Origin of the sequence: Photobacterium makurazakiensis (genome assembly GCF_050336715.1) — a bacterium.
GTDB classification, from domain to species: Bacteria; Pseudomonadota; Gammaproteobacteria; order Enterobacterales; family Vibrionaceae; genus Photobacterium; species Photobacterium makurazakiensis.
Map to the genome: position 1 here is coordinate 1 of NZ_JAKJSJ010000033.1, position 57,671 is coordinate 57,671.

At 47.2% G+C, this 57,671-nt stretch carries 48 protein-coding genes (1 of these 48 running past the window's edge); 22 read left to right on the forward strand and 26 right to left on the reverse strand.

The features are described 5' to 3' along the window. From L4D09_RS15505 to rpoC, 9 genes are all read left to right on the forward strand, one after another. A partial coding sequence (locus L4D09_RS15505; RefSeq protein WP_489686000.1) for an EF-Tu C-terminal domain-related protein occupies positions 1–395 on the forward strand: 395 nt, incomplete at its 5' end. Positions 396–612: 217 nt separating this feature from the next. After that, complete coding sequence (secE, locus tag L4D09_RS15510; RefSeq protein WP_428458422.1) at positions 613–990, forward strand: preprotein translocase subunit SecE; 378 nt, start codon at positions 613–615, stop codon at positions 988–990. A gap of 11 nt (positions 991–1,001) precedes the next feature. Continuing rightward, positions 1,002–1,547: a transcription termination/antitermination protein NusG gene (gene nusG, locus L4D09_RS15515; protein ID WP_428458423.1), complete on the forward strand. Its 546-nt coding sequence runs from the start codon at positions 1,002–1,004 to the stop codon at positions 1,545–1,547. A 123-nt stretch (positions 1,548–1,670) separates the two neighbouring features. After that, positions 1,671–2,099 (forward strand): 50S ribosomal protein L11, encoded by a 429-nt coding sequence (gene rplK, locus L4D09_RS15520; protein ID WP_107350964.1) that lies wholly within the window; start codon positions 1,671–1,673, stop codon positions 2,097–2,099. Between the two features lie 4 nt (positions 2,100–2,103). Next, positions 2,104–2,808 (forward strand): 50S ribosomal protein L1, encoded by a 705-nt coding sequence (gene rplA / locus L4D09_RS15525; RefSeq protein ID WP_428458424.1) that lies wholly within the window; start codon positions 2,104–2,106, stop codon positions 2,806–2,808. A gap of 248 nt (positions 2,809–3,056) precedes the next feature. Further along, complete coding sequence (gene rplJ, locus L4D09_RS15530) at positions 3,057–3,551, forward strand: 50S ribosomal protein L10 (RefSeq protein WP_428458425.1); 495 nt, start codon at positions 3,057–3,059, stop codon at positions 3,549–3,551. 60 nt (positions 3,552–3,611) lie between these two features. Next, positions 3,612–3,977 carry a 50S ribosomal protein L7/L12 gene (gene rplL, locus L4D09_RS15535; RefSeq protein WP_428458426.1) on the forward strand — a complete coding sequence of 122 codons (366 nt, stop codon included), beginning with the start codon at positions 3,612–3,614 and terminating at the stop codon, positions 3,975–3,977. A 222-nt stretch (positions 3,978–4,199) separates the two neighbouring features. After that, positions 4,200–8,225 carry a DNA-directed RNA polymerase subunit beta gene (rpoB, locus tag L4D09_RS15540; RefSeq protein ID WP_428458427.1) on the forward strand — a complete coding sequence of 1,342 codons (4,026 nt, stop codon included), beginning with the start codon at positions 4,200–4,202 and terminating at the stop codon, positions 8,223–8,225. Positions 8,226–8,321: 96 nt separating this feature from the next. Next, the gene (gene rpoC, locus L4D09_RS15545) at positions 8,322–12,536 is read left to right on the forward strand and encodes a DNA-directed RNA polymerase subunit beta' (RefSeq protein WP_428458428.1); all 4,215 of its coding nucleotides are present in this window, start codon (positions 8,322–8,324) and stop codon (positions 12,534–12,536) included. Positions 12,537–12,758: 222 nt separating this feature from the next. On the opposite strand, the gene rsd is transcribed toward rpoC, so the two are convergent. Continuing rightward, the gene (gene rsd / locus L4D09_RS15550) at positions 12,759–13,241 is read right to left on the reverse strand and encodes a sigma D regulator (protein WP_428458429.1); all 483 of its coding nucleotides are present in this window, start codon (positions 13,239–13,241) and stop codon (positions 12,759–12,761) included. Positions 13,242–13,431: 190 nt separating this feature from the next. On the opposite strand from rsd, the gene nudC reads away from it, so the two are divergent. Next, entirely contained in the window at positions 13,432–14,199 is a 768-nt protein-coding gene (nudC, locus tag L4D09_RS15555; RefSeq protein WP_428458430.1) for an NAD(+) diphosphatase, read from the forward strand. A gap of 229 nt (positions 14,200–14,428) precedes the next feature. Continuing rightward, positions 14,429–15,496, forward strand: coding sequence for a uroporphyrinogen decarboxylase (gene hemE / locus L4D09_RS15560; protein ID WP_428458431.1), 1,068 nt, complete (start codon positions 14,429–14,431; stop codon positions 15,494–15,496). A gap of 78 nt (positions 15,497–15,574) precedes the next feature. Here the strand turns inward: hemE and L4D09_RS15565 are convergent, their stop codons facing one another. Together L4D09_RS15565 and L4D09_RS15570 are read right to left on the reverse strand one after the other, a co-directional pair. Beyond that, entirely contained in the window at positions 15,575–16,165 is a 591-nt protein-coding gene (locus L4D09_RS15565; RefSeq protein ID WP_428458432.1) for a uracil-DNA glycosylase family protein, read from the reverse strand. A 14-nt stretch (positions 16,166–16,179) separates the two neighbouring features. Next, a complete protein-coding gene (locus tag L4D09_RS15570; RefSeq protein ID WP_428458433.1) occupies positions 16,180–17,091 on the reverse strand; it encodes a D-2-hydroxyacid dehydrogenase in 912 nt (303 codons plus the stop codon). Between the two features lie 101 nt (positions 17,092–17,192). Between L4D09_RS15570 and L4D09_RS15575 the strand changes: the two genes are divergently transcribed. After that, positions 17,193–17,780 (forward strand): YjaG family protein, encoded by a 588-nt coding sequence (locus L4D09_RS15575; RefSeq protein ID WP_428458434.1) that lies wholly within the window; start codon positions 17,193–17,195, stop codon positions 17,778–17,780. Positions 17,781–18,255: 475 nt separating this feature from the next. Beyond that, positions 18,256–19,572 carry a branched-chain amino acid transport system II carrier protein gene (gene brnQ, locus L4D09_RS15580; RefSeq protein ID WP_428458435.1) on the forward strand — a complete coding sequence of 439 codons (1,317 nt, stop codon included), beginning with the start codon at positions 18,256–18,258 and terminating at the stop codon, positions 19,570–19,572. A gap of 62 nt (positions 19,573–19,634) precedes the next feature. Here the strand turns inward: brnQ and L4D09_RS15585 are convergent, their stop codons facing one another. Continuing rightward, entirely contained in the window at positions 19,635–20,690 is a 1,056-nt protein-coding gene (locus tag L4D09_RS15585) for a CNNM domain-containing protein (protein WP_428458436.1), read from the reverse strand. A gap of 229 nt (positions 20,691–20,919) precedes the next feature. Between L4D09_RS15585 and hupA the strand changes: the two genes are divergently transcribed. Further along, positions 20,920–21,192 (forward strand): nucleoid-associated protein HU-alpha, encoded by a 273-nt coding sequence (gene hupA / locus L4D09_RS15590; protein ID WP_428458437.1) that lies wholly within the window; start codon positions 20,920–20,922, stop codon positions 21,190–21,192. A gap of 41 nt (positions 21,193–21,233) precedes the next feature. After that, entirely contained in the window at positions 21,234–21,932 is a 699-nt protein-coding gene (locus tag L4D09_RS15595; protein WP_428458438.1) for a DUF1481 domain-containing protein, read from the forward strand. Positions 21,933–22,034: 102 nt separating this feature from the next. Here the strand turns inward: L4D09_RS15595 and purD are convergent, their stop codons facing one another. Together purD and purH are read right to left on the reverse strand one after the other, a co-directional pair. Then, on the reverse strand, positions 22,035–23,324 hold the full coding sequence (gene purD, locus L4D09_RS15600) for a phosphoribosylamine--glycine ligase (RefSeq protein ID WP_428458439.1): 1,290 nt from the start codon (positions 23,322–23,324) through the stop codon (positions 22,035–22,037). A gap of 209 nt (positions 23,325–23,533) precedes the next feature. Beyond that, a complete protein-coding gene (gene purH, locus L4D09_RS15605) occupies positions 23,534–25,126 on the reverse strand; it encodes a bifunctional phosphoribosylaminoimidazolecarboxamide formyltransferase/IMP cyclohydrolase (RefSeq protein WP_428458440.1) in 1,593 nt (530 codons plus the stop codon). Positions 25,127–25,324: 198 nt separating this feature from the next. Between purH and zntR the strand changes: the two genes are divergently transcribed. Then, positions 25,325–25,798: a Zn(2+)-responsive transcriptional regulator gene (zntR, locus tag L4D09_RS15610; protein WP_428458441.1), complete on the forward strand. Its 474-nt coding sequence runs from the start codon at positions 25,325–25,327 to the stop codon at positions 25,796–25,798. 206 nt (positions 25,799–26,004) lie between these two features. Next, positions 26,005–26,286 carry a pyrimidine/purine nucleoside phosphorylase gene (gene ppnP, locus L4D09_RS15615; protein WP_428458442.1) on the forward strand — a complete coding sequence of 94 codons (282 nt, stop codon included), beginning with the start codon at positions 26,005–26,007 and terminating at the stop codon, positions 26,284–26,286. A gap of 80 nt (positions 26,287–26,366) precedes the next feature. Here ppnP and malI read toward each other — a convergent pair whose 3' ends face one another. Further along, a complete protein-coding gene (malI, locus tag L4D09_RS15620) occupies positions 26,367–27,389 on the reverse strand; it encodes a Mal regulon transcriptional regulator MalI (RefSeq protein ID WP_428458443.1) in 1,023 nt (340 codons plus the stop codon). 300 nt (positions 27,390–27,689) lie between these two features. Between malI and malX the strand changes: the two genes are divergently transcribed. Together malX and L4D09_RS15630 are read left to right on the forward strand one after the other, a co-directional pair. Then, entirely contained in the window at positions 27,690–29,261 is a 1,572-nt protein-coding gene (gene malX, locus L4D09_RS15625) for a maltose/glucose-specific PTS transporter subunit IIBC (RefSeq protein WP_428458444.1), read from the forward strand. 115 nt (positions 29,262–29,376) lie between these two features. Then, complete coding sequence (locus L4D09_RS15630; RefSeq protein WP_428458445.1) at positions 29,377–30,555, forward strand: MalY/PatB family protein; 1,179 nt, start codon at positions 29,377–29,379, stop codon at positions 30,553–30,555. A 42-nt stretch (positions 30,556–30,597) separates the two neighbouring features. On the opposite strand, the gene L4D09_RS15635 is transcribed toward L4D09_RS15630, so the two are convergent. Further along, positions 30,598–31,533, reverse strand: a complete 936-nt coding sequence (locus L4D09_RS15635) for a DMT family transporter (RefSeq protein ID WP_428458446.1) — start codon at positions 31,531–31,533, stop codon at positions 30,598–30,600. Positions 31,534–31,717: 184 nt separating this feature from the next. Between L4D09_RS15635 and L4D09_RS15640 the strand changes: the two genes are divergently transcribed. Next, complete coding sequence (locus L4D09_RS15640) at positions 31,718–32,503, forward strand: helix-turn-helix domain-containing protein (protein WP_428458447.1); 786 nt, start codon at positions 31,718–31,720, stop codon at positions 32,501–32,503. 91 nt (positions 32,504–32,594) lie between these two features. On the opposite strand, the gene fis is transcribed toward L4D09_RS15640, so the two are convergent. The 11 genes from fis to L4D09_RS15695 all read right to left on the reverse strand — a co-directional run bounded on the left by fis (position 32,595) and on the right by L4D09_RS15695 (position 44,481). Continuing rightward, complete coding sequence (gene fis, locus L4D09_RS15645; protein WP_005372656.1) at positions 32,595–32,891, reverse strand: DNA-binding transcriptional regulator Fis; 297 nt, start codon at positions 32,889–32,891, stop codon at positions 32,595–32,597. A gap of 22 nt (positions 32,892–32,913) precedes the next feature. Then, positions 32,914–33,879, reverse strand: coding sequence for a tRNA dihydrouridine synthase DusB (gene dusB, locus L4D09_RS15650; protein ID WP_428458482.1), 966 nt, complete (start codon positions 33,877–33,879; stop codon positions 32,914–32,916). Between the two features lie 164 nt (positions 33,880–34,043). After that, entirely contained in the window at positions 34,044–34,928 is an 885-nt protein-coding gene (gene prmA / locus L4D09_RS15655) for a 50S ribosomal protein L11 methyltransferase (RefSeq protein WP_428458483.1), read from the reverse strand. A gap of 112 nt (positions 34,929–35,040) precedes the next feature. Next, positions 35,041–36,498 carry a sodium/pantothenate symporter gene (gene panF / locus L4D09_RS15660; RefSeq protein ID WP_428458448.1) on the reverse strand — a complete coding sequence of 486 codons (1,458 nt, stop codon included), beginning with the start codon at positions 36,496–36,498 and terminating at the stop codon, positions 35,041–35,043. Next, complete coding sequence (locus tag L4D09_RS15665; protein WP_428458449.1) at positions 36,491–36,772, reverse strand: YhdT family protein; 282 nt, start codon at positions 36,770–36,772, stop codon at positions 36,491–36,493. Before L4D09_RS15665 ends, panF begins: the two co-directional genes overlap by 8 nt. A 194-nt stretch (positions 36,773–36,966) precedes the next feature. Beyond that, positions 36,967–38,310: an acetyl-CoA carboxylase biotin carboxylase subunit gene (accC, locus tag L4D09_RS15670; protein ID WP_428458450.1), complete on the reverse strand. Its 1,344-nt coding sequence runs from the start codon at positions 38,308–38,310 to the stop codon at positions 36,967–36,969. A gap of 12 nt (positions 38,311–38,322) precedes the next feature. Then, on the reverse strand, positions 38,323–38,784 hold the full coding sequence (gene accB / locus L4D09_RS15675; protein ID WP_428458451.1) for an acetyl-CoA carboxylase biotin carboxyl carrier protein: 462 nt from the start codon (positions 38,782–38,784) through the stop codon (positions 38,323–38,325). A 20-nt stretch (positions 38,785–38,804) separates the two neighbouring features. Continuing rightward, a complete protein-coding gene (gene aroQ / locus L4D09_RS15680; protein WP_428458452.1) occupies positions 38,805–39,260 on the reverse strand; it encodes a type II 3-dehydroquinate dehydratase in 456 nt (151 codons plus the stop codon). 521 nt (positions 39,261–39,781) lie between these two features. Continuing rightward, positions 39,782–41,731, reverse strand: a complete 1,950-nt coding sequence (acs, locus tag L4D09_RS15685; protein ID WP_428458453.1) for an acetate--CoA ligase — start codon at positions 41,729–41,731, stop codon at positions 39,782–39,784. 267 nt (positions 41,732–41,998) lie between these two features. Next, complete coding sequence (locus L4D09_RS15690) at positions 41,999–42,628, reverse strand: 3'-5' exonuclease (protein ID WP_428458484.1); 630 nt, start codon at positions 42,626–42,628, stop codon at positions 41,999–42,001. A 47-nt stretch (positions 42,629–42,675) separates the two neighbouring features. Next, entirely contained in the window at positions 42,676–44,481 is a 1,806-nt protein-coding gene (locus tag L4D09_RS15695) for a putative nucleotidyltransferase substrate binding domain-containing protein (protein WP_428458454.1), read from the reverse strand. Between the two features lie 234 nt (positions 44,482–44,715). On the opposite strand from L4D09_RS15695, the gene L4D09_RS15700 reads away from it, so the two are divergent. Together L4D09_RS15700 and L4D09_RS15705 are read left to right on the forward strand one after the other, a co-directional pair. Further along, complete coding sequence (locus L4D09_RS15700; protein ID WP_428458455.1) at positions 44,716–45,882, forward strand: 3-phenylpropionate MFS transporter; 1,167 nt, start codon at positions 44,716–44,718, stop codon at positions 45,880–45,882. A gap of 110 nt (positions 45,883–45,992) precedes the next feature. Beyond that, the gene (locus L4D09_RS15705; protein ID WP_428458456.1) at positions 45,993–49,454 is read left to right on the forward strand and encodes a PAS domain-containing hybrid sensor histidine kinase/response regulator; all 3,462 of its coding nucleotides are present in this window, start codon (positions 45,993–45,995) and stop codon (positions 49,452–49,454) included. A gap of 96 nt (positions 49,455–49,550) precedes the next feature. Here L4D09_RS15705 and L4D09_RS15710 read toward each other — a convergent pair whose 3' ends face one another. From L4D09_RS15710 to aspA, 7 genes are all read right to left on the reverse strand, one after another. After that, positions 49,551–51,254, reverse strand: a complete 1,704-nt coding sequence (locus tag L4D09_RS15710; RefSeq protein ID WP_428458457.1) for a sodium:solute symporter family protein — start codon at positions 51,252–51,254, stop codon at positions 49,551–49,553. Positions 51,255–51,264: 10 nt separating this feature from the next. Next, on the reverse strand, positions 51,265–51,531 hold the full coding sequence (locus L4D09_RS15715; protein WP_428458458.1) for a DUF4212 domain-containing protein: 267 nt from the start codon (positions 51,529–51,531) through the stop codon (positions 51,265–51,267). Between the two features lie 215 nt (positions 51,532–51,746). Next, complete coding sequence (locus L4D09_RS15720) at positions 51,747–52,382, reverse strand: response regulator transcription factor (RefSeq protein ID WP_428458459.1); 636 nt, start codon at positions 52,380–52,382, stop codon at positions 51,747–51,749. A 304-nt stretch (positions 52,383–52,686) separates the two neighbouring features. Next, the gene (locus L4D09_RS15725) at positions 52,687–54,546 is read right to left on the reverse strand and encodes a protein-disulfide reductase DsbD (protein ID WP_428458460.1); all 1,860 of its coding nucleotides are present in this window, start codon (positions 54,544–54,546) and stop codon (positions 52,687–52,689) included. 80 nt (positions 54,547–54,626) lie between these two features. Then, on the reverse strand, positions 54,627–55,538 hold the full coding sequence (locus L4D09_RS15730; RefSeq protein WP_428458461.1) for a LysR family transcriptional regulator: 912 nt from the start codon (positions 55,536–55,538) through the stop codon (positions 54,627–54,629). Positions 55,539–56,136: 598 nt separating this feature from the next. Continuing rightward, complete coding sequence (locus L4D09_RS15735; protein WP_428458462.1) at positions 56,137–57,444, reverse strand: anaerobic C4-dicarboxylate transporter; 1,308 nt, start codon at positions 57,442–57,444, stop codon at positions 56,137–56,139. 110 nt (positions 57,445–57,554) lie between these two features. After that, positions 57,555–57,671, reverse strand: the 3' portion of a protein-coding gene (gene aspA / locus L4D09_RS15740; protein ID WP_428458463.1) for an aspartate ammonia-lyase. Its footprint extends 1,344 nt past the window's final position; 117 of the gene's 1,461 nt are visible here — the last part of the coding sequence; its start codon lies beyond the right edge, outside the window; the stop codon is at positions 57,555–57,557.

Here is a 57,671-nt window from a genome sequence, read left to right on the forward strand (position 1 = left end):
AGCTTCTTGACGAAGGCCGTGCTGGTGAGAACGTTGGTGTTCTTCTACGTGGTACTAAGCGTGACGAAGTTGAGCGTGGCCAAGTTCTTGCTAAGCCAGGTTCAATCACTCCACACACTACTTTCACTTCAGAAATCTATGTTCTTTCTAAAGATGAAGGCGGTCGTCACACTCCTTTCTTCAAAGGTTACCGTCCACAGTTCTACTTCCGTACAACTGACGTAACAGGTACTATCGAACTACCTGAAGGCGTAGAAATGGTAATGCCTGGTGATAACATCTCTATGACTGTTACTCTAATCGCACCTATCGCGATGGACGAAGGTCTACGTTTTGCTATCCGTGAAGGTGGCCGTACTGTTGGTGCTGGTGTTGTAGCAACAATCGTTGAATAATATTTGACGAAACGGTACCAAAAAGGGCATCATTTGATGCCCTTTTTCTGCGCTATCTCTTGAAGTAGTGTGTTTTTTGCTCAAGAATGCAGAAGAAAACATTTTCACTATGAAGTTTTTTAACATGTAATCAAGGCATTAGTGCTTTTCTTCATAATTAGCCTCGCCAACGCGGGGTTATTTTCGTCTATATTGAGACTAGTTACAGGTTGGTTGTATGAAAGCGAATGCCGAAAACCAAAGCAGTTCAAGCAGTATGGATGGCCTAAAGTGGGTCACTATCTTTGCTTTGCTAGCTGCCGCTGTGGTTGGTAATTACCTGTACAGTGATGTTTCTGTAGTGCTGCGTGCTGCTGCGGTTGTTGCTCTTGTGGCAATGGCTGGTGGCCTTGCTGCATTTACAGCAAAAGGTAAAACCGCGATCACGTTTGCACGCGAATCGCGCATGGAAGTCCGCAAGGTAGTATGGCCTACTCGTCAGGAAGCTACGCAGACAACCTTTATCGTATTAGCAGTCACTGTCATTATGGCGTTAGCCTTGTGGGGTATTGACGGTATCATGGTCCGTCTAGTCCGCTTAGTTACCGGTGTGTGAGGTAAAAGTTCATGAGCGAAGCTCCAAAAAAACGATGGTATGTAGTGCAGGCATTTTCTGGCTTTGAAGGCCGTGTCGCACAATCTCTACGTGAGCATATCAAAATGCATAGCATGGAAGACTACTTTGATGAGGTACTAGTACCTACCGAGGAAGTTGTTGAAGTGCGTGCAGGCCAGCGCCGTAAGAGTGAACGTAAGTTCTTCCCAGGCTATGTGCTAGTACAGATGGTAATGAATGATGAAACATGGCACTTGGTACGTAGTATCCCTCGTGTTATGGGTTTCATCGGCGGTACATCAGATCGTCCTGCACCAATCTCGGATAAAGAAGCGGATGCTATTCTTAATCGTCTAGAGAAAGCAAGCGAGTCACCTGTTCACAAAACGATGTTTGAACCAGGTGAAGTTGTACGTGTTACCGATGGACCGTTTGCAGACTTTAACGGCGTTGTGGAAGAAGTCGATTACGACAAGAGCCGCGTTAAAGTATCTGTCTCTATTTTTGGCCGTGCAACCCCAGTCGAACTGGAGTTTGGACAGGTTGAAAAGAGTTGATCAATAAGTAATCAACTTGTGTTGTCAGGGGCGTGAAATTGGACTATAATTTCGCGCCCTTTCGTTAGACGGGGAGTCTATTTTCGAAAATAGACGTTTGAACCCAAATTTAGGTATATAGCAATGGCTAAAAAAGTAGAAGCTTACATCAAGCTGCAAGTTGCAGCTGGTGCAGCAAACCCAAGTCCACCGGTTGGTCCAGCTCTTGGTCAACATGGTGTAAACATCATGGAATTCTGTAAGGCGTTTAACGCTAAGACTGACTCAATTGAGAAAGGTCTACCGACTCCAGTTGTTATCACAGTATACAATGACCGTTCTTTCACGTTCATTACTAAGACTCCACCTGCTGCTGTTCTTCTTAAGAAAGCTGCTGGCGTTAAGTCTGGTTCTGGCCGCCCGAACACTGAGAAAGTTGGTACTGTAACTGACGCTCAGATCCAAGAGATCGCAGAAACTAAAGCTGCGGACATGACAGGTGCTGACATCGAAGCTATGAAGCGTTCGATTGCTGGTACTGCTCGTTCAATGGGTCTAGTGGTAGAGGGTTAAGATAATGGCAAAACTAACTAAGCGCATGCGCGTTATTCGTGACAAAGTTGACGTTACTAAAGAGTACGATATCAACGAAGCTGTTGCTCTTCTAAAAGAATTAGCGACTGCTAAATTCACTGAAAGTGTTGACGTTGCAGTTAATCTTGGCATCGATGCACGTAAATCTGACCAGAACGTTCGTGGCGCAACTGTGCTTCCACACGGTACTGGCCGTGAAATCCGCGTTGCGGTATTCACTCAGGGTGCAAATGCTGAAGCTGCTAAAGAAGCTGGTGCTGACCTAGTGGGTATGGAAGATCTTGCTGAGCAAGTTAAGAAAGGCGAAATGAACTTCGACGTTGTTGTTGCATCTCCAGATGCAATGCGTGTTGTTGGTCAGCTTGGTACTATTCTTGGTCCTCGCGGTCTAATGCCAAACCCTAAAGTTGGTACTGTAACTCCTAACGTTGCTCAAGCAGTTAAAAATGCTAAAGCTGGTCAGGTTCGTTACCGTAACGACAAAAACGGCATCATCCACACTACTATCGGTAAAGTGGACTTTGATGCTGCACAACTTAAAGAGAACCTTGAGTCTCTTCTAGTTGCACTGAAGAAAGCGAAGCCTTCTTCAGCGAAAGGTCACTTCATTAAGAAAGTGAGCATCTCTACCACTATGGGTGCAGGTGTGGCGCTAGACCAGAATACTCTGGAAACTAACGCACAATAATTTGCAGAAACGTCAATTTAGTGTATAATTTGGCGTTCACAAATTCATGGCTGAGGTTAATTGCTCGTCAATTAACCTTCGTCCAAGACCGTAGGTGCTCTTAAGAGCTTAATTTACCTACGTAGACGGTGCCAGAACATGATTGATGTAAATCTATCTTGGATCTGCGCCGTAAATACTCTCCTGTCATACTGGCAGTGAGTGGTGTAATGACTGGGGAAACCCAGCTAAATCCAGGAGCTATTCCAATGGCATTAAATCTTCAAGACAAAAAAGCAATTGTTGCTGAAGTCAACGAAGCTGCCAATGGTGCCCTGTCTGCAGTTGTTGCTGACTCTCGTGGCGTTGCAGTTGGTGCGATGACTTCTCTACGTAAACAAGCTCGTGAAAACGGCGTTTACCTGAAAGTTGTTCGTAACACACTAGCACGTCGTGCAGTTGAAGGTACTGATTTCGAATGTCTACAAGACGTTTTCGTTGGTCCTTCACTAATCGGTTTCTCTAATGAGCACCCAGGTGCTGCAGCACGTCTTTTCAAAGACTTTGCTAAAGAGAATAAAGATTTCGAGATCAAAGCAGCCGCATTCGAAGGCGCTGTTGCTGACGCAGAAATTCTTGCGACACTACCAACTTACGACGAAGCTATTGCACGCCTAATGATGTGCATGAAAGAAGCTTCAGCTGGCAAGCTGGTACGTACTATCGCAGCTGTACGCGATCAGAAAGAAGAAGCAGCGGCTTAATTGTCCCTGTTTTATCTGAACGCTATATTAAATTAATTGTTGATTTCAAAGAGAATTGTTATGTCTATCACTAACGAGCAAATCCTAGACGCAGTTGCAGAAATGTCTGTAATGCAAGTTGTTGAGCTTATCGAAGCTATGGAAGAAAAATTCGGTGTTACTGCTGCAGCTGCAGTTGTAGCAGGCGGCGCAGCAGCAGAAGCTGCTGAAGAGCAAACTGAGTTTGACGTAATCCTAACAGCTGCTGGTTCACAGAAAGTACAAGTTATCAAAGCTGTACGTGGCGCAACTGGCCTAGGTCTTAAAGAAGCTAAAGCTCTTGTAGACAACGCTCCTTCTGCTCTTAAAGAAGGCGTTGACCAAGCTGAAGCTGACGCTCTTAAAGCACAGCTAGAAGAAGTTGGTGCTTCTGTTGAAATTAAGTAATAATTACTTAATTTCTTAGCCTTAATTGGCTAATGGCTGGTGGCTAATTGCCACCGGCCTTTTTGCGCTGTAGGGTAGTGGTGTTTTTCACATTGTTTTGCGACCACTATTCGTGCAAAAAAACAGTTTTTTCATAAAGCTGTTCCTACAATAAACAGTGTCATTAGTCACTGCTCCTCGTTTTGAGCAGTTTGGATCACTTATCAGCGATCTGAGGAACCTATGGTTTACTCTTATACCGAGAAAAAGCGTATCCGTAAGGATTTTGGTAAGCGTCCACAAGTGTTGGACATACCATACTTGCTGTCGATCCAGCTTGAGTCTTTTAAAAAGTTCATCGAGCAGGATCCAGAAGGGCATTACGGTCTAGAAGCTGCCTTTCGTTCTGTTTTTCCAATTCAGAGCTATAACGGCAATTCCGAGCTGCAATACGTTAGCTATCGTCTCGGTGAGCCGGTCTTCGATGTTAAAGAATGTCAAATTCGTGGCGTAACTTATTCAGCTCCGCTACGTGTAAAGCTTCGTCTTGTTATGTACGACAAAGACGCACCTGCTGGCACAGTTAAAGACATCAAAGAACAAGAAGTTTACATGGGCGAAATTCCGCTCATGACTGATAACGGTACTTTCGTTATTAACGGTACCGAGAGGGTTATCGTATCCCAGCTGCACCGTAGCCCGGGTGTCTTCTTCGACAGCGATAAGGGTAAAACCCACTCCTCAGGTAAAGTGCTATATAACGCACGCGTAATCCCATACCGTGGTTCATGGTTGGATTTCGAATTTGATCCTAAGGATAACGTATTCGTACGTATCGACCGTCGTCGTAAGCTTCCAGCTTCTATTATTCTTCGTGCTCTAGGCTACACAACTGAGCAGATCCTTGACATGTTCTTCGATAAAGTAAACTTCGAAGTGCAGGGCAAGTCTCTGGTTATGGAGCTAGTACCTGAACGCCTACGTGGTGAAACTGCAAGTTTCAACATCGAAGCGAATGGTAAACTGTACGTAGAACAAGGCCGCCGTATCACCGCTCGTCATATTCGCCAGCTTGGCAAAGACGGTGTTGATCACATCGAAGTGCCTGTTGAATATATCGTAGGTAAAATCGCTGCACGTGATTACGTGAACGAAGATACTGGCGAGCTAATTGCAGCTGCGAACCAAGAATTGAGCCTAGAGGCACTTGCTCTGCTTTCTCAAGCAGGTCACAAGTCTCTTGAAGTCTTGTTCACCAATGATTTGGATTACGGTCCGTACATGTCTGACACCATCCGTGTCGACAGTACTACTGACCGTCTGAGTGCGTTAGTTGAAATCTACCGCATGATGCGTCCTGGTGAGCCACCAACACGTGAAGCTGCTGAGCAGTTGTTCGAGAGCTTGTTCTTCTCTGAAGAGCGCTACGATCTATCTGCTGTGGGCCGTATGAAGTTCAACAGCTCACTTCTACGTGAAGAAACAACGGGTGCAGGTATTCTTGATCACAGCGATATTATCGAAGTGATGAAGAAACTGATCGAGATTCGTAACGGCCGTGGTGAAGTTGATGATATCGACCACCTTGGTAACCGTCGTATCCGTTCTGTTGGTGAAATGGCTGAAAACCAGTTCCGCGTTGGTCTAGTTCGTGTTGAGCGTGCTGTTAAAGAGCGTCTAAGCCTAGGCGATCTTGATGCAATCATGCCTCAAGACCTAATTAATGCGAAACCAATTTCTGCGGCAGTAAAAGAGTTCTTTGGCTCTTCACAACTGTCTCAGTTTATGGACCAGAATAACCCACTGTCAGAAGTTACTCACAAACGTCGTATCTCGGCGCTTGGCCCAGGTGGTCTGACTCGTGAACGTGCAGGTTTTGAAGTTCGAGATGTACACGCGACTCACTACGGTCGTCTATGTCCAATCGAAACACCTGAAGGTCCAAACATCGGTCTAATCAACTCACTGTCAGCTTTTGCGCAGTGTAACCCTTACGGTTTCTTAGAAACACCATACCGTAAAGTAGTTGATGGCAAGGTAACCGAGGATATCGAGTACCTATCTGCTATCGAAGAAGGCCAGTATGTTATTGCACAGGCAAACGCCGCGCTTAATGACGATGGTTCATTCTCGGATGAACTGATCACTGCTCGCCAGAAAGGTGATTCAGGTCTGCACCCACGTGACCATGTTCAGTACATGGACGTTGCAACCAACCAGGTTGTATCGGTGGCGGCATCTCTGATCCCATTCCTAGAGCACGATGATGCTAACCGTGCCCTAATGGGGGCGAACATGCAACGTCAGGCTGTTCCAACACTACGTGCTGATAAGCCGTTAGTTGGTACAGGTATCGAGCGTAACGTAGCTGTTGACTCCGGTGTAACAGCCGTAGCTAAACGTGGCGGTCAAGTACAGTCAGTAGATGCTTCTCGTATCGTTATCAAAGTTAACGAAGATGAGCTAGTACCAGGTGAAGCTGGTATCGACATCTACAACCTGACTAAGTACACCCGTTCTAACCAGAACACATGTATCAACCAGCGTCCAACTGTGATGCCTGGCGAACCTGTGTCACGTGGCGATGTACTTGCAGATGGTCCTTCAACAGACCTTGGTGAACTAGCCCTTGGCCAGAACATGCGTATCGCGTTCATGCCTTGGAATGGTTACAACTTTGAGGATTCCATCTTAGTTTCAGAACGCGTTGTTCAGGAAGATCGCCTGACAACTATCCACATCCAAGAGCTTTCTTGTGTGGCGCGTGATACGAAGCTAGGTGCTGAAGAAATCACTGCTGATATCCCTAACGTGGGTGAAGCGGCACTTTCTAAGCTGGATGAGTCAGGTATCGTTTACATCGGTGCTGAAGTTAAGGGTGGTGACATCCTAGTTGGTAAAGTGACACCTAAAGGTGAAACTCAGCTGACTCCTGAAGAGAAGCTACTACGTGCTATCTTCGGTGAAAAAGCATCAGATGTTAAAGATTCTTCACTACGTGTACCAAACTCTGTGTCTGGTACGATCATCGACGTGCAAGTATTTACACGTGATGGCGTAGAAAAAGACAAGCGTGCTCTTGAAATTGAAGAGATGCAGCTGAAAGAAGCGAAGAAAGATATCACAGAAGAATTCCAGATCCTTGAGGGTGGTCTTCTTGCTCGTGTTCGTACGCTTCTACTTTCTGCGGGTTACAGCGAAGATAAACTATCTTCAATGAACCGCGAAACACTGTTTGCACAAACGCTTGACGATGAAGCTTTGCAGAATCAACTGGAACAGCTTGCTGAGCAGTATGACGAGCTAAAAGCTGAATTTGATAAAAAGTTTGAAACTAAGCGTCGTAAGATCACTCAGGGTGATGACCTAGCACCAGGTGTCCTTAAAATTGTTAAGGTTTACCTAGCTGTTAAGCGTCGTATTCAACCTGGTGATAAGATGGCGGGTCGTCACGGTAACAAAGGTGTAATCTCTAAGATTAACCCTGTTGAAGACATGCCGTACGATGAAAAAGGTCAGACTGTAGACATCGTACTTAACCCATTGGGTGTACCGTCTCGTATGAACATCGGTCAGATCCTGGAGACTCACTTAGGTCTTGCAGCGAAAGGTATCGGTGACAAACTGAACGAGATGCTTAAGCAACAGCAGGAGTTACATAAGTTCCGTAACTTCCTACAGAAAGTTTACGATCTTGGTGATACTCGCCAGAACGTAGATATTGCTGAGCTGTCTGATGATCAAGTTCGCACTCTAGTTCAGAACTTACGTGCGGGTCTACCAATTGCAACGCCAGTATTTGATGGTGCTCCTGAGTCATCGATCAAAGAACTGCTGAAGCTTGGTGATCTACCTGAATCTGGTCAGTTGAAATTGTTTGACGGTCGCACCGGTGACATGTTTGAGCGTCCTGTAACCGTTGGTTACATGTACATGCTGAAACTGAACCACTTGGTTGATGACAAGATGCATGCCCGTTCTACCGGTTCTTACAGCCTTGTTACTCAGCAGCCGCTGGGTGGTAAAGCTCAGTTCGGTGGTCAGCGTTTCGGTGAGATGGAAGTATGGGCACTAGAAGCATATGGTGCTGCTTACACTCTACAGGAAATGCTAACTGTTAAGTCGGATGACGTTAACGGCCGTACGAAGATGTATAAGAACATCGTCGATGGCGACCATCGTATGGAACCTGGTATGCCGGAATCGTTCAACGTATTGTTGAAAGAAATCCGCTCGTTGGGTATCAACATCGAGCTGGAAGACGAATAAGTACGGCATTGCCAACCTTATTAGTTACTCCGGTATAAATATGAAGGCGCCAGCAGACTGGCGCCTTTATGGGTCAACTCCTCACAGGAGCCAAATGTGAAAGACTTACTTAAGTTTCTGAAAGCACAACACAAGACTGAAGAATTTGATGCAATCAAAATCGGTCTTGCTTCACCTGACATGATCCGTTCATGGTCTTTTGGTGAAGTTAAAAAACCAGAAACCATCAACTACCGTACTTTTAAGCCTGAGCGTGACGGTCTATTCTGTGCACGTATCTTTGGCCCAGTAAAAGACTACGAATGTCTTTGTGGCAAATATAAACGCCTGAAGCACCGTGGTGTTATCTGTGAAAAATGTGGTGTTGAGGTTACTCAGACCAAAGTTCGCCGTGAACGTATGGGTCACATCGAACTAGCTTCACCTGTTGCCCACATCTGGTTCCTTAAGTCACTGCCATCTCGTATCGGTCTGTTAATGGACATGCCACTACGTGATATCGAGCGTGTACTTTACTTCGAATCATATGTTGTCGTTGAACCTGGTATGACCAACCTTGAGCGTAGTCAGTTACTGTCAGAAGAACAGTACCTTGATGCACTTGAAGAGTGGGGCGATGAGTTCGACGCGAAGATGGGTGCAGAAGCGGTTAAAGCATTATTGGCCAATATGGACCTAAATGCTGAAATCGAACTTATGCGTGAAGAGCTAGAAGAAACTAACTCTGAAACTAAGCGTAAGAAACTAACCAAGCGCCTTAAGCTTGTAGAAGCATTCCTACAGTCAGGTAACAACCCAGAGTGGATGATCCTGTCTGTATTGCCAGTTCTGCCGCCGGATCTACGTCCGTTGGTACCGCTAGATGGTGGTCGTTTCGCAACTTCAGATCTGAATGATCTGTACCGTCGCGTAATTAACCGTAACAACCGTCTGAAGCGTCTTCTAGATCTGGCTGCTCCTGATATTATCGTACGTAACGAAAAACGTATGCTTCAGGAGTCTGTTGATGCATTGCTAGATAACGGTCGTCGTGGCCGCGCTATCACTGGTTCAAATAAGCGTCCTCTTAAATCTTTGGCAGATATGATCAAAGGTAAGCAAGGTCGTTTCCGTCAGAACCTTCTTGGTAAGCGTGTAGACTACTCAGGTCGTTCTGTTATCACAGTAGGTCCATACCTACGCCTGCATCAGTGTGGTCTTCCTAAGAAGATGGCACTAGAGCTATTTAAGCCATTCATCTACGGTAAGCTAGAAACTCGTGGTCTTGCGACAACGATCAAAGCTGCTAAGAAAATGGTAGAACGCGAAGAAGCTGTTGTTTGGGATATCCTAGACGAAGTGATTCGTGAACACCCAGTAATGCTTAACCGTGCACCAACATTGCACCGTCTAGGTATTCAGGCATTTGAACCAGTACTTATCGAAGGTAAAGCAATTCAGCTTCACCCACTAGTATGTGCGGCATATAACGCCGACTTCGATGGTGACCAGATGGCGGTACACGTACCTCTAACTCTGGAAGCACAGCTAGAAGCTCGTGCACTGATGATGTCTACCAATAACATCCTATCGCCAGCGTCTGGTGATCCAATCATCGTTCCTTCTCAGGATGTTGTATTGGGTCTTTACTACATGACGCGTGAGAAAATCAACGCGAAGGGTGAAGGCATGTACCTTGCTGGACCTGCAGAAGCAGAGAAAGCATACCGTACTAAGAATGCAGAGCTTCATGCTCGCGTTAAAGTTCGTATTACAGAGCACCGCTACGATGAGCAAGGCAACCTAGTTGCTGATACTAAGCTTATCGACACAACTGTTGGCCGTGCAATGCTATGGACGATTGTTCCAAAAGGTCTTTCTTATGATCTTGTGAACACTGAAGCGCTAGGCAAGAAGCAGATTTCTAAGTTGCTGAACACTTGTTACCGTGAATTGGGTATGAAAGAGACTGTCGTCTTTGCTGACCAAATCATGTACACAGGTTTTGCTTACGCGGCACTATCTGGTGTGTCTGTTGGTATCGACGATATGGTCGTGCCAGAAGCGAAATACACTAAGATCGCTGAAGCTGAAGCTGAAGTTGCAGAAATTCAAGAGCAATTCCAATCTGGTCTTGTAACTGCTGGTGAACGTTACAACAAAGTTATCGATATCTGGGCAACAGCCAATGAGCAGGTTGCTAAAGCGATGATGGATAACCTGTCTGTTGAAACCGTAATTAACCGTGACGGTGAAGAAGAACAGCAAAAATCGTTCAACAGTGTATACATGATGGCCGATTCTGGTGCTCGTGGTTCTGCGGCACAGATTCGTCAGCTTGCTGGTATGCGTGGTCTGATGGCTAAGCCGGATGGCTCGATCATCGAAACGCCGATCACTGCGAACTTTAAAGAAGGTTTGAACGTACTACAGTACTTCATCTCTACTCACGGTGCTCGTAAGGGTCTTGCGGATACCGCACTTAAGACAGCTAACTCCGGTTACCTAACACGTCGTCTAGTTGACGTAGCACAGGACGTAGTAATTACTGCGGACGATTGTGGTACGCATGCTGGTATCACCATGACTCCTCTTGTTGAAGGTGGTGATGTTAAAGAGCAACTAGGTGATCGCGTTCTTGGTCGTGTTGTTGCTGAAGACGTTATTAAGCCAGGTACTGATGAAGTTCTTGCTCCACGTAACACGCTTCTTGATGAGAAGTGGTGTGACATCCTGGAAGAGAACTCTGTAGACCAGGTGAAAGTACGCTCGGTTGTAACGTGTGAGAACGACTTCGGTTGTTGTAAACTTTGTTACGGTCGTGATTTAGCACGTGGTCACTTGATTAACACGGGTGAAGCAGTCGGTGTTGTTGCTGCTCAGTCAATCGGTGAACCAGGTACACAGCTTACAATGCGTACGTTCCACATTGGTGGTGCGGCATCTGCAGCTGCTGCTGAAAACAGCATCCAGGTTAAGAACAACGGTTCGATGAAACTACACAATGCCAAGTTTGTTACTAACAACGAAGGCAAGCTAGTTATCACTTCTCGTGCGTCAGAAATGAGCGTTATCGATGAGTTTGGTCGTACTAAAGAAAACTACAAACTGCCATACGGCTCACACCTATCTAAAGGTGATGCTGCGGAAGTTAAAGCTGGCGAAATTATCGCTAACTGGGACCCGCACACAATGCCAATCATCACTGAAGTGGCAGGTCGTATCCAATTTGTTGACCTAATTGATGGCGTAACTGTTTCTCGTCAAACTGATGATTTAACAGGTCTGTCTATGATCACTGTACTAGACGCTGCAGAGCGTACCGGTGCGGGTAAAGACATGCGTCCAACAGTTAAGCTAGTTGATGATAACGGTCATGATGTAATGATCGCCGGTACTGAAGTACCTGCACAATACTTCCTACCGGGTAAAGCTATCATCCAGCTAGAAGATGGCGCAATGGTTGGTATTGGTGATACGTTAGCACGTATTCCTCAAGCATCTGGCGGTACGAAAGATATCACCGGTGGTCTACCACGAGTTGCTGACCTGTTCGAAGCACGTAAGCCGAAAGAGCCAGCAATTCTTGCTGAAATCACGGGTATGGTTTCGTTCGGTAAAGAGACTAAAGGTAAACGTCGCCTAATCATCACGCCTTCTGAAGGCAACGCATACGAAGAAATGGTTCCTAAGTGGCGCCAGTTGAACGTATTCGAAGGTGAGAAGGTTGAGAAAGGTGATGTAATCGCCGATGGTCCAGAAGCTCCGCACGATATCTTGCGTCTACGTGGTGTTCACGCAGTTGCAGAATACATCGTAAACGAGGTTCAGGAAGTTTACCGTCTACAGGGCGTTAAGATTAACGATAAGCACATCGAGACAATCATTCGTCAGATGCTGCGTAAAGTTACTATCGTAACGGCTGGTGACTCTGAGTTCTTACCTGGTGAGCAGCTAGAGTACTCTCGCGTAACAATTACTAACCGTAAGCTTGAAGCTGAAGGTAAGCTAATTGCAACATACGAGCGTGATCTACTGGGTATCACTAAGGCATCGCTTGCAACTGAATCGTTCATTTCAGCGGCATCGTTCCAGGAAACAACTCGCGTACTAACAGAAGCTGCGGTTTCTGGTAAGCGTGATGAATTACGTGGCCTGAAAGAGAACGTTATCGTTGGTCGTCTGATCCCTGCTGGTACCGGTTATGCGTACCACCAGAAACGTCAGCGTGATCGTGATGCAGAGCTAGAGCCAGTAGCACCTCAGGTAGATGCAGAGCAGGCGTCGCAAGATCTTGCAGCACTACTTAACGCAGGCCTAAGCGACGATTAATCATTGTTGTTTAGTGTTAGCTAAAAAAAGGCATCCTTCGGGGTGCCTTTTTTATTGCCTGCTAGTAGGTCTACAAAGGTGAGGAGCAGTAAAGACCTTTCCAGAAGGCATAAAAGAAATCAGGTACTAAAGAAGGGAGTAAATATTTAGAGGAGTGAAATTCGGCATGTAAAATGCCAGCCCAACGATTGCTAGGCTGGTGGAGGGCTGTTGTATGAAAGTCTACGCGCCCGGAGGGCAGGCTAGGCTTTCACTGATCAATTCAATTAATCTATCTTCAAGCGCGAAACGTATTTCGATAAGCTCACCAATACCAGATAAGTCAGCATCAAAATGATCGAGCTCATTACCTTCATTGGTGTCGCAGTATTTCTCTGAAAAATTTAACAGTGGATCAGTTGTCTGGGTGATTTGTGTATACAACTGGGCAATTTCTTCTGTTGGTGAATAGCCCGTCGCATTCCAGCGTTCCATGACCATATCGTAGATCTTGAAGTGACCTTCAGAGATATAGTCGACTAATTGTTGGCTAAAAAGTTGCAGTTGTGCAGAAGTGGGAAGCTGTCGATTATTTTGCTCGAAAGGGGGAAGACCTGCTAACTTGCAGTAATCGATGAGTAATTGCTGTCGTGATAGTAGCCAGTGATCAATAACGTCACTTGTACCACCCCATTGCTTTTGAACTTGCTCAAATTTGCTTAACATGACCATGCCCTCATGATCTACAGTACCGAGACAGGGGTACTGAAAACGATACCTGTCAATCTCTTATATAAGAGTACCTTGTATTATACCTCGTTGATGAATTTTTCAGTGAGGTATCGCGGATTCATTTCCGCTACTAAGTTTAGATTGCCAGTAAAAACGACACCCTGCAAGGATGGATGTAACATTGATGTTAAAAAAACAAGAATTAGCTTATTGGTGCGTAGTTAAAAATCGCACATTATATTTGCAAAACCATACACTTCCGCTGCTCACTCGCGAAAAATTGCATGTAGATAGTGCAAACGCTTTAAAAATTGGTGAATATCAAGATCATCCGGTTTATTGGTTAGATGCGCCACAAGATATGCCAGCTGAAGGGTTTCATAGTCAGCGAGAATTGCTGTCTCTCGATGGCAAACTGTTTAATTTGGCGGGAAAAGCGACTCAGCTTTCATATATGCGTGAGAGCCAGCGCTATTGTGCGCAATGTGGTGGAGAGTGCCTCCTAGGCGAGAAAGAAACCGCCATGGTATGCGGGCAATGCCATACTCACCATTATCCAAGGCTGTCACCATGTGTCATTGTGGCTGTACGTAAGAGCGATAAAATTTTACTCGCTCAGCACCCTCGGCATAAAACGGGTATGTACACGGTCATCGCGGGCTTCGTTGAAGCCGGTGAAACCTTGGAAGAGTGTGTTGCCCGGGAAGTGCAAGAAGAAACAGGGATAACCGTTACCAATATACGTTACTTTGGTAGCCAACCGTGGGCCTTTCCGTCGAACCTAATGATGGGCTTTCTGGCTGACTACGATGGTGGTGATTTAAAACCTGATTATGAAGAGTTAAGTGATGCCATTTGGGCATCTGCAGAACAGCTACCTGATTTGGCGCCGCCTGGTACCATTGCACGTGATCTTATCGAGCATACGATACAATTAATGACTGAAAAATAGAATAAAAAAACCCTCCGAAAGGAGGGGTAAGGTGCAGTTATTTTGCTTTCTAGAAGCAAAGTTATTGTTATTATTACTAGCGCGCAGATTTTGTATCATGAGAGCCCTAGTGGCCGCAATTATGGTGATAAGATTGTTGCTATAAACTTGATCCGGTTAACAAATGGGCACTTTTGTTGTCCGCCGAGAGTGATACAATACGCCGCAGAATTAATCCATGGAGTCCCCAATGAGCGAATTAAAGAATGACCGCTATCTACGTGCTTTACTCAAGCAGCCGGTAGACTGTACGCCAGTATGGATGATGCGCCAAGCAGGTCGATATCTACCAGAGTACCGTGCAACCCGTAGTGTAGCCGGAGACTTTATGTCGCTGTGTAAGAATGCTGAACTAGCGAGCGAAGTAACATTACAACCGTTACGCCGCTTCCCGTTAGATGCTGCTATCTTATTTTCAGATATTTTGACTATCCCAGATGCAATGGGATTGGGACTGTATTTCGAAGCTGGTGAAGGGCCGAAGTTTGAACGTCCAATCACCTGTAAGGCAGATGTGGATAAAATCGGTTTACCGGATCCTGAAGGTGAACTGCAGTATGTAATGAATGCGGTTCGTCAAATCCGCAAGGATCTACAAGGCGAAGTGCCTCTGATTGGCTTCTCTGGTAGCCCATGGACACTAGCAACATACATGGTTGAAGGTGGTAGCTCTAAGGCGTTCACTAAGATCAAAAAGATGATGTATGCAGAGCCTGCGACGCTGCATTTGTTGCTTGATAAGCTAGCTGATAGCGTGATTGAGTATTTGAATGCCCAAATTAAAGCAGGCGCGCAGTCTGTGATGGTATTTGATACTTGGGGTGGCGTGCTGACACCGCGTGATTACAATGAGTTTTCGTTGCGTTACATGCACAAAATCGTTGACGCTCTGATCCGTGAAAACGATGGTCGCCGCGTTCCTGTGACCCTATTCACCAAGAATGGTGGTATGTGGTTAGAGCAAATTGCAGCAACTGGCTGTGATGCTGTTGGTCTGGATTGGACAATTAACATCGCGGATGCGAAGAAGCGTATCGGTGATAAAGTTGCCCTGCAAGGTAACATGGATCCATCAATGCTATACGCTCAACCTGATCGTATTCGTCAAGAAGTCGCCACTATTCTTGAAGGTTATGGTGATGAGGGTACAGGCCACGTCTTCAACCTCGGCCACGGTATTCATCTTGATGTGCCACCTGAAAATGCAGGTGTATTTGTTGAAGCGGTGCATGAGTTGTCTAAGCCGTATCACAAATAAGATGATGTTAGGCCAATAAGTGCCTAGCAAAGTAGATTAGAGCCCATACAGTTTACTGTGTGGGCTTTTTTAATGGGGTTAGGCTTGGCTTAAGTGCTGGTGGACATAATCGCGTATGTAAGGCACTACATCCTCTTCAAACCACGGATTTTTCTTTAGCCATAAGGTGTTGCGAGGAGATGGGTGCGGCATTGGAATAAAATGTGGTGCCCACTGCCGCCACGCTTGTACCGTTTCAGTCAGAGTTTTAGGTTTATCTTTTAGGTAACGTTGCTGAGCATATTGGCCAATCACCAGCGTCATGCCGATATTGGGCAGCAATGGCAGCACCTGTGGGTGCCATTGCGGGGCACACTCAGGGCGTGGGGGTAAATCCCCAGATTTTCCTTTGCCCGGATAACATAAGCCCATCGGCATAATGGCAATACGGTTGGCATCGTAGAATGTTTCACGGTCTAAATCGAGCCAGCGGCGTAGGCGGTCACCGCTAGGGTCATTCCAGGGGACCCCGGTTTCATGTACTTTTGTGCCCGGCGCTTGGCCGATAATCATCAGCTTCGCGCTGCTTGCTGCTTGAATGATTGGCCTTGGCCCCAATGGGAGGTGATCTTGGCAGATCGTGCACTGGCGAACTTGATCGAGCAGGTTATCAAGTTGTTGCTGGGTCATGGTTGCCTTCCGGTTTAGTAGCCGCGATCAAAGTCTATTTGGTAGCATAGCGGTTGTTGAGCCACCCAGCGGGTATAGTTTTCACTGAAGATAGTCATTACCTGCTCTGGAAAGCTTTCTGCGGCGATATGTGGTGTGATCGTAATGTGTGGGTGCCGCCAGAACAGGTGGCTCTCCGGTAAAGGCTCCTGCTTGAAGACATCAATAATTGCATGCCGAATAGCACCACTGTTAATGGCCTCGATTAACCCTTGCTCACAGATTGCATTACCCCGACCTACATTGAACAGTAACGTATTGCGGCAATGGCTTAAGCTTCTGGCATTGAGGATATTGTCAGTCTGATCAGTGGCTGGGAGGGTTGAAACCAATACATCTGCTTGGCTGAGTGCTTCTGCGAGTTGTTCAAGGTGGTAGGTTGTACTAAATGCAGTACATGAAGTGCCACCCGAGCGGTTTACACCGATAACACGCATTCCCATGACTGCAGCCACTTGAGCTAAGTGGCTTCCGATACTCCCCGTACCGAGGATCACCATGGTTTGCCCCGCAATGGTGCGGTAGGGCTTAGGTTGCCAGTTAATTTGAGTTTGTTGCTTGTGGTAATGGCTAAAGTGACGACTGTGCTCAAGGAGCTCTCCAATCACATATTCGGCGATAAGTTGACCGAAGCAACCCTTGATATTGGTTAGCGCATAATTTTGGCGCAGGCCGGGTTGGGTGAGGGCATCTATTCCGGCAAAGGTTGATTGTAGCCAGCGCAAGTTAGGGTATTGATCAAGTTGGCTTACGATCTTTGGGGGATCGGCTAAAATAATGGACGCCAGTTTAGGATCTTGAGTGAGTTCAAGCGCTGGCAGTTGTGCTTTTATTAATAAGTTTTCGTAGATCGCCTGTTGGCGCGAGACAACCAAGACTTTATTCATGTTTTTTCCTTTGACTCGACGGTTTTATCCTTAGTTCACATGTTGAAGTGGCTGGGGGATACAAGTAAGATCCGGGTCAAACCACTATTGCAGACTATTCCATGCTAAAGAATCCTGTTCAGCTTCGTGTAGAAAAACTAGAACCATGGCAACACATTACCTTTATGGTTTCCCTTTGTGAAAGAATGTACCCGAATTATGCGTTCTTTTGTCAGGAAACGGAGTTTGCCAATGAGCAAAAATACCGCTCTATTTTGGATAGTATCTGGGAAATCCTGACAGTCAAAACGGCCAAAATTAATTTCGAAAACCAGTTGGAGAAATTAGAAGAGCTAGTACCAAGCAGCGACGATCATGATCTTTATGCAGTTAACCCTGCGATTGATGCGTGCGTTGCGCTGGCGGATTTACTGCATGCGATGCTTGATCGTGATTTAATGGTTGAAACCCTAGAAAAGATAAGCTCTTTGTCAGCAGAAACAGTTGCAGATCTTGAATTTGCACAGACTGGCATTGAGATCACCAACGAAAACCAAAAAGAAAATGAAGCCATTTGCGCTGAGTGGGATATGCAGTGGGCGATTTTCCGCGCACTGAAAGAAGCAGAGCGCCGCGATATTGAGTTGATTAAAGACTTACGCCAAGAGTTGCGAGATGAGCCTGTGAGTAATATTGGTATCGAACTATAACGTACCGAAATGAAGAGAGGAGCCTTTAGGCTCCTTTTTTTATCGCTATATCTTCAAGCGTTGTACTTGTTACTTTTAGGTTAAGTTAATTAATCCGGTTTTTGGTTTTAATTTGAAATTAAATATCGATAATATTATTAATGTCAGTTTTTAATATTTATATTCTTTTGCGGGTTGTTTTCTTATTCGGTGTCCGTTTATAACAAGTGTTGTTGAGAGCCAATTGGCTCTGTATTTTTTGACCTGTTTTAGAGTAGGAATGAGCGTGATTACATTAAAGCCTCATAGTATTGCGAACACCAATAGCCGATGTGCTATTGCGTCTAGCCTTCTCCTCCTGCTCTCTCTGAATCTCGTTCGGGGCTGACAGGCCATACTTTTTTTCTGTCAGCTTGTGATGAAGCTGACAGGTCTAAATCTCCTTGTATTTTCCCCTCTCTGTTTCCTCCAAGCTGAATGCTGTTCGAGGAATATTATGTTAAGCATACGCAATATCGCCGCTTTGGGCTTCATGACGTTCGCCATGTATTTAGGGGCCGGAAACCTTATTTTTCCACCTTTTCTTGGCTATCAATCCGGAGGTAATGTCTTTAGCGGGATGGTTGGTTTCTTGCTTACAGGGGTCGGGTTACCTGCTTTTGCTTTGGTTATGGTGGCGCTGGTAAAAGGCTCCGATAATCTGACGTCAATGTTACCTCAATCATTAGCGACCAGCTTTTGGGTATTAGTTTTCATTGTTATTGGCCCTGCCTTTGTGATCCCCCGTGCGATCACTGTTGCTTATCAGTTTAGCTTTGCCCCATTTTTAGGTGATAGCGCCTTGTTGCCATTTACGCTGGCTTTTTGCTTAATGACGGTAGGGTTTTCGCTGTACCCCGGTAAATTGGTTAACAGCTTAGGGAAATGGCTGACACCAGCACTACTGGTGATATTAACCATCATGGCGATTTTTGCTTTCATGTTTCCTGGCGGGGAGGTGTTAGAAGTCAAAGGTGCTTATATCAATGGTGCCATGGCGGAAGGGCTAACCCAAGGCTACATGACAATGGATGCTTTGGGTTCCATTGGCTTTGGTTGGGTAATCTTTCGAGCTATAGAAAGTATGGGGGTTAAATGCCCGAAAGCGACCGCTAAATACACCTTAATCGCGGCGATGATATATGCTGTCGGCATGGCATTGGTCTATATCGTTTTAGCTTACATTGGTGTGACGAGTGCCAATTTAGGGGCCGATTTTTCTAATGGTGGGGAAATACTAACGGCATTTACCACTTTTCATTTTGGAGTGTTTGGTACGCTGTTGTTGGGAAGTGTCATGCTATTGGCGTGTTTGACCACGTCAATCGGGGTGACTACAGCTGGCAGTGAATTCTATAGTCGCACATTTTCAGCAGTGACTTACCGTAAAAGTGTTTGGCTGACGATGCTAATCGCGGGGATTATCGCAAATCTGGGGCTGGAGCAGTTGCTAGCTATCACATTGCCAGTGGTTGTTGCCCTTCATCCAATTGCGATCGCGCTTTTATTGATAGCCCCATTACAAAAACACATTTCATCTCGCGCGGTGCTTGGGGTAATGCTGGTTGCGACGGTATTTGGCGCGATGGATGCGGTACATATCCTAGGGTACATGCCGACAGAAATGAATGACTTTTATGCCTCTTATCTACCGCTGTATAACGAATTTGCTGGATGGGTTATCCCAACGGTTATTGCGATAGGGTTAGGGTTAATGCACTCGATCCTCGTTGGGCGTAATGCTTCTTCTTGTAATGCCATCATCAGTGACTGAGTGATTTAATAAAAAAGGGGCGAAGCGCCCCTTTATGATATGAATTGATTTAACGATAAAAATTATTCGTCGTCTTTGCTCTCGATGACGCCATGCGTTTTTTTCCAAGCCTCCCAGCGTTGGAACGCCAGCTGCTGCATGTCGGTATTTTTATCGGCCTCATCGACAATCTCTTCGCCAACTAGGCTTTCAAAGATGTCTTCCATCGTTACCAAACCTTGTACTGTGCCATATTCATCAACCACCAAAATTAGCTGTGAGCGCTCTTTCATGAGTTGCTCGAAAGCTTTTGGTACGCTTGATGTGTTCATGATCACAGGCAATGGGCGCATCAATGTCCCTAATTCCTGTTGACCACGACCTGCTTGGCTTTCGGCAAACAGTTCAAGGCGGTGAACAAAGCCAAGTATATTGTCTTTTTGCTCGCTATATACCAGCGGGCGCGAAAACGGACTGTCTTTGTGTGCTGACAGAAACTCGTTGATTGGCTGCTCGGCTTCGATACGGAACAATACTGGGCGAGGTGTCATGATCTTGGTCACGCTGACATCACGGAACTGTAGCAGGTTCGTCATGATTTTTGATTCACCTTCAGCCAGTTCACCGGACTCTATCGCCAACATTGCCATCGCAGAGAGCTCATCGCGCAATTTAGGGGCTTGATGGCCACGTGATAGTCGGCGGGTTATTTGCTCTGACACCCAAACAAACGGTGTTAGCGCCCAAACCATCCAGCGGAGCAGTGATGCTGAGGCTGGTGCAAGTTGTCGCCAGTAGGTCGCGCCAATGGTTTTGGGGATAATTTCAGAGAACAACAAAATCGCGATAGTCAGCACACCGGAGAAAACCCCGAGCCATTGACTACCGAAAACAACAGCGGCTTGGGCACCGGCAGTCGCAGCTCCGACAGTATGCGCAACAGTATTTAGCGTTAGGATCGAAGCCAATGGGCGGTCGATATTCTCTTTTAGGGCTGCGAGACGCGGTGCAGCTGGATGTTCTTGTTGGCGCAAAGTGCCAATGTAGCTTGGGGAAATACTAAGTAGTACGGCTTCAAGAACCGAACAAATAAACGAAACACCAATCGCCACGGCGATGTAAATCGTAAGGAGTATCATGCTTACCTTATTAGCTGTTAACGGGATTCCAGCTATATTAATCGGGGAGCGAGCGAATAAATACAACTATTTCATCTGTGATATTAGTAACATTTTGTGAACTTGCGCTCAGTTTATGGTTAAAGAGTCCTCACCTAAGCACATGATTGCCGACAAACCTTTGCCACACGGGCTTCTTTTGAATTAGAGTTGATGCGTCTATAAAGAAAAACCTTAGAAGGGAAAACGAATGAACAAGACCCAACTGATTGACCTGATCGCTGAAAAAGCAGATCTTTCTAAAGCTCAAGCAAAAGTTGCACTAGAGTCGACTCTAGACGGTATTACTGATGCGCTGAAAGAAGGTGAGCAGGTTCAACTAATTGGCTTTGGTACTTTTAAAGTGAACCACCGCGCTGCACGTACTGGCCGTAACCCACAAACGGGTCAAGAAATCCAGATCGCTGCTGCAAATGTTCCTGCATTCGTATCAGGTAAAGCACTGAAAGACGCAGTGAAATAATCTATACTCCGCCAGGCATCTCTTATCTGGCGGAGTTTTTCATGAAACGCTTACTGACTATTCTTACCATCTCGCTGTTAGCTGGGTGTGCTTCTAATCCTACTGTTCCTGAAAACACCATTACGCCAATCTTGACCCATACTGGCGGTCAGAGCCTCGGCGATACCACTTCACTTTATTGGTTTACCTCGCAGCAGAACCGTCCTGTAAAGCTTGCTGAGCGCGTCATGGCCGGCGATTATGGCCACTATCAATCTGATTACCGCTGGCGCGATGGTAAATTACGAGAAATTAAACGCGAAGGGGAAATTCTCGATGAGCAGGAGCTCAAGCCTTTTGTGTTACATGTGCGCTACGACACTCGGGGCAGCGCGGTGTTTCAGCGCTATAGCGTAGGGAATGAAGTGATCCCGTTAACCAATGCTGAACTCAACCAGTTGCTTGACGAAGCTCGGCAAGGAACTGATGTTGTGAGACAACAGCGCAGAGACGATCAGTCCTTGATTCAAGGCTATTGGCGACAGGGACTATTTTACCGCTGTGGTGATGATCGTAAGCTGGATGTGACATTTAGCCCAGCACTGCCTGACTTTTCAGTAGAGCAACTGAATGAGCTTGAACAAAAAGGGTACATGGTGGTGACTGGTAAGGTTCGCCGCAATGCGTTAACGGCAAGTCGTCTGCTCATGCTTAATAATACCCAGGCAGCTTGTCTGGGGGCACCCGCTTTGCTGGATTAATATCTGAGGCGTACCGAGAGCGTTAACCATGCTGCAGCAAGACTTTAAATAAAAAACGCGCCATGGGCGCGTTTTTTATGGATCAGGCAGACAATGAAACGTTTATGCCTCTTGTTCGCGCTCAATGGCACGGTAGCCGATATCATTGCGATGGAACATACCATTCCAGCCAACTTGCTTAGTTAGCGCGTAGGCACGCTCCTGAGCTTCAGATACCGTATTACCGAGTGCTGTTGCACAAAGAACACGGCCGCCGTTAGTCACAACATCGCCCGCTTCGTTATTTGCAGTTCCTGCGTGGAAGATCTTTTGCCCTTCAACTTCGCCTTCAGGTAGTGAGATCACGTCACCTTTTGCGTAATCTGCTGGGTAACCACCGGCAGCCAGTACCACACCGATAGATGCGCGTGGATCCCACTTAGATTCTGCTTCATCAAGCTTCTTGTCGATTGCCATTAGGCACAGGTCAACAAGATCCGATTCCATACGCATCATGATAGGCTGCGTTTCAGGGTCGCCAAAGCGGCAGTTGTATTCGATTACTTTCGGCGTACCGTCAGCATCGATCATCAGGCCAGCATATAGGAAGCCAGTGTAAGGCGTGCCTTCGGCATCCATACCGCGTACTGTTGGGTAGATAACTTCTTCTAGAATACGGTTATGGATTTCTGGGGTTACAACAGGGGCTGGAGAGTAAGCACCCATGCCACCCGTGTTAGGGCCTGTATCTTTGTCGCCAACACGTTTGTGATCTTGGCTGGTGGCCATTGGTAGAACGCTAGCGCCATCAACCATTACGATGAAGCTTGCTTCTTCACCCTCGAGAAATTCTTCGATAACCACGCGACTGCCTGCTTCGCCAAATGCGTTGCCTGCGAGCATGTCTTTGATTGCGTCTTCGGCTTCTTCAAGTGTCATTGCTACGATAACACCTTTACCTGCCGCGAGACCGTCAGCTTTCACGACGATTGGAGCACCTTGCTCACGAACGTAAGCCAATGCCGGTTCAATCTCAGTGAAGTTCGCGTAAGAACCTGTTGGGATCTTGTGGCGAGCTAGGAAGTCTTTCGTGAATGCTTTAGAGCCTTCTAGCTGTGCTGCAGCTTGCGTTGGACCAAAGATTGGTAGGCCAGCTTCGCGGAAAGCATCTACAACACCAATAACAAGTGGTGCTTCAGGGCCAACGATTGTTAGTTCAATTTTTTTTTCTTGTGCGAATGCAACCAAACCAGCGATGTCTTCAACACCGATGTTTACATTTTCAAGCTTAGGCTCAAGTGCAGTCCCTGCGTTACCTGGGGCTACAAATACAGTTTCAACGTTTGGGTTTTGTGCTGCTTTCCAACCAAGTGCATGTTCACGGCCGCCAGCACCAATAATCAATACATCCATCATTTTACCTTTGATAGCTTCGCCATATTGTCTACTTCTGTGTCACGCATTCTCACTTATATCCATAAGCTCCGAGTGCGTTCCTTGAATTAGATAATCTGGCTTTGCTCTAAAATTAAAATTTTTAAGTGACGTTGCAGAGCTAAAGCCACAACATTCCGTGTTCTTAAAATCGAATAAGGCTCTGGTTTCACCAGAGCCAGTCTTGATTAGTGGCGGAAGTGACGCATACCGGTGAAGATCATTGCCATGCCGTGTTCGTCGGCTGCATCAATCACTTCTTGGTCGCGCATCGAGCCACCAGGCTGGATAACACACTTAATGCCAGCTTCTGCTGCGGCATCAATACCGTCGCGGAATGGGAAGAAAGCATCCGATGCCATTACACAACCTTCAACTTGTAGACCTTCGTCAGCGGCTTTGATCCCAGCGATTTTCGCCGAGTAAACGCGGCTCATTTGGCCTGCACCCACGCCGATAGTCATGTCACCCTTAGAGTAAACAATTGCGTTTGATTTAACGTATTTTGCTACTTTCCAGCAGAATAGTGCATCTTTCAGCTCTTCTTCTGTTGGTTGACGCTTAGATACTACTTTCAAGTCGTCAGCAGAAACCATGCCTTGGTCACGATCTTGAACTAGTAGGCCGCCGTTAACGCGTTTAACATCAAAGCCTGTTGTCTTCGCTGACCATTCGCCACACTCAAGTAGACGAAGGTTTTTCTTAGCGGCAACGATTTCAACGGCCTCAGCGGAAACAGAAGGTGCAATGATAACCTCAACAAATTGACGTTCCGTAATTGCTGTTGCTGTTGCTGCATCTAATTCGCGGTTGAATGCGATGATGCCGCCAAATGCTGACGTTGGGTCGGTTTTGAAAGCGCGGTCGTAGGCTTCTAGGATGTCTCCACCTAGTGCAACGCCACATGGGTTTGCGTGCTTAACGATCACACATGCTGGCTCATTGAACTCTTTCACACACTCAAGTGCTGCATCGGTATCAGCGATGTTGTTGTAAGACAGTGCTTTACCTTGAATTTGGCGAGCAGTAGATACTGATGCTTCTTCAGGGTTTGCTTCCACATAGAATGCGGCAGCTTGGTGGCTGTTCTCACCGTAGCGCATGTCTTGCTTCTTTTCGAACTGTTGGTTGAATGTGCGAGGGAATTTGCTTTCCTCATCACCTTCTTTGTTCTCGCCGTAGCTTGGAACCATTGTGCCGAAGTAGTTTGCGATCATGCCGTCGTATGCTGCGGTATGCTCAAATGCAGCAATCGCTAGGTCGAAACGTGTTTCCAGCGTGACAGACTTGTCGTTAGCATCCATTTCAGCAACAACGCGGTCGTAGTCGTGCGCGTTTACCACGATAGTGACGTCTTTGTGGTTTTTCGCTGCAGAGCGAACCATTGTTGGACCACCGATATCGATGTTCTCAACAGCGTCAGCAAGTGTGCAGCCTTCTTTTGCTACGGTTTCAGCGAATGGGTATAGGTTTACGACAACGATATCAATTGGGTTGATACCGTGCTGCTCCATGATGCCATCATCTTGACCGCGACGGCCTAGAACACCACCATGAACTTTAGGGTGCAACGTTTTAACTCGGCCATCCATCATTTCAGGGAAGCCAGTGTAGTCAGATACTTCTGTAACAGAGATGCCTTTTTCAGCAAGTAGGCGAGCTGTGCCACCGGTAGATAGAATATCTACACCACGGTCGGCAAGAGCTTGTGCGAATTCAACAATACCAGTTTTGTCTGACACGCTAATTAGCGCGCGGCGGATAGGACGAGTGTTTTCCATTGCAACCATCTCTTTATATACACAGGGGAATATTTGCCAAAAACCAATCGTAAATAGGCTAGATTTTGGTAAATACTCTCGGCTAGAATCGAGGGGTAAAGTGTATCGTTATCGTGATCTACGCGACGTATTTTACATTAATTTCAGCATTGCGCAAACGTTTGCTTTTGTTTGTGCCATCGAAAAAGAAAGGTCGATATGTATTTAATAGGGCAACTGGCAAAACGGTGTGACGTAAGCAGCGATACCCTACGTTTTTACGAAAAAAATGGCTTACTCGTGCCTGCGGGACGCAGTGATAGTGGTTATCGGCTCTACAGTGAGGATGATCTATCGCGGATTAAATTTATCATCCGTGCAAAGGCGGTTGGTTTAAGCCTTGATGAAATTCGTGAGCTATTAGATATACGATTAGAAGCGAGCCAGCATAGTTGCGCAGAGGTTAAGGCCATAACCCAAGCTAAATTGGTGGAAGTCGACATGAAAATGGCGGAGTTGCAACGCATTCGTGATGCGTTGAAAAAAATCAATGATGCCTGCTGTGGCCATGCCGATGACAATGCCAGTCACTGCTCTATTCTCGAAGCGTTAGGAGAGCAAGATAGCCATTCAGAGCATGAGGCCTCTGGAGCCCAATGCTGTTCTGGACGCTGCAAAGAGAGTAAAGCATAAACCGATGAGCCTCCCGCATACCCTTTAGGTATATAGCATCGATGAAATAGGTGCTACTTAGTGCTTTTAACCCTGCTCCATGAGTGTCTATTGGGTGTCGGCATTCTGGTCTTTAGAAATGAGACAAAGCGGGATGCTTTTCACTAGGGAAAGCTAAATAGTTATGGTAGTTTCGAAGTATCACGTTGTTATTGATAAGGATAATCATGCTTAAAGTGAATGAATACTTTGATAGCCAAGTAAAATCAATCGGCTTTGAAACCTCAGGCGAACGTACCAGCGTGGGTGTAATGGCACCGGGTGAATATACCTTCGGCACAGCTGCCCCTGAGCGTATGACGGTGGTAAAAGGTGAGCTGACGGTGAAACTACCTGGTCATATTGATTGGGAAACCTATGGTGCTGGTGACGATTTTGAAGTACCGGGTGATTCATCGTTTGAGGTGAAGGTTAAGGAAACAACCGCTTATCTGTGCGACTACTTGTAATTCCGGACTTTGCCATAAAAAAGCTTCGCATTAGCGAAGCTTTTTTATTTGTGTGCTTGGTATGAAGAGTCGGGGTGATTTTAAGCAGATTCCCGCTTGATTAGTTCTGGGCTCAGTACCACCCGCTGCGTGTCAGCTAAAGGTTTTTTCATTCTAGCCAATAGTTGCTGTCCTGCCTGCTGGCCAATGGCTTTGGCCGGCGAGGAGATAAAGCTAAGCGGAGGATGAGTCAACTCGGCTTCAGGTACGTCGTCAAAGCCGATTAAGGCAACCTGCTGGCCGATGTAGTTGTCCCGCCCGACGCTGCGGCTTGCACTTTGTACCCCATAGATGGCACCAAGGGCTGTGGCTGGGCGATGGCAGAGGATTGCGGTAATTTTTGGGTGCTGATTGAGTAGCTCGCGCACTGCCTCGGCAGATTCTTTCTGACTTCGTTCACATTCGATTATCCATTCGTTTTTGAACGGAAGGCCGTATTGCATCAAGGTTGTACAGTAGCCGCCAATACGTTCGGCACGGGTTAGTGAATCACTGTGACCACCAACATAGGCAATATGGCGATGGCCCTGCTCAATTAAGTGTTGGGTGGCTAACTTAGCCGCCAGGTTATTATCTGGGCCAACATAATCAATTTCTTCCGTCATTGAGGCGCGAGCGACACAAATTGCGGGCAATTCGGCTTTTTGGGCCATCTGTATCACATCTTGAGTAGAGCCTCGTAGCGGGCTGAATGCAATACCTGCCACACCTTGCTGGATCATCGATTGGACGCATTTCACCAGTTTGTCTGGCGAGTCCCCACATTGCGCAAGAAAAAGCATATACCCGTGTTTTTCAAGCTCTTCACTGATCCCTGCGGTGATCTCTGTATAAAACGGGTCGGTAATATCGCGCAGGATCAAGCCGATCAAGTTGGATTGGTTTGATCGTAGGTTGGCCGCGGCTTTATTGCGCATATAGCCAAGTGCATCAATAGCTTGGTTGACCTTGTTGATTGTTGCTTCAGAAATCCGACCTTTATTACCGAGTACCAGAGAGACGGTAGATACAGATACCCCCGCGTATGCTGCAACATCAGTGATTTTTACTTTTCTTGGGCTCATTAGTGGCAACTTGTAGGAAATGCTTGTCAAAATTAACGTATGCGTTAGTAAAACGTTATACCTAATCTACAGTAATTTTAACAGGATCACACTTTACAAAATGTGTTTTATGTCGCGATATTTTCGTGATCTAGTTAGCGAAAAAGTCTGATAAAACGTTTTATCATAATTATTGTGAATTTATTGAAGCGCTGACATGGATGAAACACCCTTCCGTTGGCGCTTTTTTTGAAAAGAATTGATAAAACGTTTTATCAAGCCTGTACCTACATAAAAAATAATGGTTAGGGGTAACCAACTATGTCGCAATCTTCTAAGAAAAGTACCTTGTGGGAATTTTTCCAGAGCCTCGGGAAAACGTTCATGCTACCGGTCGCCTTACTGGCGTTTTCCGGTATCTTACTGGGGGTAGGTAGCTCTCTCTCCAGCACCGCGGTAAAAGAAAGTTTTCCACTGTTGGATAACATCGTACTGCAGCTTATTTTCATGTGGATGACCAAGATTGGTCTAGTAGCATTTATCTATTTGCCGATCATGTTCGCTGTTGCTATCCCGCTGGGACTGGCGCGTGAAGAAAAAGGCGTCGCTGCATTTTCTGGTTTTGTCGGCTACGCCGCTTTGAATCTGTCGATTAACTTCTATTTGACGGTTGCTGGCGTGCTAGGCAATGCCGAACAGGAAGCCGCTTATGGGGTGAAATCGATCATTGGTATCGATTCAATCGACACCGGTATTCTTGGTGCGGTGATCGTGGGTATCATCGTCGCGAAGCTACATGCCCGTTTTTATACTTATAAAATGCCGGATGCGCTGGCCTTCTTTGGTGGTGCCCGCTTCGTTCCAATCATTACCACGGTGGTATTGGGCGTGGTTGGTCTAGTTGTACCCTTGATTTGGCCTTATTTTGCTGCCGGGATCAATGGTGTCGGTACGGCGATATCTCACGCAGGTCCTTTTGGCCCATTCCTATTTGGTACCGGTGAGCGCTTGCTCTTACCGTTCGGGTTGCATCATATCCTAGTGGCATTGATCCGCTTTACAGAGGCGGGCGGTACCTTGGATGTGTGTGGTGATACCGTGAGTGGTGCCCTGAATATCTTCTATTCGGAATTAGCGTGTTCGACAACGGAAGAGTTCTCAAGCTCAGCCACATCATTCCTGTCTCAGGGTAAAATGCCAACGTTCCTTGGTGGCTTACCGGGTGCTGCATTGGCTATGTACCACTGTGCTCGTCCAGAAAACCGCGGCAAGGTAAAAGCACTGTTGCTATCGGGTGTGGTGGCATGTTGGGTTGGTGGTATCACTGAGCCGCTAGAATTCTTGTTCCTGTTTGTCGCGCCGGTGCTGTATTTTATTCACGCTATCCTTACTGGTCTTGGTTTCATGATCATGGGCATACTGGGTGTGACGATTGGTAATACTGATGGCAATATCATCGACTTCTTGATTTTCGGTGTCCTACAGGGAACAGCAACGAAGTGGTATTTAGTTCCGGTTGTTGCCGCTATCTGGTTCGCGGTGTACTACTCGGTGTTCCGCTTTGCGATCACTCGCTTTAACCTCAAAACACCTGGCCGTGAGATTGAATCGACAGAAGAAATCGCAGCAGCAGTCACTGGTGAAAAAACGACAGGTTACAAAGGCGACATTATCCTTGAAGCGTTAGGTGGTGCTGGGAATATTCTGGCTCTGGATAACTGTATTACTCGCCTAAGGATGTCGGTCCAAGATATGTCTCTGGTTAACGATGCGGTGCTTAAAGCGAATGGTGCTCTTGGCGTTGTAAAACTGGATGAACATAACCTACAAGTGGTGATTGGCCCTCAGGTCCATATGGTTAAGAACGAAATTCAACGTTTGTTACCGGCATAATCGGTTGCATGACTGCGGGGAGCATTGGCTCCCCGTTTTCTATTGCGGTGACTGTTTATAGGGTTAGCTTTTTCCACGCAAGGGCTAACCCTATAGGTTGTTCTCAGAGGTAATTATGTTTGATTTTTCCACTCCGGTAGATAGGTACGGTACTTATTGCACTCAATGGGATTATGTTCAGGACCGTTTCGGCGAAGCCGATCTGTTGCCATTCACCATCTCTGATATGGACTTTGAGACTGCGCCGTGTATTCAGCAAGCGTTGCAGCAGCGCTTAAGTCACGGCGTATTGGGTTATAGCCGTTGGAATCACGAGGATTTCAAGCTGGCGATCACTGGCTGGTTTGCCAAACGGTATCAGGCTGAGTTAACGCCGAGCAGCGTAGTGTATGGGCCATCGGTGATTTATATCATTGCCCAGCTGATCCAGTTGTGGACGCAACCGGGCGAGGGGGTGCTGGTACATACACCCGCCTATGATGCTTTTGGCAATATGCTAGAGGAGAATCAACGTCAATTACTGGCTAGCCCTTTGTTAAAAACGCCATCCGGCTATGAGATCGACTGGGTACAATTTGAGGCTCAGGCGGCATTGCCGCAGTGTAAAGTGCTGCTGTTGTGCAGCCCACAGAACCCGACGGGACGGGTATGGACGGAAACAGAACTGGCACGGATGGCTGCGGTTTGCCAACGTCATCAAGTCAAAGTGATATCTGATGATATCCATATGGATATGGCTTACCAGCGCTATATTCCTTGGTCGGAGGTTGCGCAGGATCAGCATTGGGCATTGGTGAGCTCGGGCTCGAAGTCTTTTAATATTCCAGCCCTAACCGGTGCCTATGCATTTATCCCAGACTCTCTGGCACGCGAAGGTTATCTGCGCCAGCTAAAAGCGGCGCATGGGCTATCTTCACCTGCGATTTTGGGGGTTATTGCGCATATTGCTGCCTACCAACAAGGGGATGAGTGGCTAGATGCATTGAAAGCCTATTTGAAGATTAACCTCAATTATGTCGCCGAGCGGCTAAACCTTGAATTTCCAGCAGTGAATTATCAAGTTCCTGATGGGACGTACTTGGCTTGGATCGATCTCAACCCGCTCAAGGTTGACATGGATATTCTACAGCAGGTTCTGATCCGGGATTATAAGGTCGCCATTATGCGGGGCGATACTTATGGTGAAGAAGGGCAAGGGTATGTACGACTTAATGTCGGTTGCCCACATAGTAAAGTGGTTGCTGGAATGGATGCGCTGGTGGCAGCACTCCATCAACTCACTCGCGATCAGTAACAGCTGGTGGTCTGCCACCAGCTCTGTGAGTTTACAGCTCGGTTAGGTTGTTGATTTATGACTTGGGTTGAGTGGCTGGGGGGCCTTGGTGGTTGAAGGGGCCTGCTGAGCGAGTGTCAGGCCGACTAGAACCAACCCACCACCGATAAGGTGATATTGGCTTGGGTGCACTCCCAGCACCACAATGCTGATGCTGGCGGTAAACACCGGCACGAGGTTCATAAACAAGGTAGAGCGGGCGGCACCGATTCGCTCTACACCCTTGAGCCAGCACCATGGTGCCACAATCGATGCGGCGCAAGCGGCGAAGCCAATCATCGGCAAAGCGCTGCTGGAAATCGCAATTTTATCACTGCTTAGCAATAGTGGTAATTGCAGCACGGCACCAATGAATACTTGGCAATAGACCGCACACCATGGTGTCAGTGGCAGCTTCCAGCGATTGAGCAAGACCGAGTACAAGGCATAAGACAGGCTGGAGGCAAACATCAACAGATCTCCCTGTTTAAGCCCTTGGTTGAGTAACTGAGCGGGGTGTCCCTCGCTCAGCATATACACGAGGCCAGAAAACGAGACTATTGCGCCAATAAGTGCCTGTGGCCTGAGTTTATTGCCTAAGATCGGTACGGCGAGAAATAAACCAAACAGCGGCATCAGCGAGAGAAATATTGCAATATTCGTCGCGCTGGTGGTATAGGCTGCGTAATAGGCCAGGCTTTGGTTTAGCACCATCCCGAGCGAGGCTAATATGGTGAGTTTGGTCAGGTGTTGTTGGATCTTTTTGCGTTGTTGCCAAATCGTGCTAACGCAAAAAGGGGTCAGGATCAGTAGGGCAAAAAACCAGCGATAAAAGGCGATTGCGCCAGGTTCAATCGCGGTTGTCGCCATTTTGCTGACAACGGCATTTGCGGCCCAAATTGCTACTGCTGATATGGGAAAAACAAAGCCAGGAAAGTCCCGTAAGCTGAAGATTTTCATTCATTCCCCTTCCTTGAATATGTGATGCGAAGTGTTGTTTAACGTGTTGGTAAAACGTTTTATCAATGTGGGAGCCAGTTTTACATGAAGCCAGTTTTCTGGGTATGCCGAACCGGACAGCAGGTTGCCAGCATCAGACAAGCTAATGGGGAGCGATAGCCATGAATAAGAGTGAAGGGAGCTGATGACTCAAGCCCGACAATTTCTACCGCAGTTGGTTGAACAACTACCGACCTCGGTGTTTATCCACTATTTCGATATTGCTGCAGGGACGGAAACCTTGGCTCACCAGCATGAATGGGGACAGATCCACCTGATCAAATCGGGCGTGCTTGAAATGGAGGTGGCAGGGCGGAAAATGGTGTCGCCAGCAGGCTATGCGATATGGACCCCGCCCCGTGTTCAGCACAAAGCCTACAACCGTAGAGACATCGAGTATTGTGCCATTAATGTTTGCGTTAGCATGGTTGGTTGCCTGCCCGAGCATGCTTGTATGATCACATTAACGCCTCTGGTACAGGCTATTATCGATGATTTGATAGAGCGTCAGGTCGGAACCGTCGATGGTTATCACGATCAGTGCCTAACTGAAGTGCTGCTGGCTCGTTTAGCGACAGCTCATACATTGGATAACTTTTTACCGACAACGGCTGAGCGTTTAATACAGCCGATTTTACAGGCATTAGAGAATGACCCGGCAGATGAACGAACGCTGGCGGACTGGGCTAAGATTGTGTATTCCACCGAGCGTACATTGAATCGCCGTTTTCAGCGTGAGTTGAAAATGAATTTTAATGAGTGGCGTCAACGGCTGAAGGTTGTCCATGCTCTGCGGTTGCTCAAGCAAAGCAATGCAATAAATGAAGTTGCCTTTCAATTGGGCTATAGCCAGGCATCATCTTTCATTAAGATGTTTCGCCGCCAGATGGGAATGACACCAGAAGCATACCGTCAACAGCTATTGAGTTAGCGATATATAGCTCAAGATTTATAGATAAGAAAAAGGCTTACACAATGCTGTGTAAGCCTTAGAAAAATAGTAGCTTAAGCCGTTTTCAGGCTTAGTTCATGCCGTATTTTTTTAGTTTCTTGCGAAGAGTACCGCGGTTGATACCCATCATGGTAGCTGCGCGAGTTTGGTTACCGCGAGTGTACTGCATGATAGTATCCAGTAGTGGCTGCTCAACTTCAGCAAGCACTAGCTCGTACAGATCATCGACTTCCTGACCGTTTAACTGAGCCAGGTAGTTTTTTAGCGACGCTTTTACAGAGTCACGTAGTGGCTTCTGTGTGATTTGGTCTTGTGAAGTTACAGTTGTCACTGTTAATGCTTCGGAAGTCAGATTTTGTTCGAACATATTCTGTAAGCTCTTCTAGTATTTATGCAACGTTTTCGAAGTAGCCTTGCAGCGCATCGAGTTGCTGTTGGGCATCCTCGATAGCGTTGAAGGTCTGGCGGAAACCACCTGCTGGTGCGTGTTCTTTCAAGTACCAAGACACATGCTTACGAGCAATGCGTAAACCAAGATACTCACCGTAGAAACGGTGTAATTCATGAACATGACCCAGCATAATGCTACCAACTTCATCCATAGATGGCGCTGGTAGGTGTTCGCCAGTTGTTAAGTAGTGGTGGATTTCGTTAAAAATCCACGGACGACCTTGCGCAGGACGTCCAATCATCAAAGCATCGGCACCGGTGTAATCCAGTACAAAGCGGGCCTTTTCCGGTGAGTCGATATCACCATTCGCTATAACCGGAATCGAAATCGCTTCTTTCGCCGCTTTGATGTAATCGTATTCTGCCTCGCCTTTGTACATACAAGCTTTGGTTCTGCCATGCAGTGCCAGCGCTTGAATGCCACATTGTTCGGCTAGTTTGGCAATATCAACACAGTTTCGGTTATCAAGATCCCAACCTGTTCGCGTTTTCAGCGTAACAGGTACATCAACAGCATCTACCACGGTGCGAAGAATTTCTTCGATCAGTGCTGGGTGCTGTAGCAGGGCTGAGCCTGCTAGGCGTTTATTGACTTTCTTAGCCGGACAACCCATGTTGATATCGATGATTTGCGCACCGTTTTCAACACTAAATTGTGCAGCTTCAGCCATTAGCTTGGGATCTGCGCCTGCAATTTGCACCGAGCGGATCCCAGACTCGCCTTCGTGAACCATACGGTTCTGAGATTTGGCGGTTTTCCACAGGTCTGGATTCGACGACATCATCTCGCTCACAGCCATGCCTGCACCGTAGCGCAAGCATAATTCGCGAAATGGCCGATCGGTCACACCTGCCATGGGTGCGACTATCAGTTGGTTCTTAAGTTGATATGGACCGATCTTCAAACGTCTATTCCTGACTATGCCAGTAAGGGCGCGCATTTTACGCATTTTTTCTCTTCGTGAAAAGGCCAATAATTGAGCATTTCGTTTTTGAATTGCAAAACTGTACTTTTTTCAATCAATTGGCTAATTCATAAACAGAAAATTTCTGTTTTTAGGGGCTAAATTTACGCCTTGTTACCTGCGATACGGCACCAGTCTTCACGTACTGCTAGTGGGTCAAGCGTTAGCTCATCACTGTAGTATGTCGCGACATCTTCAGCCTGCGTTTCTAACACGCCAGAAATCGCTAATTGGCCACCGCCTTTCACTAGGCTTTTAATCACTGGCGAAAGTTCACGTAATGGCCCTGCAAGGATGTTGGCAACTACCACGTCAGCCTGAATGTTTTCAGGTTGGTTCTGTGGTAGGAATAGCTCTAGTTGATCTGCAACGCCATTACGCTCTGCGTTGTCGCGCGAGGCCAAAATGGCTTGTGGGTCAATGTCGATACCGATCACTTTCGCCGCGCCTAGTTTGATTGCAGCAATGGCTAAAATGCCAGAGCCACAACCGAAGTCGATTACGGTTTTACCGTTTAAGTCTTGTCCGTCTAGCCATTCAAGACACAATGATGTCGTTGGGTGTGTACCTGTACCGAAAGCCAACCCTGGGTCTAACATGACATTCACAGCGTCTGGCTCTGGCACTTCACGCCAGCTAGGACAGATCCATAGACGACGGCCGAAGCGCATAGGGTGGAAGTTTTCCATCCATTCACGTTCCCAGTCCTTGTCTTCGAGTTGCTCAACTTTATGAGCAAAGCCGTCAGCAATCAGCGGGCTATTTTTCAGCATCTCCAACACGAAATTCATATCGGTTTCAGCATCATATAGACCGATAACATCGGTATCACCCCAGAGGCGGGTTTCACCCGGCAGCGGCTCGAATACTGGGGTATCTTGGGCATCCAAGAAAGTCACTGATAAGGCACCAGTTTCTTCCATTAGCATGTCGCCAATAGCTTCAGCATTTTCAGCAGTTGCGTTCAGTTTAATTTGAATCCAAGGCATGGTTAGTTCGCTTTTTGGTTGACTACGGTTCAAGGGGGCGGAGTCTAGCATGATTTTTAGCCAGTATAAAAAAAGATAGCACTCTAAGGTGCTATCTTTTGGCTGAATAAATTTAAACGTGTTGCGGGGAAGGTAGCCGTACGGGTTTCGCTAGGCTACCGACGATGAACGTAACAAGTCCGATAGCCAATGTCGGCACAATGGCGTGAATACCACCGAGATCGGGTTTGATAACAGACAAGCCGATATAGCACAGTAAGCCACTGACCATGGAAGCAAGCGCACCTGTTGCTGAGGCTTTTTTCCAATATAGCCCAAGTACGAGCGGCCAGAGGAACACGGCCTGCATTCCACCGAAGGCCAACAAATTAAGCCAGATGATCATCTCTGGTGGGTTGGTGGCGGCGACAAACACCAGCATTGAGAAGATCCCTGTTACCCATAGCGAGAGTTTAGACAGCTTGGTGTCAGCGTTTGGCCCTTCTGCTGCTCTCGGGTTGATGTAGTTAAGGTACAGATCTTTGAGCAGGGTGGCAGAAGCCTGAATTAACTGTGAGTCGATCGTCGACATAATGGCAGCCATTGGACCAGCAAGAAAGATACCAGCAATGGCTGGCGGCAGTACCGTCATCATCAGGGTTGGCATGATTTGGTCTGGGCTAGCAATATCAGGCACGATAGCCCGCCCAAATGCACCTGCAAGGTGCATTCCCAGCATAAGGAAGGCAACCATAGCTGTACTTATTACCATGCCGCGATGGAGTGATTTAGTGGACTTATATGACATGCAGCGAACAGCTGCATGCGGCAAGCCTATAACACCAAAACAAACCAGCACCCAAAAACTGAGCATGAAGGGCTGGCTCAGGAAATTATCAGGGCCGTATGGGGTGATCAGCGCCGGATCAATCTGGTGGAGATCTTGGATCAACTCGCCGACGCCCCCACCGGCATGCACAATGCCGACTAGCAAGGCAATGGTGCCGATGATCATCATGACCCCCTGAACGGTATCGGTCATGACCACGGCACGGAAGCCACCAATCGTGGTGTATAAACCGACAGTTATGGCAAACAGCATTAAACCATGGGAGTAAGATAGCCCTGTTACGGTTTGTAGTAGGCGAGCGCCACCGACAAACTGCACCACCATCGTGCCGAAAAAGGCCAGTAGCAGCGCGAGGGAAGCAAAGATAACCACGGCTCGGTTTTTGTATCGAGCATACAGAATATCATTGAGGGTTAAGGCATTATGGCGCCTTGCCTCAATGGCAAATTTTTTGCCAAGTACCCCAAGAGTTAACCAGGCCGCGGGTAATTGGATCATGGCTAATAGCACCCAACCCAGTCCCATTTTATAGGCCGCGCCGGGGCCGCCTATGAATGAGCTGGCGCTGGCATATGTTGCAGCCAGTGTCATTGCCAGTACGAAGCCCCCCATGCTGCGGTTGCCGACGAGGTATTCATTGAGAAACCCATTGCCAGTGTTGCGATGGCGGCGGGTATAGATAGCAAGGGCGAATACTGCCATCAGATATAACACTAGTGGGATCAGCAGTTGGCTATTCATGGCTGTCCTCCGGTTCGATCTCTAGTGACATATCTTGATAGAGGTACTTCACCATTAAGCCGCAGAGTACGGTGAATAGAATCGGGCCAATAATACAGGCAAGAAAAAACCAGAGGGGGAAGCCCCAATAGAGGGTTGGTAGTGACTCCTCGGCGGCAGATGGCGCAAACATATAGGCAGAGAAATACCACCAAGCAAAATAGGCCAAAGCAAGGGCGATTGCCCACTTAGCCTCTTTATGAGCCTGGCGATAGCGCGCAGAAAGCGTTTTCATGGTGTCGTTTCCAGTGAACTTAAGCAATTGTGCGAGCAAGCAATTGATTTTGCATGCAACGCTGATTCTTCATACAAATAAGGGGGGATATTGTGGCAAAAGTTAGCTGGGAGTGCCAGATGCTAGGGGGTTTTGTCGGGCTTGATATAAAAATAGGCTGCCGAGGCAGCCTATTTATCTGAAAATAACGTCGCTTATTGTAAGCCGAGTTTCTTTTCTAGGTAGTGAATATTCGCACCACCGTGCTGGAAGTTTTCGTCAGCCATAATTTCTTGCTGAAGCGGTATGTTGGTTTTGATGCCATCAATGATCATCTCACCTAACGCGTTCTTCATACGAACAATAGCCACATCACGGTTTTCACCAAAGGTGATAAGTTTACCGATCATGGAATCGTAGTATGGTGGAACGGTATAGCCGCTGTAGATGTGTGATTCCCAACGAACACCCATACCACCTGCCGCATGGAAGCGCTCGATTTTACCTGGACAAGGTAAGAATCGCTCAGGATCTTCGGCGTTAATACGACACTCGACAGCGTGACCGCTGATCTTGATATCGTCTTGAGTGAAAGATAGCGGTTGGCCTGCTGCAATACGAAGTTGCTCTTTGATCAGGTCAACACCGGTTACCATTTCAGTCACTGGGTGTTCAACTTGAATACGGGTGTTCATTTCAATGAAGTAGAACTCGCCGTTTTCATATAGGAACTCAAACGTACCTGCGCCGCGGTAACCAATTTCAATACATGCTCGTGTACAACGCTCACCGATGTACTTACGCATTTCTTCAGTAATGCCTGGTGCTGGTGCTTCTTCAACCACTTTTTGGTGGCGACGTTGCATTGAACAGTCACGCTCGCCTAGGTGGATTGCGCCACCTTGGCCGTCAGCCAAAACTTGGACTTCAATATGACGAGGGTTTTCTAGGAATTTCTCCATGTAAACCATATCATTATTAAAGGCTGCTTTTGATTCGGCACGGGTCATCGCGATAGCTTCGATTAAGTCGCCTTCGTTACGAACAACACGCATACCACGACCACCACCGCCACCAGAGGCTTTGATGATCACAGGATAGCCAATACGCTTGGCAAAGGCTTTGTTTTTGCTTTCGTCGTCGTCAAGAGGGCCATCAGAGCCTGGTACACAAGGTACACCCGCTTTTTTCATCGACGAGATAGCCGCAACTTTATCACCCATGATACGGATGGTTTCAGCTTTTGGGCCAACGAAAATAAAACCAGAACGTTCAACCTGCTCAGCAAAATCAGCATTTTCTGATAAGAAGCCGTAGCCAGGGTGAATTGCAACAGCGCCTGTAATTTCAGCTGCGCTGATAATACGTGGGATGTTGAGGTAGCTTTCGGTACCTTTTGCTGGGCCAATACAGATTGACTCATCAGCAAGCAACACATGTTTTAGATCGCGGTCAGCTGTAGAGTGTACCGCAACGGTCTTGATACCTAGCTCTTTACACGCACGTAAAATACGCAGTGCAATTTCGCCTCGGTTAGCAATAACTAATTTATCTAACATAAAAAGCCCCGGTTACTCGATGATAACTAGCGGCTGGTCGAACTCGACTGCGTCACCGTCTTCAGCAAGGATAGCAACAACGGTACCGGCCTTGTCTGACTCAATTTGGTTCATCATTTTCATTGCTTCAACGATACATAGTGTATCGCCAACATTTACTGACTGACCCACTTCTACAAATGCTTTTGCTTCAGGGCTTGGAGCACGGTAGAAGCTACCTACCATTGGAGAAAGAACCTGATGGCCAGCAGGTGCTGCTGGAGCGGCAGGTGCTGACATTGCCGCTGGTGTTTCGGCTGGTGCAGCTACTGGTGCTGGTGCAGCAACAGGTGCAGGCGCATATTGTACTGGTGCTGCTGCAGGTGGTACGGCACGGCTGATGCGTACTGATTCTTCACCTTCTGAGATTTCAAGCTCAGCAATACCAGACTCTTCAACTAGCTCAATCAGTTTTTTGATCTTACGAATATCCATTTATCTTTCTCTTATAATGTTTATTTAGCGTCTGCTTGTAGGCGGCGAACCGCAGACTGCAGGGCGAATTCATAGCCGTCAGGGCCTAAGCCACAGATCACACCAACAGCCTTATCAGAAAGATAAGAGTGATGACGGAATGGCTCACGAGCGTGGACGTTAGATAGATGCACTTCAATAAACGGAATGCTGACCCCCAATAGGGCATCTCGGATCGCGACGCTGGTATGCGTAAACGCGGCCGGGTTGATAATGATGAAATCAACGTTGCCATAGGCATTGTGGATTGCATCGATCAGCGTATGTTCTGCGTTTGATTGGATGTGTTCTAGTTCCACACCTAGTTCAGTTGCTTTGGCAGTTAAATGCGTCACGATTTGGGCCAGAGACTGCTGGCCGTAATGTCCTGGCTCTCGTAAACCGAGTAGGTTTAGATTTGGGCCATTAATGAGTAATATGCGTTGAACGGTCGACATCTTGACGTTATATCACTTATTTTTGAGGTTTTACTCTAACAACATGCAGAAACCTGCAGCGTTGCTTCCGTGTGGTCCGTTTTTATCTGCCAAAACATGCTTGATGAGCAATTATAGAGAATTCACCGCAAATCGCAGCAAAATACTGGTCTAATCACCAATTTTAATATGAACACCTGTAGAAGGTGGTGGATTACAGAAAAAGTGACGAGCTGGCAATTACCCTACAATAATCAGCCTTTGAGTATGGTGGCTAGCTACTATGAAAGGATAAAAGCGGTCATATTTTTTTATTCTTAAAGGCATGGTTGGCAGTCATCATGACCTTTTTTCAGCTGTTTCGAACAGCCAGCACCGAATTTTGAGCGCTCTAGAGTGGAGCGGGTTTGATTCATTAAGGTGCAAAGTCATCATGCTTGAGCGATGCCGGTTAGACAATAGCAACCTAAACCCAAAGTGTAACTTTTAGCGGTTGATCAAAAAAGCCGTCTTACGACGGCTTTGAACACTCTAATATTTAATTAAAGTACTTTCTGTTTTTCGGCTATCAGTTTGTCGACCACGCTTGGATCGGCAAGGGTTGATGTATCACCTAGGGTTGCAGTGTCGCCCGTCGCAATTTTACGTAAGATTCGACGCATAATTTTTCCTGAACGAGTTTTTGGCAATGCTTCTGTCCAGTGTAAGAAGTCTGGTGTCGCAATCGGGCCAATTTCTTTGCGCACCCAATTTTTTACTTCTTTATGCAGCTCGGCACTTGGGATTTCACCATCATTGAGTGTGATGTATGCATAGATAGCCTGACCTTTAATATCGTGAGGTACACCAACAATAGCAGCTTCAGCAATTTTATCGAATGCGACAAGGGCTGACTCAATTTCGGCTGTCCCCATACGGTGACCTGATATATTCAGTACATCATCGACACGGCCAGTGATCCAGTAGTAGCCATCTTCATCACGGCGAGCACCGTCGCCAGTGAAATACATGCCTTGGAATGTTGAGAAGTAGGTTTGTTCAAAGCGTTCATGATCGCCCCATAGTGTACGCATCTGGCCAGGCCAAGAGTCGATCATCACTAAGTTGCCTTCTGTTGCTCCGTCTAAAATATTACCCATGTTATCAACGATGGCAGGTTGTACACCAAAGAATGGGCGAGTTGCTGAGCCAGGTTTCAATGCTGTCGCGCCAGGAAGCGGCGTGATTAAAATGCCTCCTGTTTCTGTTTGCCACCAAGTATCAACGATTGGACAGCGGCTATCACCAATAGTGCGGTGATACCATTCCCATGCTTCTGGGTTAATAGGTTCGCCAACCGACCCCATAACACGTAATGATGAGCGGCTCGTACCAGCAACGGCTTCGTCACCTTTGGCCATCAGCGCACGGATTGCGGTTGGAGCAGTATATAGGATGTTAACTTGGTGCTTATCCACCACTTCGCTCATTCGGCTCGTTGATGGGTAGTTTGGCACACCTTCAAATAGTAGGGTGGTTGCACCGTTTGCCAGTGGTCCGTAAACCAAGTAGCTGTGGCCGGTGATCCAACCCACATCGGCAGTACACCAGTACACCTCACCTTCTTGGTAATCAAAAACATGCTTGAATGTCATGGTCGCATAGACCAAATAACCACCAGTGGTATGCAGTACACCTTTAGGTTTACCGGTTGAACCTGAGGTATAAAGAATAAACAGAGGATCTTCTGCATTCATCGCTTCTGGTTCACAATGGCTTGAAGCGACGGCGGTAGCATCGTGCCACCAAACATCACGCTCGCTGTCCCATTCAACATTGCCACCTGTGCGCTTTAGTACCAGCACTTTTTCAATACTGGTAACGGCAGGGTTTGCTAAGGCATCATCGACGTTCTTTTTCAGAGGCACCGCGCGACCAGCACGTACGCCTTCGTCAGCGGTTACCACTACTTTGGCGTTAGAATCAATAATACGGCCTGCGAGTGCTTCTGGTGAGAAACCACCAAAGACGATGGTGTGAACGGCACCAATTCGGGTACAAGCCAGCATCGCGACTGCAGCTTCAGCAACCATCGGCATGTAAAGGCAAACAACATCGCCCTTACGTACGCCTTGGCTCTTAAGGGCATTGGCAAACTTACAAACTTGCTCATGAAGTTCGTTGTAGGTCAGTGTGGCATCATCGGTTGGGTCATCGCCTTCCCAAATAATCGCGGGTTGATCGCCTCGTGTTGCAAGATGGCGGTCAAGGCAGTTTGCTGAGACATTAAGTTCGCCGTCTTCAAACCAATTAATGTTGACATGCCCAGTATCGAAAGACGTGCTCTTTACTTTGGAAAACGGGGTGATCCAGTCGACAATTTGTCCATGCTCACGCCAGAACCCTTCTGGGTTAACCACTGATTGCTGATACATCTCGCGGTATTGCTCATCAGTAATGTGTGCGTTAGCGGCAATGTCCTGATTTACTGGATACACGTGAACTTCACTCATCCTATTCTCCTTGATGTTCCGTTTTTGTCCTTACTGGACCGGATTATTCTGTATGCAGGTTTATTTTGCTTGCGTAGTACTAACTTCCAATAGATCGAGGTCGGTCTCAATTAGACTTTAGGATGAGAGGGCGATAAAAATAGCCAAGTGGTTGTTGTTGCAGTGAAGTTTCAACCAAAAACTTGCACTTAACCATGGGTTTGGTACATGAACTACACAATGAAACGCTGTTGTTCGTAACATGAACGACAGCAAGTCTAGTTGTTTTTAACAAGTCCGAACGGATGGACTTGGCATGTCACCGTGCTTGAGCCGAACGTAAATCATTGCCGCGGTAATCGTATCTTGCAGTGCGTCATGGCGCGGAGGGACGGGTAAGTCGAGGTGGCGGCTGATCGCCTCAAGGCTTAAGTCGAAATAAGCATTGGGTAACTGACGTTCTAATTGTTCGTGATAAAGGTGGCTGACTTCGACCATTTTATTCGGCAGCGAAAAACCGTAATGGCGGCGGAAGTAGCGGTCGAGGATCGTTTTATCATAGCGGATGTGATAGCCCACCAACGGTCGGTTACCGATGAAATCGAGGAGTTTTTCTAACGCCTGCTCTTCGTTAAGGCCCTGATTGAGATCTTGATGACGAAGGCGGTGAATGGTGACGGATCCAGCATCTAAACTCGCCGGTGCGCGTAGTGTCAGGTGAATGGATTGGCTGGTAAGAATCCGATTTTCCTGTATACGGGTTGCTGCAATCGTGACTAATTCAGCGCTGTGTGGATCAAGGCTGGTGGTTTCGCAGTCGAGCGAAACAAGCTCTTCGCCTTTGTAACGATCAAAGAGGGGACGGTAAGGGCTGTACTTTAATTTATGCTGATACCACCAACGCTGTAAAATATTCATAACGGCTTCTGCCTTAAATGATGAGTAAGAAGGGCCTAGGGAATTGCTTAATCTCGAATTTGATAGTGATAGCCCAGCCACTCTTTAAATTTTTTGACGACATGCAGACTATGGCGAAGAAGATCGCGATCAGTACGGTTGAGGCGTTCGACTTTAATATGCTGCTGAAGGCCGCCTGATGGGTGATCAAGCTGCTGGCGCAGGCGTAACTTGATGAAGAGTTTGAGTGCTTCATTGAGGTTCGAAGCGGTACTTGGCTCGAGTACTTTATGTTCGACTAATTGTTCGATGCGCTCGAACGTATTGTTGTGATCGATGTTGTGTTCGAGAGCTAACGCTCGGCAGCCATGTACAATTGGAAATATGCCACCTTGTTTGATGTCTAACCCGTGTTTGCTGGCTTTGAGTTTGCCAAAGAGTGAAAGCGGTACGCTGAAGCGTAATACCGGTCGAGTGAACGTGGTGAGCAAGCGTTCTTGCGCGATCATTTGCTGGTGGAGTTGCTGTTTGATAGGAGTCAGTAATTCTCTATTACCTGCAACAGCGTAGCTGTCTGCTAGAATCGCCAACTCCATCATATCTGTTTCATTCCCCCGAGATATTAAGGCTTTAATTGTGTGTAACCACTCACTTTTATCTTTGACCCATTTCGGATTGTTGACCATGACATTACCTGGGCAAAGAGGATAGCCTAGTTTATTTAGGGTCTCGGTTAAGGCATGCATGGTCTGTGAGAGTGTGGGCCATTCAACACCATCGTCGAGGATCAAGGCGTTGTCTTGATCGGTTTTTAATATTTGCTCTCCCCGCCCTTCAGATCCCATGACCACGAAACAGCAATGATCGTGCATGACCTGCGGCACAATAAGCTGAAAGGCTTTTTCGATAATCTGCTCATTGACGGTCGCGATAAGCTCCATGACAAATCGAGTATGGATACCGTTATTGAATAATGTTTCGACCAATCGCGATTGGCTGCTTGCGGCCAGCGCCAGCTCTTCAATGGAGTTAGCGCGAGCGATGCGCAATGTTAATACATGGGAATGGGTGGAAAATAAGCTCAGAACTTGGGTTAAATCGAGCATGCCGACGATATTACCTTCATCGAGTACCGACACCCGCTTAATTTTGTGGCGGGTCATGGCGAGCATGGCATTGAACAGGAAGTCCCCTTTATTAACGCTGATCACCGGCGCGGTTGCAACTTGCCCGACATCGGTTGAGGGAGGGAGATTATCGAGCATAGTGGCATGGAGTAAATTCGTTCGGGTGACAATGCCATAAGGGTGCTCGTCATCGGCTTCCACTAGCGCAGCGTCCATACCCATGTCTTGTAATTGCTCGGTAACGGCTCGCAGTGAGGTATTTCGTGGCAATGTGAGGCAGGGTTGAATACTGTCATCGTCGACTTTGGTGAGAATAAACTCAGCCAAATTTTGTTGGCGATGCGCCTCCTCTAATAATTGTTGGCGGCGAGCAAGGTTACTCTCAAAATAGGCGGCAAATTGACCATTGTTCTGGTATAGCGTATTGAAGACCTCTCTGGGTAGCAGATAGCACAGTGTATCTTCTAGTGCGGTATAGCGGTGGCGGAATTGTGGCTCAAGCATCGCTCGTACATCAAACATGTCATCAGCGGTATAGTGGGCATAAACTTCGCCATCATCTTTAGCGGCACTTTCTTCGACACTGCCTTTAATGATGATAAATAACTGATGGCATGGTGAATTCGCCTCTATCAAGGTATCGCCCTGACGAAAATAAGCGACATCCAATGATCCCACTAGGGTTTGAAGCTGAGTGGGACTCAGGCGATCAAAAGGGGGCAGCGAGGTGTCGAAGGTCTCTGACATGATGCTCTCCTGAGTACAATAGAGGGGGTTATTGAGTCATGACAGTTTCCGCTGGTTATTATCAAAGCTCCAGACGACTTTAGTCTATGCCACATATTTAGATGAAAGGATCTAATGCTGACTGCCGACGGTTATAAGGGGTCATAAGGGGTATTGGCTGATTAATTCATTGGGGCTGTGCTGACTTATAGGCATAATAGGCGCAATTATTTTCTTCGCTTAATAGGACAAGGCATGTTTCGTAGTAGCCCCTATGGATGGACGTCGCAATATCTGTTTGGTTTTTTCTTTAATTACGGTGTTTATCTGCCATTTTGGGCACTTTGGTTTGCCCATTTAGAGGTTAGCGCCTCTAATATTGGTTTGCTACTTGGCTTAGGGCTCGGTGTTCGCTGTTTAGCGAATCTTGTGATCACGCCTCGCATTCACAAAGTGGAGTATTTAATCCCAGCGCTACGTTGGTTTGGGGCCGCTGCGCTTATTAGCTGCATTGCTTATATTTACTGTGGCGGCAGCCTGTGGGCATTGGCTGCCATGACGGTGATCTACAACATGATGGTTGGGCCGATTGTGCCCCTGTCAGATGCATTAGCCAATCATTATGCCAAGGAAGGGCATTTAGACTATGGTCGAACGCGGTTGTGGGGGTCGGTTGCGTTTATTGCGGGTTCGACCGTGGTGGGTCTATTGGCTGCAAAATATAGCCCAGAGGTGATCCCGTGGGTTGCCGCGGCAGGTTTGGTGGTCGCGCTTGTCTTTGCCATGCGTGCTCCAACAACATGGCCTATTTCTGAACCAGGCAGCCATGATCAACCCCGTCCAGCACTGATGACGATTTTACGTGACCCTAAAGTGATCCGCTTTTTGTCGATAATTGCCTTGCTACAAGGTAGTCATGCCGCTTATTACAGTTTTAGTGCGATTTACTGGAAGGAAGTGGGTTATGGCGAAGATATTATTGGCTACCTATGGAGCTTCAGTGTTGTGGCTGAGGTTGCCGTGTTTGCCCTGAGCGCGCGATTATTTGCCGGTTGGAGTGTCGGTGGCATGTTTCGTCTAGCTGCCGTCGGCGTGTTGGTTCGCTGGGGGATCACGGCTAGCATGGTTGACCTACCGATGCTGTTTGCTTCTCAAGCATTACATGGCGTCACATTTGCAGCGGCACATTTGGCGACTATCCGTTATATCCAGAATGTGCCAAGTAACCAAATGGTTGCCCTTCAAGCGCTGTATAATGCCCTGCCAATGGGTGCATTCATGGCGTTAATGACGGCATTAAGTGGTTGGTTATACGGCATGTGGGGAGCCAATATCTTCTGGTTGATGGCATTGATGGGCGTACCTGCGTTATTAATGAAAATCGAAGCGGCCCCTCGCCGTCGTATCGTAAAAGAAAACTAATATCTGAATGGCTGCCCAGAGCAGCCAGCAAGAAGTGTGATCCCTCTTGTTGGTGAGTGTCAGTGGTTTCGTTACACTGGTGCTCACAAAACATTTACTAGGGATTAACAATGGCACAGGGATGGATCGTCGTGCCGGTTTCACTGGCCTATCTTGGACTGTTGTTTTTTATCGCGTGGTACGGAGATAAAAAAACACAGTGGATGGCAAGGTGGCGACCGTGGATTTACAGCCTTTCAATTGCAGTATACTGCACCTCTTGGACCTTTTACGGCACCGTCGGCCAGGCAAGTCGAGATATTTGGTCGTTTCTCCCTATCTATATTGCGCCTATTATCGTCTTCACTTTTGGTTGGCGTATTCTTGCTCGGCTGATCTTGATTGCAAAACGTGAGCATATTACCTCGATTGCCGATTTTATTGCTGCACGCTATGGTAAGTCTCAAGGGTTAGCGGTACTGGTAACTCTGATTGCTGTCGTGGGTATATTACCTTATATCGCGCTGCAATTACGTGGTATTACCATGGGATTGGAGTTGATCGCACCCAGTTTAGGACAAACTGGTGAAGGCACCAATGCGGTCGAAAAAACCGATATTGCATGGATAGTTACCCTATCGTTAGCGGCTTTTACGGTGCTATTTGGTACGCGCCATATCGATACGACCGAGCATCATCGAGGCATGATGATGGCTGTGGCGTTTGAGTCTTTGGTTAAGCTCGCTGCATTTTTGGTGGTCGGGGTATTTGCTGTCAGCTTATTGATGGATGTACCAAACCTTAACGTGGTGAGCAAAGAGTTACTGCAACCAGCTCTTCCTAATACCGGTAGTTTGTTGATCCATACCTTGTTAACCATGGCGGCTATTATTTGTTTGCCGCGTCAGTTCCATACCATCGTGGTTGAAAATAACAGGCCGCAGGATCTGCATAAAGCCCGCTGGGTGTTCCCGTTATATTTGGTATTAATGGGCATATTTGTGGTGCCATTGGCCATGGCAGGGCAAGCACTGCTGCCTCATATTTCCGCTGATACCTATGTGATTAACCTGCCTCTGTTGCAAGGTGCTGATAGCATCGCGCTACTGGCCTTTGTCGGGGGGACATCCGCCGCCAGTGGTATGGTGATAGTCTCGACCATTGCATTGGCGATTATGGTGTCGAATGACTTGGTATTACCATTATTGCTGCGTCGGTTACGTGTCTCTGGACGTAATTTTAACGCCTTTTCTGGCATTCTTTTAAATATACGCCGTGCGCTTATTTTATTGTTATTGTTGGCGGCTTGGGGCTTTTATCAGGTTCTGGGTAATATTCCCTCGCTGTCTGCAATTGGTCTGCTTTCTTTTGCGGCAATCGCCCAATTTTCACCGGCATTACTGGGGGGGATTTATTGGCGAGAAGGAAACCGTAATGGTGTCTATGCGGGGTTACTTGGCGGGGCCAGTATTTGGATTGTGACCATGATGGGGCAAACCAATATGTTGGCTGGCACGGCAGAAAGTAACCTATTACTTTGGTTACTCACCCCACCTGCGTGGCCGATCTTGCATGATCTAACGGCGGTTGATTGGGGGATGCTACTCAGTATGATGGTCAATATATCTCTCTATGTTAGTGTATCCTTACTTACCCGATCATCCCTGACAGAGCGCTTGCAAGCCGCTTCTTTTGTTGGCGCGCCATTACCTGAAACTGAAGATGCAAGCCTGTATCAAACCCGTGTGACAGTGGCAGAGCTGGAAATGTTAGCAGCCCGTTTTGTCGGCCGAAAGCGAGTACGGTATGCGTTCAGTCAATATGCCGAGCAGCAGCATAAGGTGACCGAACCGCACCAGCAGGCACCCGCCAGTTTGATCCGTCATACCGAGCGGGTATTAGCTGGGGTATTTGGCGCATCGTCAGCAAGGCTGGTGTTAACGTCAGCATTGCAAGGACGTAATATGCAGCTTGAGGAGGTGGCAACGATTGTTGATGAAGCCTCTGAATTGTTTGATTTCAGCCGAGGGTTGTTGCAAGGGGCGATAGAGCATATTAGCCAAGGTATTGCAGTGGTTGATAAGCAGTTAAGGCTGGTGGCATGGAACCAGCGTTATCTTGAACTATTTACGTTTCCAGCTGGGTTGATCCAAGTCGGACGACCCATTGCCGATGTGATACGCCATAATGCCCAGTTAGGGTTATGCGGCCCTGGCGATCCCGAGGCGCATGTCGCTAAGCGGGTTGAACACTTGTTGCGAGGTACGGCACATACTTCGTCGCGGATCCGTCAGGATGGACGGGTTATCGAAGTGCAAGGTAACCCTATGCCTGGTGGGGGCTTTGTCATGAGCTTCACCGATATTACCGAGTTTCGCAATGCTGAGCAGGCATTAAAAGAGGCCAATGAAACGTTAGAAGTTCGGGTTAGAAAGCGTACTCGAGAGCTTGAGCAACTTAACCGACAGTTGGTGAGTGCGACCCAGCACGCTGAACAGCAAGCGCACTCTAAAGGACGATTTTTAGCAGCGGTCAGCCATGACTTGATGCAGCCACTAAATGCCGCCCGGCTATTCTCATCTTCCCTATCTGAAGTTACTCAAGACGAAGAAAGTGCCAAGTTAGCCCAGCACATTGAAAGTGCATTAGGTGCCGCTGAAGATTTGATCGGTGATTTATTGGATGTATCACGATTAGAAGCGGGTAAGCTACAAGTGAATGTGCACCCTTTTAAAGTGAGTGAAGTGCTAAATACGCTAGGGGCCGAATTTGGGGCGCTAGCTCGCCAGCAAGGAATCATGTTTGAAGTGGTACACAGTGATGCGGTGATAGTGTCAGATCCCAAGCTGCTACGCCGAGCATTACAAAACTTTCTGACTAATGCTTTCCGTTATAACCCGCAGGGCAAGGTGGTATTGGGGGTGAGGCGTAAAGGTGAGCAACTACAGATTGAAGTTTGGGATAATGGCCCAGGTATACCGGAATCCAAACAGGCGCACATCTTTGATGAATTCACCCGCATAGAACGCAGCGGGTTGGATCATGGTTTAGGTCTTGGGTTAGCGATTGCCCGTGGGATCAGCCGAGTGCTTGACCATCATTTATCGCTGCGCTCCTGGCCTGATCAAGGTACCGTGTTTGAGTTAGGCGTAAAGCGTGGCGTACTTCGGCCTTCAGTATTAACGGGCCCAGAGGTTGAATGCAAGGTGGCGCCACTCGCTGGGCTGAAGGTACTGTGTGTTGATAATGAGCCTGACATTTTATTAGGAATGGAAACTTTGCTGTCGCGCTGGGGGTGTGAGATCCGGTTGGCAGAATCGGTTGTTGGTGCAATAAAGCAACTTGATGATGGCTGGCGTCCTGACTTTGTGCTCAGTGATTATCACCTTGCCAATGAGCAAACGGGCTTACAGGTACTTCAGCAATGTAGCTTGCGGCTTGGTAATACATTTAGAGGGGCGGTGATCAGTGCCGACCGCACCGCTGAAACTCGGAAAATGATCACCGGTCATGGTTTTGTTTTTATTAGTAAACCCGTTAAGCCGTTAAAGCTTAGAACGCTACTAAACCAGCATGAGTTAAGTAAAGTTTAAGGGTTATGGTAGATATAAAAAAACGGAGCGAATGCTCCGTTTTTTATGGGTATCTCTCTGAACAACGGAGTAACTCGTTAGCCAGAGGTTGACCGATTAGTGGTCGTGGGCTTCACCCGCACCTTTCGGATAACGGATAGACTCAACCATGTTTTGTACATCTTTTGGTACTTCAGCTGTGAATTTGTTTACCACAATTGACACGACGAAGTTTAGACACATACCCAGAGTACCGATGCCTTCAGGGCTGATACCAAACCACCAGTTTTCAGGGGTGCTTGCTGCTGGGTTAATGAACTTGAAGTAAATAATATAGCTCGCCGTGAAAGCAATACCCGTTAGCATACCTGCGATTGCCCCTTCCTTATTCATCTTCTTGTAGAAGATACCTAGGATGATGGCTGGGAAGAAGGATGCAGCGGCTAAGCCGAAGGCAAAAGCAACGACCTGTGCAACGAAGCCTGGAGGGTTAATACCCAGATAACCAGCACCGATAATCGCGACCATAGCAGCTAAACGTGCGGCCAATAGCTCTTGTTTGTCTGTCATGTTTGGTCTGAAGCCTTTCTTCAGTAAATCATGAGAGATAGATGTTGAGATGACCAGTAGTAAGCCTGCTGCCGTCGAGAGTGCTGCGGCGAGGCCACCAGCGGCAAGCAATGCGACAACCCAGTTTGGTAACTTCGCCAGCTCAGGCGATGCCAGTACGATAATGTCGCGGTTGATTGTCATTTCGTTACGTTCATCGCCGGAATAGAACATCTTGCCGTCGCCGTTCTTGTCTTCCCAGCTAACGAGACCTGTGCTTTCCCAGTTCTGGTACCAGCTTGGGGCTTCAGCGGCTGGAACACCTTGCATGTCAGGGCCGTTGATGGTCTCAATCATATTTACACGGGCAAAGGCGGCAACACCTGGTGCTGTTGTGTAAAGCAATGAGATGAATAGTAGTGCCCAACCTGCTGAGATACGAGCATCACGCACTTTTGGTACGGTGAAGAAGCGGATGATTACGTGTGGTAAGCCAGCTGTACCTACCATGAGTGCTGCACAAATAAAGAATACATCGACGGTGCTCTTATTGCCTTCGGTGTAGGCGGTAAAACCGAGCTCTTCCGTTAAGCCGTCCAATTTATCCAGTAGATAAACATCTGTACCTGAGATAGTCGAACCCATGCCAATTTGTGGAAGAGGGTTGCCTGTCATCATGATAGAAGTGAAGATTGCTGGCACAAGGAAAGCGAAGATGAGAACACAGAATTGAGCGACCTGCGTATAAGTGATGCCTTTCATACCACCAAGCACGGCATAGAAGAACACAATACCCATACCAATGATGATACCAAGGTTAATGTCGACTTCTAGGAAGCGGGAGAATACCACACCCACACCACGCATTTGGCCTGCAACATAGGTAAAAGAAACAAAGATGGCACAGAAGACAGCAACCATACGTGCAGTTTTAGAGTAGTAACGTTCACCGATGAAATCTGGCACGGTAAATTGGCCAAACTTTCGAAGGTAAGGTGCTAGACAGAGTGCCAGTAGGACATAACCACCAGTCCAACCCATAAGGTAAACCGCACCGTCGTAACCAACAAATGAGATGATACCTGCCATTGAGATAAATGATGCGGCTGACATCCAGTCAGCAGCCGTTGCCATACCGTTGGCAACAGGGTGTACACCGCCGCCCGCTACATAAAATTCACTGGTTGAGCCAGCACGAGCCCAGATAGCGATGCCAATATATACTGCAAAAGTAATACCGACGAGAATAAACGTCCAAGTTTGAATATCCATGTTCTAACCTCTAGTCTTCCTGTACGTTGTATTTTTTGTCGAGCGCATTCATGCGCACTACGTAAATAAATATCAGCGCCACGAAGGTATAAATCGAGCCTTGCTGAGCGAACCAAAACCCTAGCTTAAAACCGCCAAATTGAATGGTATTGAGGGCATCAACAAATAAGATGCCAGCGCCGTAAGACACTACAAACCAGACTGTGAGTAGTGTTCCCATAATGCCCAAGTTTTCCTTCCAGTAGGCTTGAGCATGTTCTGTGGATTCGAACGCCATTGTTATCTCCTTTCACGTCGTCACAAGCGTGTTAATGAAATGTTACATAACAACGATAGCAATGATTGATAAAGGAAACAGTGCAACTTTAGTCGAGCGAAAAACGCAAAAATCGCCGTAATGACGGCGATTCTGTGAAGTTTGCTGGTTTCTTTTGATGTTATGGAGTTGTTGCGTTAGCCGAAGGTCTAAGGCGGGATACAAATAATTTTACTTTACGGTGTAAGATCCATTTGCTGCAAAAGAATAACGGCCTGGGTACGGTTTTTTACATTGAGTTTGCGGAAAATCGCCGTCATATGCGCTTTGATGGTAGCTTCCGATACATTGAGTTCGTAGGCAATTTGTTTGTTGAGCAAGCCATCTGAGAGCATGCTCAATACTTTATATTGCTGAGGGGTTAACGCTGCAATACGTTCATTCAGGTCGTTGTATTCCTCGTTATCTTCGCCAAGCCCTTCGGGGAATACAGGTTCGCCATCAAGCACTTGATTGAGTGAACCAATCAGTGCCCGCATATCGCTGGATTTTGGAATAAAACCAAATGCCCCATGGCGCCTAACTTGTCGGACTACATTGGATTCTTCACTGGCTGAAATCACCACTACAGGAAGATCGGGGTGTTGATTACGGAGCTGGATCAATCCCGACATGCCATTGGCTCCTGGCATTTTGAGGTCGAGGAGTAACAAGTCAACATCTGGCTCTTTATCGAGCAGGGAGAGTAGGCTGTCGAGCGAATCGGCTTCCAGTAAATTCGCGCCGCTTATTGCCATATGCACTGATTGAAATAGGGCATTGCGAAATAGCGGATGATCATCGGCAATAACGATAGTGTACTGAGCGTCCATGGCAGTCACTTTTGGTGGTTTTTAACTACGCTATCATTGGATATTGCCTAGATCAATTTGTTAACACCTAAGATCTGAGCTGGATCGGCTCTAAGCGAGACAAATTCAGCGATTAGTTCAATAAGTGTGATTAAGAGGTTGTTTTGTCTTAAAGTGGGTGGTGATAACCGCGAAAGAGTTAGCCATACCACTAGAGTATGAAAGGGGTAGGTGGTGGCATTATTGCTATGATCTAAAGATACTAAAAACACAAAAAAAGCGCCACTTTGGCGCTTTTTTCTATCTTATAGCTGGTTTTATTTACTTACTTTGCGAGCTGGTGGCCTTCAAGGTGAGAAAGGAACGGTTTTGCTTTCATAAAGCCCGTCAGTCTTGCACTTTCAAGGCGATTACCTTGTTTGTCCCAGAAATCAATCGTGGGTAGGCCGAGTACATTCATTTGTTGCAATAACGCAATGTCTGTTGGGGTGCTTTTGGTAACATCTGCTTGCAGTAAAACAAAGGGCTGTAGTTGCTTAGCAACTTCTGGGTCATGGAAAGTATACTTCTCAAATTCTTTACAGGCGACGCACCAGTCAGCATAAAAGTCGAGCATAACCGGCATACCTTTCGCTTTGGCTTCAGCTAATGCGAGATCAAGATCATCAATACTGCTAACACGTTCAAACTCAACCGCGAGCGCTGGCGTTGAGTTCGCTGATACCGCATTCGAACTATTAACCCCCATCACTAATGGATAAAGAGGCTGAGCGGAAATAAATAGGCCGACAATGGCAATAACTGCGAGCATGCTGCTGCGCCATGAAACCGTTAATGTGTTCTTAACATGATATAGCCAGCCAAACGCCGTAATACCTAACACAGCCCAAAGGTATGGCATCAGATGAGTGGGCAAAATGCGCTCGAGTAAAAATAGTGGCACGGCAAGTAGAACAAAGCCAAAGAACACTTTTACGTGGGTCATCCAGTTACCGGCTTTGGGTAGCAACTTATTGCCGAACATTGCGGCAAGGATAAGTGGGATCCCCATCCCGATGGCCAGTGCATACAGTGCGACGGCGCCTGTTAGTAAATCGCCACTTTGGGCCACGTAGATCAGCGCACCCGAAAGTGGGGCGGTGGTACAAGGTGAGCAAACCAGGCCTGATATCGCTCCCATGGCGAATACCCCGCCAGTATGACCACCTTGCTGTTTGTTGCTCAAGCTATTGAGCCAAGTTTGCATGCTACTAGGCAGTTGTATGGTATAGGCACCGAACATCGACAGGGCTAGCACCACAAACAGTACACTTAAGCCAACCAGAATATAGGGGTGTTGCAATGCGGCTTGGAATTGCATGCCAGCCGAAGCAACCACTAACCCCAGTAAGGTATAAGTCAGAGCCATGCCTTGCACATAGGTAAAGGCAAGGCGAAAAGTACGACCGTGGCTTTGTTGACCGTTACCTAGCACGATGCCACTTAATATCGGGTACATCGGCAGTACACAAGGGGTAAACGCCAAGCCGATCCCTAGTGCGAGGAAAACAAGCGGGGTCCACCACTGATCGGCTAAGTCACCGGCAAGCTTGTCTTGCTGTGATGTCGGCTCCGTTGACGCGACTGCGACATTAGTGGTGTTAGTGCTTACTACTGTAGGAGCTGTTGAATTACCAGACGATAACGTGGTTTTTGGCGGAGAGTCTGCGCCTGCTGTGACAGCGTTGAGAGGAACAACCCTGATCTCTGGCGGGTAGCAAAACCCGGCTTTGGCACAGCCTTGATATCGCACAGTAAGGGTGTCACTGCTGGCAGCATTGAGCACAGGCACGCTTAGTGTGATCGGCTCGGTATAGATATTAACCTCACCAAAAAATTCATCTTGGTAGGGCTGACCAGCAGGGATATTGATATTGCCTAACTCGGCATTGTCTGAGGTGACAGACAACTGATGCTGATAGAGGTAGTAGTCTGGTTTGATTTGCCAATCGAGATAGACCCGATCGCCTTGTTGGCTGAAGTTGAATATGAATGCTTGATCAACAGGCACAAACTGGTTCTGGTTGCTAGACAACCCCGGAATGTTAAAAGCCAATGTTGGCAGGCTGGTGAGCAGCAGCCCGAGAAGCGCAAATACGGCAAAAAAGCGACGCGGTATACCGCGATATCGTTGTAATAATGTCATCTGATTTGGCTGAGTCTTTGATTAACTTATTTTAACTATACTCTCTCAGACCGTGTTAATCAGCGTTTGGTTTCATTTGCTTAGGTTTTTGTTTCACCAGCCAGAGCATCGCGCATGAAGTCAGTAAATTGGCGAATGTGGGCAGGGATATACCCGAGACGCTGATACAGCATATAAATAGGGCGTGGTGGGGAATACCAGCTGTCCATCATTGTACAGAGCTGGCCTGCTTGAATCGCATCAGCAACCACATAGTTGGGTAGGCAGGCAATACCAAGGCTGTTAATGGCAGCTTGTTTGATACTGTTTAGATCCGCGATTGCCATTTTTACCGGTGAGTTCAACCACACCGTTTCACTGTTGTTAGTAAGCGCCCACTCAAACTCCGGTACACTGGCAAGGCGAGCATGCTGGTTGATGTCGTCAGGATGTTGTGGGGTACCATTATTCGCTAGGTAGTATGGGCTGGCAACGAGAATACGTTGCGACTCGCCTATCTTGGCGGCAGCGAAGCTGGAATCTGGTTGCTGGCCGACACGAAAGACCACGTCATATTGCTCAGGGCTATAGTCGTGATGTTGGTTCGACAGATGAGTCAGCGACAAGGTGACATCTGGATGCATCGCCAAGAATTGGTTAAACAGTGGCATGAGTTGATGGGTCAACAAGCCGACAGGTGCCGAGACACGCAATGCACCCCGGGGACTGTTGTGGCTGCTATCTAGAAGCTCATCAGTGGCAGTTTCAAGCTCTTCAAGTAATGGCTGGCATCGTTCGAAATAGCTGACCCCTAATGGGGTGAGTGAGACATTACGGCTGTCTCTTATCACCAGCTGGCTACCAAGCGTATCTTCGAGTCGTTGAAGACGGCGGCTGAGCGTCGCGGGTGGAATATCTAGTGCACTGGCTGCTGCTCTGAAACTTCCTTGTTGGGCTATTGCAATCAGGGTGCGTAGGTCGTCTAACTTCATACCATTTTTGCATCGCTGCATAACGCTTTTACCTCTATCGCCAAGCGGGCTCAATTACTATTATTAACGGGCAGGCTTTCCTGTCTTGCCTGCTCTGTAGCAAAAGAGACATGATACCGGATTCATCGTCGGGATTGACGCTGAAATCGGTTAGAACAAGTACGTTGGAATCCGTAGTTGTTCATAGTCTTCGCCCTAGGATGGGGCGGAGACATTAAATTAACACTTCATTTTACGCTTCTTATTGCTCTATTTCCTGAACCGTTAGTAACCTGCAAAGATGTTTCACGTCTCACAATCTTGATCATTGCTCTTCTGTATATTCCCGTTGTCCGATCAAAGCCTTATTTATCATATCAACAATGATACCAGTCCCGTTAAATTGACTTAATATCTGGCTCATCGCCGCATAGAATTGACGCCTGCCTTACGCTCTATTTTTAGCCACTTATCGACATCTCCGCATCTAGATTTTATCCCTGCAGCTTATGGTTGTGGTGACACCTTAGTGCACAGCTAAGGGGGAGTTAAGGGGATAATTAGAGGTAAGGTATTGTTTGTAGAGTGTAAAAAAGGCTGCCCGAAGGCAGCCTCTATGATGGTTAATCCTAAATCGAAATTACAGGATGATGCCACCGAATACGAAGCCTAGTGCTACAGAAGTACTGATAGTCACCACACCTGGGATAAAGAATGGGTGGTTGAAGACAAGGTTACCGATACGGGTTGAACCAGTGTCATCCATTTCTACTGCCGCAAGTAGCGTTGGGTAAGTTGGTAGTACGAATAGCGCACTTACTGCTGCGAAAGAAGCAATTGCAGTTAGTGGAGCCACACCGATAGCCAATGCCGCTGGCATTAGTGCAGTTGTAGTCGCGCCTTGTGAGTACAGCAGCATAGAAGCAAAGAACAGTACCAGTGCTAGCATCCATGGGTAGTCACTTAGTAGTGAGCCTGCCACTTCTTTGATGCCATCAACGTGTGCGTTAACGAACGTAGAACCAAGCCATGCTACACCCAGTACACAGATACATGCTGTCATACCTGAGCGGAAGGTTGGCGCCGCTGCAATTTTAGATGCATCGATTTTTGTGAAAGTAACAATAGCCGCTGCTGCTGCTAGCATTACTGTCATGATTGCTTCGTTACGACCAAGCGCAGGGTTTTCAATCAGGCCTACTGAGCCAGAGATTGCTGCTGCGTATAAAACAACAAAGCCGATAGCGCCAAGGAAGATGAAAGTAGCAGGTTTCGCAGTTGGAAGAATTTCGCGCTTGCCAGAACCTTTAAGCTTAATAAGGCCTTTTTCTAGACGCTCTTGATACACAGGATCGTCTTTCAGCTCACAACCTAGGAAGTTCGCGACAAATGCACCAACCATACAAGCAAGGAATGTAGTTGGAATACAGATTGCTAGTAGCGTTAGGTAGCCGACACCTAGTGGCTCCAGAATACCAGAGAAGAAAACAACCGCGGCTGAAATTGGCGATGCTGTGATCGCAATCTGAGAAGCGACAACCGCAATAGACAGCGGACGAGAAGGGCGAATGCCTTGCTCTTTCGCTACTTCTGCAATAACCGGCAGTGTTGAGAATGCAGTGTGGCCGGTACCTGCCATCAGTGTCATTAGGTATGTCACGATAGGTGCGTAGAAAGTAATACGCTTAGGGTTTTTACGCAGGAAGTTTTCAGCCAGTTCAACTAGCCAGTCCATACCACCAGCAACTTGCATTGCAGCGATTGCAGTGATCACAGACATGATAATAAGAATTACATCAATCGGGATATAGCTTTGGCTAGTAGGCATGCCTAATACCAAAGAAAGTACGATAACGCCGGCACCACCCGCGAGACCAATACCAATACCACCAATACGTGCGCCCAAATAAATGAACGCGAGAACCACAAATAGCTCTACACCAATCATATGATTGTCCTGTCTTAAAGTTAAAAAATAAAAAAAGGGGGGGGAATCTGTAGCAAAAATTGGCGGATCTTCATCCTGAACATCCGCCGAGCTGTATCGCGGTTACTTTATTAGTTGTAACGCTTAGCTTTGTATTCTGGGTGCATTAGGTTCTGCACAGAGAAGATGTCGTCTAGTTGCTCTTCCGTTAGAAGGCCGCGCTCTAGAACAACTTCACGCACACTCTT

Coding starts and splice junctions, on each gene's coding strand:
- secE (WP_428458422.1), top strand. CDS start 613: ATGAAAGCGAATGCCGAAAACCAAAGCAGTTCAAGCAGTATGGATGGC.
- nusG (WP_428458423.1), top strand. CDS start 1,002: ATGAGCGAAGCTCCAAAAAAACGATGGTATGTAGTGCAGGCATTTTCT.
- rplK (WP_107350964.1), top strand. CDS start 1,671: ATGGCTAAAAAAGTAGAAGCTTACATCAAGCTGCAAGTTGCAGCTGGT.
- rplA (WP_428458424.1), top strand. CDS start 2,104: ATGGCAAAACTAACTAAGCGCATGCGCGTTATTCGTGACAAAGTTGAC.
- rplJ (WP_428458425.1), top strand. CDS start 3,057: ATGGCATTAAATCTTCAAGACAAAAAAGCAATTGTTGCTGAAGTCAAC.
- rplL (WP_428458426.1), top strand. CDS start 3,612: ATGTCTATCACTAACGAGCAAATCCTAGACGCAGTTGCAGAAATGTCT.
- rpoB (WP_428458427.1), top strand. CDS start 4,200: ATGGTTTACTCTTATACCGAGAAAAAGCGTATCCGTAAGGATTTTGGT.
- rsd (WP_428458429.1), bottom strand. CDS start 13,241: ATGTTAAGCAAATTTGAGCAAGTTCAAAAGCAATGGGGTGGTACAAGT.
- nudC (WP_428458430.1), top strand. CDS start 13,432: ATGTTAAAAAAACAAGAATTAGCTTATTGGTGCGTAGTTAAAAATCGC.
- hemE (WP_428458431.1), top strand. CDS start 14,429: ATGAGCGAATTAAAGAATGACCGCTATCTACGTGCTTTACTCAAGCAG.
- L4D09_RS15565 (WP_428458432.1), bottom strand. CDS start 16,165: ATGACCCAGCAACAACTTGATAACCTGCTCGATCAAGTTCGCCAGTGC.
- L4D09_RS15570 (WP_428458433.1), bottom strand. CDS start 17,091: ATGAATAAAGTCTTGGTTGTCTCGCGCCAACAGGCGATCTACGAAAAC.
- L4D09_RS15575 (WP_428458434.1), top strand. CDS start 17,193: ATGCTAAAGAATCCTGTTCAGCTTCGTGTAGAAAAACTAGAACCATGG.
- brnQ (WP_428458435.1), top strand. CDS start 18,256: ATGTTAAGCATACGCAATATCGCCGCTTTGGGCTTCATGACGTTCGCC.
- L4D09_RS15585 (WP_428458436.1), bottom strand. CDS start 20,690: ATGATACTCCTTACGATTTACATCGCCGTGGCGATTGGTGTTTCGTTT.
- hupA (WP_428458437.1), top strand. CDS start 20,920: ATGAACAAGACCCAACTGATTGACCTGATCGCTGAAAAAGCAGATCTT.
- L4D09_RS15595 (WP_428458438.1), top strand. CDS start 21,234: ATGAAACGCTTACTGACTATTCTTACCATCTCGCTGTTAGCTGGGTGT.
- purD (WP_428458439.1), bottom strand. CDS start 23,324: ATGGATGTATTGATTATTGGTGCTGGCGGCCGTGAACATGCACTTGGT.
- purH (WP_428458440.1), bottom strand. CDS start 25,126: ATGGAAAACACTCGTCCTATCCGCCGCGCGCTAATTAGCGTGTCAGAC.
- zntR (WP_428458441.1), top strand. CDS start 25,325: ATGTATTTAATAGGGCAACTGGCAAAACGGTGTGACGTAAGCAGCGAT.
- ppnP (WP_428458442.1), top strand. CDS start 26,005: ATGCTTAAAGTGAATGAATACTTTGATAGCCAAGTAAAATCAATCGGC.
- malI (WP_428458443.1), bottom strand. CDS start 27,389: ATGAGCCCAAGAAAAGTAAAAATCACTGATGTTGCAGCATACGCGGGG.
- malX (WP_428458444.1), top strand. CDS start 27,690: ATGTCGCAATCTTCTAAGAAAAGTACCTTGTGGGAATTTTTCCAGAGC.
- L4D09_RS15630 (WP_428458445.1), top strand. CDS start 29,377: ATGTTTGATTTTTCCACTCCGGTAGATAGGTACGGTACTTATTGCACT.
- L4D09_RS15635 (WP_428458446.1), bottom strand. CDS start 31,533: ATGAAAATCTTCAGCTTACGGGACTTTCCTGGCTTTGTTTTTCCCATA.
- L4D09_RS15640 (WP_428458447.1), top strand. CDS start 31,718: ATGACTCAAGCCCGACAATTTCTACCGCAGTTGGTTGAACAACTACCG.
- fis (WP_005372656.1), bottom strand. CDS start 32,891: ATGTTCGAACAAAATCTGACTTCCGAAGCATTAACAGTGACAACTGTA.
- prmA (WP_428458483.1), bottom strand. CDS start 34,928: ATGCCTTGGATTCAAATTAAACTGAACGCAACTGCTGAAAATGCTGAA.
- panF (WP_428458448.1), bottom strand. CDS start 36,498: ATGAATAGCCAACTGCTGATCCCACTAGTGTTATATCTGATGGCAGTA.
- L4D09_RS15665 (WP_428458449.1), bottom strand. CDS start 36,772: ATGAAAACGCTTTCTGCGCGCTATCGCCAGGCTCATAAAGAGGCTAAG.
- accC (WP_428458450.1), bottom strand. CDS start 38,310: ATGTTAGATAAATTAGTTATTGCTAACCGAGGCGAAATTGCACTGCGT.
- accB (WP_428458451.1), bottom strand. CDS start 38,784: ATGGATATTCGTAAGATCAAAAAACTGATTGAGCTAGTTGAAGAGTCT.
- aroQ (WP_428458452.1), bottom strand. CDS start 39,260: ATGTCGACCGTTCAACGCATATTACTCATTAATGGCCCAAATCTAAAC.
- acs (WP_428458453.1), bottom strand. CDS start 41,731: ATGAGTGAAGTTCACGTGTATCCAGTAAATCAGGACATTGCCGCTAAC.
- L4D09_RS15690 (WP_428458484.1), bottom strand. CDS start 42,628: ATGAATATTTTACAGCGTTGGTGGTATCAGCATAAATTAAAGTACAGC.
- L4D09_RS15695 (WP_428458454.1), bottom strand. CDS start 44,481: ATGTCAGAGACCTTCGACACCTCGCTGCCCCCTTTTGATCGCCTGAGT.
- L4D09_RS15700 (WP_428458455.1), top strand. CDS start 44,716: ATGTTTCGTAGTAGCCCCTATGGATGGACGTCGCAATATCTGTTTGGT.
- L4D09_RS15705 (WP_428458456.1), top strand. CDS start 45,993: ATGGCACAGGGATGGATCGTCGTGCCGGTTTCACTGGCCTATCTTGGA.
- L4D09_RS15710 (WP_428458457.1), bottom strand. CDS start 51,254: ATGGATATTCAAACTTGGACGTTTATTCTCGTCGGTATTACTTTTGCA.
- L4D09_RS15715 (WP_428458458.1), bottom strand. CDS start 51,531: ATGGCGTTCGAATCCACAGAACATGCTCAAGCCTACTGGAAGGAAAAC.
- L4D09_RS15720 (WP_428458459.1), bottom strand. CDS start 52,382: ATGGACGCTCAGTACACTATCGTTATTGCCGATGATCATCCGCTATTT.
- L4D09_RS15725 (WP_428458460.1), bottom strand. CDS start 54,546: ATGACATTATTACAACGATATCGCGGTATACCGCGTCGCTTTTTTGCC.
- L4D09_RS15730 (WP_428458461.1), bottom strand. CDS start 55,538: ATGCAGCGATGCAAAAATGGTATGAAGTTAGACGACCTACGCACCCTG.
- L4D09_RS15735 (WP_428458462.1), bottom strand. CDS start 57,444: ATGATTGGTGTAGAGCTATTTGTGGTTCTCGCGTTCATTTATTTGGGC.